The organism is Pseudomonas oryzihabitans NBRC 102199, assembly GCF_000730625.1.
GTDB lineage: Bacteria > Pseudomonadota > Gammaproteobacteria > Pseudomonadales > Pseudomonadaceae > Chryseomonas > Chryseomonas oryzihabitans.
Map to the genome: position 1 here is coordinate 1 of NZ_BBIT01000023.1, position 56,604 is coordinate 56,604.

49 protein-coding genes (1 of these 49 only partly in view) are annotated in these 56,604 nt (G+C 67.7%); 20 read left to right on the plus strand and 29 right to left on the minus strand.

Annotated features, from left to right (window positions below; translation table 11 throughout):
* The first annotated feature begins 80 nt into the window (after nt 1-80).
* Together POR01S_RS21185 and POR01S_RS23870 are read left to right on the plus strand one after the other, a co-directional pair.
* Nucleotides 81-1,892 carry an ABC transporter ATP-binding protein gene (locus POR01S_RS21185; protein WP_042138204.1) on the plus strand — a complete coding sequence of 604 codons (1,812 nt, stop codon included), beginning with the start codon at nt 81-83 and terminating at the stop codon, nt 1,890-1,892.
* Between the two features lie 65 nt (nt 1,893-1,957).
* Entirely contained in the window at nt 1,958-2,110 is a 153-nt protein-coding gene (locus POR01S_RS23870) for a hypothetical protein (protein WP_007162537.1), read from the plus strand.
* A gap of 335 nt (nt 2,111-2,445) precedes the next feature.
* Here POR01S_RS23870 and treA read toward each other — a convergent pair whose 3' ends face one another.
* From treA to POR01S_RS21245, 12 genes are all read right to left on the minus strand, one after another.
* Nucleotides 2,446-4,089, minus strand: a complete 1,644-nt coding sequence (gene treA / locus POR01S_RS21190; RefSeq protein ID WP_007162539.1) for an alpha,alpha-trehalase TreA — start codon at nt 4,087-4,089, stop codon at nt 2,446-2,448.
* A 99-nt stretch (nt 4,090-4,188) separates the two neighbouring features.
* Nucleotides 4,189-6,102: a hybrid sensor histidine kinase/response regulator gene (locus POR01S_RS21195; protein WP_042138206.1), complete on the minus strand. Its 1,914-nt coding sequence runs from the start codon at nt 6,100-6,102 to the stop codon at nt 4,189-4,191.
* Nucleotides 6,103-6,227: 125 nt separating this feature from the next.
* Nucleotides 6,228-9,653 (minus strand): AAA family ATPase, encoded by a 3,426-nt coding sequence (locus POR01S_RS21200; RefSeq protein ID WP_042138208.1) that lies wholly within the window; start codon nt 9,651-9,653, stop codon nt 6,228-6,230.
* 352 nt (nt 9,654-10,005) lie between these two features.
* Entirely contained in the window at nt 10,006-11,181 is a 1,176-nt protein-coding gene (locus tag POR01S_RS21205) for a zinc-dependent alcohol dehydrogenase (protein WP_027599041.1), read from the minus strand.
* A complete protein-coding gene (locus tag POR01S_RS21210; protein WP_042138210.1) occupies nt 11,181-12,020 on the minus strand; it encodes an SRPBCC family protein in 840 nt (279 codons plus the stop codon). Before POR01S_RS21210 ends, POR01S_RS21205 begins: the two co-directional genes overlap by 1 nt.
* A gap of 100 nt (nt 12,021-12,120) precedes the next feature.
* Entirely contained in the window at nt 12,121-13,326 is a 1,206-nt protein-coding gene (sbcD, locus tag POR01S_RS21215) for an exonuclease subunit SbcD (protein ID WP_042138280.1), read from the minus strand.
* A 194-nt stretch (nt 13,327-13,520) separates the two neighbouring features.
* Nucleotides 13,521-14,603, minus strand: a complete 1,083-nt coding sequence (locus POR01S_RS21220; protein WP_042138212.1) for a sn-glycerol-3-phosphate import ATP-binding protein UgpC — start codon at nt 14,601-14,603, stop codon at nt 13,521-13,523.
* A 2-nt stretch (nt 14,604-14,605) separates the two neighbouring features.
* The gene (ugpE, locus tag POR01S_RS21225) at nt 14,606-15,451 is read right to left on the minus strand and encodes a sn-glycerol-3-phosphate ABC transporter permease UgpE (RefSeq protein WP_007162547.1); all 846 of its coding nucleotides are present in this window, start codon (nt 15,449-15,451) and stop codon (nt 14,606-14,608) included.
* Nucleotides 15,448-16,335 (minus strand): sn-glycerol-3-phosphate ABC transporter permease UgpA, encoded by an 888-nt coding sequence (gene ugpA, locus POR01S_RS21230; RefSeq protein WP_042138214.1) that lies wholly within the window; start codon nt 16,333-16,335, stop codon nt 15,448-15,450. Before ugpA ends, ugpE begins: the two co-directional genes overlap by 4 nt.
* Nucleotides 16,336-16,410: 75 nt before the next feature.
* Nucleotides 16,411-17,727, minus strand: a complete 1,317-nt coding sequence (gene ugpB, locus POR01S_RS21235) for a sn-glycerol-3-phosphate ABC transporter substrate-binding protein UgpB (protein ID WP_081875246.1) — start codon at nt 17,725-17,727, stop codon at nt 16,411-16,413.
* Nucleotides 17,728-17,944: 217 nt separating this feature from the next.
* Entirely contained in the window at nt 17,945-19,135 is a 1,191-nt protein-coding gene (locus POR01S_RS21240; protein ID WP_042138218.1) for an MFS transporter, read from the minus strand.
* 166 nt (nt 19,136-19,301) lie between these two features.
* Nucleotides 19,302-20,162, minus strand: coding sequence for a LysR family transcriptional regulator (locus POR01S_RS21245; RefSeq protein WP_042138220.1), 861 nt, complete (start codon nt 20,160-20,162; stop codon nt 19,302-19,304).
* 97 nt (nt 20,163-20,259) lie between these two features.
* Here POR01S_RS21245 and POR01S_RS21250 point away from each other — a divergent pair, with 97 nt between their 5' ends.
* Nucleotides 20,260-21,159 carry a DMT family transporter gene (locus POR01S_RS21250; RefSeq protein ID WP_007162552.1) on the plus strand — a complete coding sequence of 300 codons (900 nt, stop codon included), beginning with the start codon at nt 20,260-20,262 and terminating at the stop codon, nt 21,157-21,159.
* A 69-nt stretch (nt 21,160-21,228) separates the two neighbouring features.
* Here the strand turns inward: POR01S_RS21250 and POR01S_RS23875 are convergent, their stop codons facing one another.
* Nucleotides 21,229-21,384, minus strand: a complete 156-nt coding sequence (locus POR01S_RS23875; protein ID WP_007162553.1) for a hypothetical protein — start codon at nt 21,382-21,384, stop codon at nt 21,229-21,231.
* A 173-nt stretch (nt 21,385-21,557) separates the two neighbouring features.
* A complete protein-coding gene (locus POR01S_RS21255) occupies nt 21,558-22,571 on the minus strand; it encodes a GlxA family transcriptional regulator (RefSeq protein ID WP_027601325.1) in 1,014 nt (337 codons plus the stop codon).
* A 248-nt stretch (nt 22,572-22,819) separates the two neighbouring features.
* Here POR01S_RS21255 and POR01S_RS21260 point away from each other — a divergent pair, with 248 nt between their 5' ends.
* From POR01S_RS21260 to POR01S_RS21275, 4 genes are all read left to right on the plus strand, one after another.
* Nucleotides 22,820-24,274 (plus strand): amino acid permease, encoded by a 1,455-nt coding sequence (locus POR01S_RS21260; RefSeq protein ID WP_007162555.1) that lies wholly within the window; start codon nt 22,820-22,822, stop codon nt 24,272-24,274.
* A gap of 88 nt (nt 24,275-24,362) precedes the next feature.
* Nucleotides 24,363-25,238 carry a GntR family transcriptional regulator gene (locus POR01S_RS21265; RefSeq protein ID WP_027601326.1) on the plus strand — a complete coding sequence of 292 codons (876 nt, stop codon included), beginning with the start codon at nt 24,363-24,365 and terminating at the stop codon, nt 25,236-25,238.
* Nucleotides 25,239-25,316: 78 nt separating this feature from the next.
* Nucleotides 25,317-26,324, plus strand: a complete 1,008-nt coding sequence (gene yejK, locus POR01S_RS21270; protein ID WP_027601327.1) for a nucleoid-associated protein YejK — start codon at nt 25,317-25,319, stop codon at nt 26,322-26,324.
* A gap of 321 nt (nt 26,325-26,645) precedes the next feature.
* Nucleotides 26,646-27,083: a hypothetical protein gene (locus POR01S_RS21275; RefSeq protein ID WP_007162558.1), complete on the plus strand. Its 438-nt coding sequence runs from the start codon at nt 26,646-26,648 to the stop codon at nt 27,081-27,083.
* A 116-nt stretch (nt 27,084-27,199) separates the two neighbouring features.
* On the opposite strand, the gene POR01S_RS21280 is transcribed toward POR01S_RS21275, so the two are convergent.
* Both POR01S_RS21280 and POR01S_RS21285 read right to left on the minus strand, forming a co-directional pair.
* Nucleotides 27,200-28,102 (minus strand): hypothetical protein, encoded by a 903-nt coding sequence (locus POR01S_RS21280; protein ID WP_042138222.1) that lies wholly within the window; start codon nt 28,100-28,102, stop codon nt 27,200-27,202.
* Nucleotides 28,103-28,223: 121 nt separating this feature from the next.
* Complete coding sequence (locus tag POR01S_RS21285; protein WP_027601329.1) at nt 28,224-28,739, minus strand: dihydrofolate reductase; 516 nt, start codon at nt 28,737-28,739, stop codon at nt 28,224-28,226.
* Nucleotides 28,740-28,820: 81 nt separating this feature from the next.
* On the opposite strand from POR01S_RS21285, the gene POR01S_RS21290 reads away from it, so the two are divergent.
* Together POR01S_RS21290 and POR01S_RS21295 are read left to right on the plus strand one after the other, a co-directional pair.
* Nucleotides 28,821-30,209 carry a DUF2868 domain-containing protein gene (locus tag POR01S_RS21290; RefSeq protein WP_027599053.1) on the plus strand — a complete coding sequence of 463 codons (1,389 nt, stop codon included), beginning with the start codon at nt 28,821-28,823 and terminating at the stop codon, nt 30,207-30,209.
* Nucleotides 30,206-31,582: a GTPase/DUF3482 domain-containing protein gene (locus POR01S_RS21295; RefSeq protein WP_007162562.1), complete on the plus strand. Its 1,377-nt coding sequence runs from the start codon at nt 30,206-30,208 to the stop codon at nt 31,580-31,582. Before POR01S_RS21290 ends, POR01S_RS21295 begins: the two co-directional genes overlap by 4 nt.
* Here POR01S_RS21295 and POR01S_RS21300 read toward each other — a convergent pair.
* From POR01S_RS21300 to POR01S_RS21310, 4 genes are all read right to left on the minus strand, one after another.
* Nucleotides 31,579-32,472, minus strand: a complete 894-nt coding sequence (locus POR01S_RS21300; RefSeq protein ID WP_042138226.1) for a proline iminopeptidase-family hydrolase — start codon at nt 32,470-32,472, stop codon at nt 31,579-31,581. The genes POR01S_RS21295 and POR01S_RS21300 overlap by 4 nt on opposite strands.
* A 220-nt stretch (nt 32,473-32,692) precedes the next feature.
* Nucleotides 32,693-32,854 carry a DUF2474 domain-containing protein gene (locus POR01S_RS23545; protein WP_017640936.1) on the minus strand — a complete coding sequence of 54 codons (162 nt, stop codon included), beginning with the start codon at nt 32,852-32,854 and terminating at the stop codon, nt 32,693-32,695.
* Nucleotides 32,854-33,876: a cytochrome d ubiquinol oxidase subunit II gene (cydB, locus tag POR01S_RS21305; RefSeq protein WP_007162565.1), complete on the minus strand. Its 1,023-nt coding sequence runs from the start codon at nt 33,874-33,876 to the stop codon at nt 32,854-32,856. The genes POR01S_RS23545 and cydB overlap by 1 nt, the downstream gene beginning before the upstream one ends.
* Nucleotides 33,873-35,318: a cytochrome ubiquinol oxidase subunit I gene (locus tag POR01S_RS21310; protein ID WP_007162566.1), complete on the minus strand. Its 1,446-nt coding sequence runs from the start codon at nt 35,316-35,318 to the stop codon at nt 33,873-33,875. The genes cydB and POR01S_RS21310 overlap by 4 nt, the downstream gene beginning before the upstream one ends.
* Nucleotides 35,319-35,621: 303 nt before the next feature.
* Here POR01S_RS21310 and POR01S_RS21315 point away from each other — a divergent pair, with 303 nt between their 5' ends.
* From POR01S_RS21315 to POR01S_RS21330, 4 genes are all read left to right on the plus strand, one after another.
* Nucleotides 35,622-36,851 carry an MFS transporter gene (locus POR01S_RS21315; protein ID WP_007162567.1) on the plus strand — a complete coding sequence of 410 codons (1,230 nt, stop codon included), beginning with the start codon at nt 35,622-35,624 and terminating at the stop codon, nt 36,849-36,851.
* Nucleotides 36,852-36,979: 128 nt separating this feature from the next.
* Entirely contained in the window at nt 36,980-38,626 is a 1,647-nt protein-coding gene (locus POR01S_RS21320; RefSeq protein ID WP_255211849.1) for a methyl-accepting chemotaxis protein, read from the plus strand.
* A gap of 85 nt (nt 38,627-38,711) precedes the next feature.
* Nucleotides 38,712-39,515, plus strand: coding sequence for a glucose 1-dehydrogenase (locus POR01S_RS21325; protein WP_027601332.1), 804 nt, complete (start codon nt 38,712-38,714; stop codon nt 39,513-39,515).
* A complete protein-coding gene (locus POR01S_RS21330; protein WP_042138229.1) occupies nt 39,508-41,337 on the plus strand; it encodes a glycoside hydrolase family 15 protein in 1,830 nt (609 codons plus the stop codon). The genes POR01S_RS21325 and POR01S_RS21330 overlap by 8 nt, the downstream gene beginning before the upstream one ends.
* A gap of 143 nt (nt 41,338-41,480) precedes the next feature.
* Here the strand turns inward: POR01S_RS21330 and POR01S_RS21335 are convergent, their stop codons facing one another.
* The 3 genes from POR01S_RS21335 to POR01S_RS21340 all read right to left on the minus strand — a co-directional run bounded on the left by POR01S_RS21335 (nt 41,481) and on the right by POR01S_RS21340 (nt 42,587).
* Nucleotides 41,481-41,822: a HepT-like ribonuclease domain-containing protein gene (locus POR01S_RS21335; RefSeq protein ID WP_042138231.1), complete on the minus strand. Its 342-nt coding sequence runs from the start codon at nt 41,820-41,822 to the stop codon at nt 41,481-41,483.
* Nucleotides 41,819-42,109, minus strand: a complete 291-nt coding sequence (locus tag POR01S_RS23550; protein ID WP_074584988.1) for a nucleotidyltransferase family protein — start codon at nt 42,107-42,109, stop codon at nt 41,819-41,821. The genes POR01S_RS21335 and POR01S_RS23550 overlap by 4 nt, the downstream gene beginning before the upstream one ends.
* 73 nt (nt 42,110-42,182) lie before the next feature.
* Nucleotides 42,183-42,587 (minus strand): response regulator, encoded by a 405-nt coding sequence (locus POR01S_RS21340; protein ID WP_223855407.1) that lies wholly within the window; start codon nt 42,585-42,587, stop codon nt 42,183-42,185.
* 247 nt (nt 42,588-42,834) lie between these two features.
* On the opposite strand from POR01S_RS21340, the gene betT reads away from it, so the two are divergent.
* Nucleotides 42,835-44,799 (plus strand): choline BCCT transporter BetT, encoded by a 1,965-nt coding sequence (gene betT, locus POR01S_RS21345; protein ID WP_085982657.1) that lies wholly within the window; start codon nt 42,835-42,837, stop codon nt 44,797-44,799.
* 130 nt (nt 44,800-44,929) lie between these two features.
* Nucleotides 44,930-46,000: an AbrB family transcriptional regulator gene (locus POR01S_RS21350; RefSeq protein WP_042138232.1), complete on the plus strand. Its 1,071-nt coding sequence runs from the start codon at nt 44,930-44,932 to the stop codon at nt 45,998-46,000.
* 21 nt (nt 46,001-46,021) lie between these two features.
* Here POR01S_RS21350 and POR01S_RS21355 read toward each other — a convergent pair whose 3' ends face one another.
* Nucleotides 46,022-46,282 carry a hypothetical protein gene (locus POR01S_RS21355; RefSeq protein WP_007162574.1) on the minus strand — a complete coding sequence of 87 codons (261 nt, stop codon included), beginning with the start codon at nt 46,280-46,282 and terminating at the stop codon, nt 46,022-46,024.
* 205 nt (nt 46,283-46,487) lie between these two features.
* Between POR01S_RS21355 and POR01S_RS21360 the strand changes: the two genes are divergently transcribed.
* Nucleotides 46,488-48,026: a GGDEF domain-containing protein gene (locus POR01S_RS21360; RefSeq protein ID WP_042138235.1), complete on the plus strand. Its 1,539-nt coding sequence runs from the start codon at nt 46,488-46,490 to the stop codon at nt 48,024-48,026.
* Nucleotides 48,027-48,053: 27 nt separating this feature from the next.
* Here POR01S_RS21360 and POR01S_RS21365 read toward each other — a convergent pair whose 3' ends face one another.
* Nucleotides 48,054-49,073 (minus strand): GGDEF domain-containing protein, encoded by a 1,020-nt coding sequence (locus POR01S_RS21365; protein WP_042138237.1) that lies wholly within the window; start codon nt 49,071-49,073, stop codon nt 48,054-48,056.
* A 341-nt stretch (nt 49,074-49,414) separates the two neighbouring features.
* Between POR01S_RS21365 and POR01S_RS21370 the strand changes: the two genes are divergently transcribed.
* Both POR01S_RS21370 and POR01S_RS21375 read left to right on the plus strand, forming a co-directional pair.
* Nucleotides 49,415-50,227 carry an HDOD domain-containing protein gene (locus tag POR01S_RS21370; protein ID WP_216352427.1) on the plus strand — a complete coding sequence of 271 codons (813 nt, stop codon included), beginning with the start codon at nt 49,415-49,417 and terminating at the stop codon, nt 50,225-50,227.
* Between the two features lie 124 nt (nt 50,228-50,351).
* Entirely contained in the window at nt 50,352-50,624 is a 273-nt protein-coding gene (locus tag POR01S_RS21375) for a DUF1652 domain-containing protein (protein ID WP_007162578.1), read from the plus strand.
* Nucleotides 50,625-50,691: 67 nt separating this feature from the next.
* Here the strand turns inward: POR01S_RS21375 and POR01S_RS21380 are convergent, their stop codons facing one another.
* The gene (locus POR01S_RS21380) at nt 50,692-50,946 is read right to left on the minus strand and encodes a hypothetical protein (protein ID WP_007162579.1); all 255 of its coding nucleotides are present in this window, start codon (nt 50,944-50,946) and stop codon (nt 50,692-50,694) included.
* Nucleotides 50,947-51,098: 152 nt separating this feature from the next.
* Here POR01S_RS21380 and POR01S_RS21385 point away from each other — a divergent pair, with 152 nt between their 5' ends.
* Nucleotides 51,099-51,866: a hypothetical protein gene (locus tag POR01S_RS21385; protein ID WP_007162580.1), complete on the plus strand. Its 768-nt coding sequence runs from the start codon at nt 51,099-51,101 to the stop codon at nt 51,864-51,866.
* 4 nt (nt 51,867-51,870) lie between these two features.
* Here POR01S_RS21385 and POR01S_RS21390 read toward each other — a convergent pair whose 3' ends face one another.
* Complete coding sequence (locus tag POR01S_RS21390) at nt 51,871-52,644, minus strand: SIR2 family NAD-dependent protein deacylase (RefSeq protein WP_007162581.1); 774 nt, start codon at nt 52,642-52,644, stop codon at nt 51,871-51,873.
* A 196-nt stretch (nt 52,645-52,840) separates the two neighbouring features.
* Here POR01S_RS21390 and POR01S_RS21395 point away from each other — a divergent pair, with 196 nt between their 5' ends.
* Nucleotides 52,841-54,769 carry an AAA family ATPase gene (locus POR01S_RS21395; RefSeq protein WP_042138242.1) on the plus strand — a complete coding sequence of 643 codons (1,929 nt, stop codon included), beginning with the start codon at nt 52,841-52,843 and terminating at the stop codon, nt 54,767-54,769.
* 71 nt (nt 54,770-54,840) lie between these two features.
* On the opposite strand, the gene POR01S_RS21400 is transcribed toward POR01S_RS21395, so the two are convergent.
* Nucleotides 54,841-56,139 (minus strand): flavohemoglobin expression-modulating QEGLA motif protein, encoded by a 1,299-nt coding sequence (locus POR01S_RS21400; RefSeq protein ID WP_007162583.1) that lies wholly within the window; start codon nt 56,137-56,139, stop codon nt 54,841-54,843.
* A 127-nt stretch (nt 56,140-56,266) separates the two neighbouring features.
* A protein-coding gene (locus POR01S_RS21405; protein ID WP_042138244.1) for a D-glutamate cyclase family protein crosses the window boundary here: on the minus strand, nt 56,267-56,604 show its final stretch. It continues 418 nt past the right edge of the window; 338 of the gene's 756 nt are visible here — the last part of the coding sequence; the start codon falls outside the window, past its right edge; the stop codon is at nt 56,267-56,269.

Below are 56,604 nucleotides of genomic sequence, written 5' to 3' on the forward strand. Positions count from 1 at the left end.
CGATGTAAGCCTTTTGCCATAGCCTGGGGAACATGGCGACCGCCGCCTCGACTAATGCTGACCCCCGCCGAAGATCCGCCATGGCCCTCTCGACCTCCTTCGCTATCGTGCAACAGCAGATGCGCCGCGCTGCCGGCCTGGTCTGGAGTACCTCTCCCGCGCTGATGATCGGCCTGATCCTGGCGACCCTCGTCGCCGGCCTGCTGCCGGCACTGGCCGCCTGGCTGGGGCAGCGCATCGTCGATGCCGTGGTGGCGGCCATGCGGCTGCATGCCGACCAGGGCCAGGCACCGCTGTGGCCGGTACTGAAGTTCGTGCTGGCCGAAGCCGGGGTACTGGCGGCCCTGGCGGGCGCCCAGCGGCTGCTGTCGGTGCAGCAATCGCTGCTGCGGGTACGCCTTGGGCAGACCGTGAATCTGCTGATCCTGGAAAAGGCCCAGACCCTGTCGCTGGCGCAGTTCGAGGACGCCGACTTCTACGACAAGCTGGTGCGGGCCCGGCGCGAGGCCTCCATCCGGCCCCTGGCGCTGGTGACCAAGTCCCTGACCCTGTTGCAGAACCTCATTTCCCTGATCAGCTTCGCCGTGTTGCTGGTGCATTTCTCGCCCTGGGCGCTGCTGTTGCTGGTGGTGGGCGCCCTACCGGTGTTCCTGGCCGAGGCGCGCTTTTCCGGCGATGCCTTTCGCCTGTTCAGCCGGCGTGCGCCCGAGACCCGCCGCCAGACCTATCTGGAGACGCTGCTTTCCCACGAGGCCTACATCAAGGAGGTCAAGCTGTTCGGCCTGGCGCCGCTGCTGCTGGAGCGCTATCGCACCACCTTCGCCAAGCTCTACGCAGAGGACCGCCGCCTGACGCTGAGACGTGACGGCTGGGGTTTCGTCTTTGGGCTGCTGGGCACCCTCGCCTTCTATGCCGCCTATGCCTGGGTGGTGCTCGATACCGTGCGCGGCCGCCTGAGCCTGGGCCAGATGACCCTCTATCTCACCCTGTTCCGCCAGGGCCAGGCCGCGGTCAGCGCCAGCCTGACCGCCCTGGGCGGCCTCTACGAGGACAGCCTCTACCTGAGCAATCTCTATGACTACCTGGGCCAGCCGACCAGCGCCGAAGGCGGCAGCCTCACCGCCGGCAGCCAGCCTGGCGACGGCCTGAGATTCGAAGGGGTCGGCTTCACCTATCCGGGTGCGGCCGCGCCAACGCTCAAGGACATCGGCTTTCACCTGGCGCCGGGCCAGAGCCTGGCGCTGGTGGGGGCCAACGGTTCGGGCAAGACCACCCTGATCAAGTTGCTGACCCGCCTGCACAGCCCGACGCAAGGCCGTATCCTGCTCGATGGCAGCGATCTGCAGGAGTGGCAGCCGGCGGCCCTGCACAGGCGCATCGGCGTCATCTTCCAGGACTTCATCCGCTACCAGCTCACCGCCGGTGAAAACCTGGGCGTCGGCGACACCCAGGCCTTCAATGACGAGGCGCGCTGGCGCAAGGCGGCCGAGCAGGGGCTGGCCGACGAGGTTATCGCCGGTCTGCGCGAGGGCTACGAGACCCAGCTCGGACGCTGGTTCATGGGCGGCCAGGAACTGTCCGGCGGGCAGTGGCAGAAGATCGCCCTGTCCCGCGCCTACATGCGCGAGGACGCCGACATCCTGGTGCTGGACGAACCCACCGCCGCGCTGGACGCCGCGGCCGAGGCGGTGATCTTCGAGCGCTTTCGCGCCCAGGCGCAGCAACGCATGACCCTGCTGATCTCCCATCGCTTCTCCAGCGTGCGCAACGCCGACCAGATCCTGGTGCTGGAAGATGGGGAGGTCCGCGAGCGGGGCGATCACGAGGGGTTGCTGGCCAGCGGTGGTCGCTATGCCCAGCTGTTCGATCTGCAGGCCAGAGGCTATCGCTGATCGCCGGTGGCGAACTTCGCGCCAGGGGGTCTGCCCAACGTTTGACAACCACTCGCGGAGGCCGCATGAACGATCAGATCAAGGAAAACCCCGACGACCTGGACATCGATCCGGACATCGCGCCCGATCCCGAGGAGCCCGTGGGGGAAGATCCGGATGACAAGCCGGTCGAGGAGCGCCTGCCGCAGAAGAATCCGCGCAATCCGGAGTACAGCTGATGAACGCCATCCTGCCGCTGCCCGAGGATGAAGACCCGGAAGGGCTGCATCCGGCGGAGTTGCCGGCCGACGAGGACGATGCGCCGCCGGTGGATCCGCTGTGACGTCTAGGGCCAGCATCCGGATGGATCTGGCGTAGGGTTTGCCCTCACCCCGGCCCTCTCCCGGAGGGAGAGGGGGAAAGAGCCGCCCCTAGGTTGGGTTGAGCGCAGCGAAGCCCAACGGGTGAGTCAGCACGTCCAGATTGTTGGGCTTCGACGATGGAGCTGTCTCAGCCCAACCTACGGATTTCACGCGATGAAAAAGGTCCGCCGTAGCGGACCTTTTCTTTTGCCCTATTTCGCGCCGGGTTGCGGTTTGTAGAGTTCGAGCAGCTTGAGCGTGACGCCATTGGTCCAGCCGAAGCCGTCCTGCAACTCGTACTCGCCGCCACCGCCACCCTGGCCGCCGGTGAGGTCGTATTTCTCCACCAGCTTCTGCTCCCGGGCGTAGAGGTTCTGCACCTGGGTCAGGAAGCGGGTGCCGATGTCGGCGGCCAGCTTGTCCTGCTGGTAGCGGCGCAGGCCGTCCACGGCCACCCACTGCAGCGGTGCCCAGCCATTGGGTTCGTCCCACTGCTGGCCGGTCTTGACCGTGGTGGTGGCGATGCCGCCCGGACGCAGCAGCTGGTTGGCCACGGTCGCCGCGGTCTGGTCGGCACTGCTCTGGCTGGCGGCGCCCACGAACAGCGGGAACAGGGTGGCGGCGGAGAGCTTGTCGGTGCGGCGCTTGGCCTGCCAGTCGAAGTCGGTGTAGTAACCGGCCGGATTCCACAGGTAGCGGTCGATGGCCTGCTGACGGGTCTTGGCCTTCTGGCTGTAGGCCTGGACGCAACTGGCCTCGCCGGTCTTCTCGCAGGCCTTGGCGATGGTCTGCTCCAGGTGATAGAGCAGGCTGTTGAGGTCAACCGGCGCGATGGCGGTGGTGCGGATGGTCGCCAGGGTCTTGCCGTCGCCCAGCCAGCGCGAGGAGAAGTCCCAACCGCTCTCGGCGCCGGCGCGCAGGTCGCGATAGACCTCGCCGGCCGGTCGGCCCTTGGCCTGGGCGGCGGTGGCCAGGTCTTCCATGTAGGACTCCTGACGCGGGGTGTCCCGGGCATCCCAGTAGCGATTGAGCAGGGTGCCATCGGCCAGCCTGACCACATGGGCATTGGCCTGGCCCGGTTGCAGGCCTTCGGCGCCGGCCATCCAGTAGGCGTATTCCTTCTGCAGCTGCGGCAGGTAGCGGCGATAGGCGGAGTCGCCCTCCAGGCTGGCCTGCAGATCGACCATGTAGGCGAAGAACGGCGGCTGCGAGCGACTCAGGTAGTAGCTGCGGTTGCCGTTGGGGATGTGACCGTAGACGTCGATCTCATGGGCGAAGTTGTCCACCATGTCGCGGACCAGGTCGGTGCGCCCGTCCTTGGCCAGCCCCAGCATGGTGAAGTAGGAATCCCAGTAGTAGACCTCGCGGAAGCGGCCACCCGGCACCACATAGGGCTTGGGCAGCGGCAGCAGGCTGCTGTAGGCCGGCACCTCTTCGTAATGGCGGGTCAGCACCGGCCAGAGGTCCTTGACGTGGGTCGGCAGGTCGGCCCCCGCCTTGGGCGGGGCGGCCTTGATAGGATCGGATTCTTCGAAGTTGGCGCTGACGAAGGCCTTGAGGTCGAAGCCGGGTTTGTCGCGCTGGGCCAGGTAGTCCTGGCGGATGTCGGCTGGATTGCGCTTGGGCAGGGCATCGACGAAGTGCTTCTGGTCGCTGAACAGCTTGCCCTGCTGCACCGCGGCGAACAGCTCGGGATAGGCCTGGTCCGGCGGTACGGCGCGAGCGTTGCTGGCGTCGCGCCAACTCCAGGTCGGGGTTTCCGGCTTGCTGCCCTCATGGGCGCAGGCGGCGAGAAAGGCGATGGACAGGGACAGGACGAGCATCCGCGCGGGTGGCGCAGGTGGCAGGCGTTTCATGAAGCGCTCCTTTTCTTGTCGACACGACAGCAGCCGCAACGGAGGTTGCGACTCGAAAGGATCGACCCTGGCGCGCCGCGACAGTTCGCCGCGACCGGCTCAGCCGCCCGGACGCAGACGCCTCACGCAGCGCGCCAGCTCTTCCAGGCCGAAGGGTTTGCCGATGAGTTCGACGCCCTCTTCCGCCAGCTCCGGCAGGGACGCCGGATCCGCCTGGCCGGACAGATAGAGCACCGGCAGTCCGGGCGTGGTGGCTCGCGCCTGCTCGGCCAGTTGCCGGCCGTCCAGCCCGGCGAGACCGAGACTGGTCACCAGCAGGTCGATGCGCAGGGTGCCGGAGGCGATGAGCGCGACAGCGGTGGCGCTGTCGGCCACTGCCAGCGGCGTGTAGCCCAGTTCCGCCAGCACCTCGCCGATGATGACGCGGACTTCGCGCTCTTCTTCGACGATCAGCGCGCAGTCGCCGGAGACTTCCGGCAGCACCGGGCCCTCGGCGTCGTTGGGTGCGCTTTCCGGCGCCGGCCGGGCCAGCAGCCGCGGCAGATAGAGGCTGATGCAGGTGCCCTCGCCCACCACCGAGTGGATCTCCACCTGGCCACCGGACTGGCGGACGAAACCGTAGATCATCGACAGCCCGAGTCCGGTGCCGCGCCCGCTGGGTTTGGTGGTGAAGAAGGGTTCGCAGGCGCGCTTGAGGGTATCGGCGTCCATGCCGGTGCCGGTATCGCAGACCTGGATGCGGACGAAATCGCCGTCCACCGTCTCGATCGGCAGACCGATGCTCAGGGGTCCGCTGACATTGTCCACCCGGATGCTCAGGTTGCCGCCCTCGGGCATGGCGTCGCGGGCGTTGATGGCCAGGTTGAGGATGGCGTTTTCCAGCTGGTGCGGATCGCAGTGCAGCAGCCAGAGGTCGGTGTCGAGCTGGACGTCCTTGCGGATCTTCTTGCCCAGACTGTGGCGCAGCAATTCGTGCATGCCCTGCACCAGCTGGCCGGCATCCACCGGGCGGGGTTCGAGCACCTGGCGGCGGGCGAAGGCCAGCAGCCGCTGGGTCAGGGCCGCGGCGTTCTCCGCCGAGCGGGTGGCGGTGTCCAGGTAGCGTTCCAGCTCCTGGATACGGCCCTGTTGCACCCGGCGGCGCATCAGGTCGAGGGAGCCGACGATGCCGGTCAGCAGGTTGTTGAAGTCGTGGGCGATGCCGCCGGTGAGTTGGCCGATGGCTTCCATCTTCTGCGCCTGGCGCAACTCTTCTTCCAGGGCTACCAGCTCCTGGCTGCGCGCTTCGATGCGCTCTTCGAGGTTGCGATTGAGTTCGTCCAGCGCCTCGCGGGTATGGACGGCTTCGCTGACATCGCGGGAGATGGAAAGAAATTTCAGGGTCTGGCCGTCATCGCCCAGGATCGGCGTGACCACCACGTCCCACCAGCGCCGGGTGCCCTTGGCGGTGGGCGCGAGTCCGGTGAAACGGCCGATGCCGCCCTGCCGCGCCGCCTCGATGGCGGCGGTCACCTCATGGCGCTGCTCCTCGGGCCAGAGTTCGGCCCAGTGGCGGCCCTGAAAGGGAATGAAGTCGTCGATCTCCATGACCATGAGACCGCCCGGATTCATGTACTCCAGGCGGCCTTCCAGATCGATCAGCTTGATGCAGTCGACGCTGCAGACCATGACGCTGCGCTTGAAGGCCTCGCCCTGCCAGAGTTCGGCTTCATGGCGACGCTGCGCGGTGACGTCCAGCACTACGCCGCCGGCCTCGCGCCGCTGGAACTGCAGGCAGCGCAGCTGGCCATCGGCGCCCTGGCGCCAGGCCTCCCAGACCTGTCCCGGGGCGGGCAGCAAGCCCTCGGGTGGCGCGCTGCGGCTCTGCAGATCGCTCAGCAACTCGGCGGGCGCGAGCCCCCGGGCCAGTACCTCGGCGTCCCGTTCCAGCATGGCCGCGCAGGCGGCATCCGCGCGCCATCTGGCGCTGCTGGGATCGTATTCGAACAGGCCGACGGCAAGGAACTGGGACATGGTGGTTAGTGGCCGGTAGGAGAAGGAGATGCCATAACGCCAGCAGACGAGGCGAACCCGTCTACGTTAACAGTTTCGACGTTTCGCTTCGCGCTAGGCTTCGACCACTGCACCGGAAAAATTACTCACTCGGTCGCGTTTTTCTCCACCGCATAGCGCCGCTCCAGGCCGCTATGGCCCAGGCCGACGCCCTTGCGCACCTTGAGCTGCACCGGGATGCGCTCCTTGAGGGCCTCCACGTGGCTGATGATGCCGATGGTCTTGCCACTGGCATTGAGCTGGTCGAGGGCATCCAGGGCGACCTCCAGGGTCTCGCCATCAAGGGTGCCGAAGCCTTCGTCGAGAAACAGCGAATCGATGCCGGTGCGCTGGCTGACCAGATCGGACAAGGCCAGCGCCAGGGCCAGACTCACCAGGAAGCTCTCGCCGCCGGAGAGGGTACGGATGTCGCGCAGGGCATCGGCCTGCCAGGTGTCGAGGATCTGCAACTCCAGTTCGGCGGCCTGGCGCCGGAAGAGTCGATAGCGACCGTGCAGGCGCATCAGCTGACCATTGGCCAGGTGCACCAGGTGATCCAGGGTCAGGCCCTGGGCGAACTTGCGGAACTTGGCGCCATCCGCCGAGCCGATCAGGCCGTTGAGATGCTGCCAGAGATCGTGATCGCGCTCCTGGGCGGCGATCTCGCCGAGCAGCGCCTGCAGGCCGTCCCGCCGCCGTTCGTCTTCGCGCAGGGCGGCATTGACCTCGCCCTGGCGCTGACCCAGGGCGCGCAATTCGGCGCCGGCGGCGGCCAGTTCGGCATCCAGCTCGGCGGCGCTGCGCTCGGTGAGCGGCTCGGCAGCCAGGGCGGCGTACCGCTCCCGCGCGGCCCCTGCCAGGGCGCGGGCTTCGGTCAGGGCGGTCTCGAGGCGGGTGCGCTCCGCGGTCAGGACGGAGTGCTCGTCGTCGTCCAGTTGCGCGGCGCGCCAGGCCGCGGCATCGGCGAAGGCACTGGCGGCCAGGGCGGCCTGCCAGCGCTCGCCGGCTTCGCGGGCCAGTTGCACCTCACACGCCAGCCGCTCGTGCAGCGCCTGGTGCGTGCCCTGCAGCGCCGCACCCTGCTCGCGGCAGTCTTCCCAGGTCGCGGTCGCCTCGGCGAGCACGGCCGTAGCGGCCTCCGGCGCTACCGGGGCGGGGACGACCTCGCCGGCGCGCTGGCGCCAGGTCGCGACCAGCGGGGTCAGGGTGGCCAGGCGCTGGGCGAGGTCCCTGTGCAGCTGCTGCAAGGCCTGCGCGCGCTGGCTGTCGGCCTGCCAGAGCCGCCACTCCTGGTCGCGCTGGGCCAGCCATTCGCCGGCACGACCGGGGACTTCATGACCCCAGCCAGCCAGTTCCTCGCCCAGCTGCCGCTCGGCCCTGGCCTGTTGTGCCTGGGCCTGACGCAGCTCCTCGGCACCTTCGGCCAGCGCCTGGCGCGCCCGCTCCCAGGCGGCCTCGGCCAGCGCCAGGCGCTGTTCGGCATCGGCCTGCTGACGCGCCAGGCGCTGGGCTTCGTTGCGCCTCTCCTCGCCCTGCTGACGCAGGCCATCGAGGGTGGCGAGCACCTGCTGAATGCGCGCCAGTTCCTGATCCTGCCGGCGGCGCAATTCGGCGATGGCACCGGGCGCCTCGGGATCGGCGCCCAGGGCCGTGCAACGCTGGCGCCAGAGTTCGCCCAACTGGTCCAGCTGCTGACTGGCCTCGGCCTGCTGCTCGTTGGCCTGATCGAGTTGCGCCTTGAGCGCCGCCAGGGCTTCGCTGAGGTCCTTGCCTTCCTGGGTCAGGCGCTCCAGCTCGGCCTTGGCGTCCTGCAGGGCGGTCTGGGTGGCGGAGACGTCCAGGGCGGCATAGTCGGCCACCGCGGGGTGTTCGCGGGAGCCGCACAGCGGACAGGGTTCGTCGGGCTGCAACTCGGCGCGCTGGGCTTCCAGGCTGCGGATGACCCTTTCCTGTTCGAGCAGCTTTTCGCGCTCGCGCACCTGCTGGGCGACTTCACGATAGCGTCCACGCAGGGCCTCCAGGCGCACCTGATGCTCGCCATGCTGGCGCTGGCGCTCACCCTGGCTGCGCGCCAGGCGCTCCAGCTGGGCCTGCAGCTGACGCCGACGCTCGACCAGTTGGTCCAGCTGGTCCACCTCGTTGACCCGTCCCAGCGCCGCCTGCCAGAGGGCGCGCCAGGCCTTTTCGTCGCGGCCGTCCAGTGCGGCCTGCCAGCGTTCGTTCTGGGCCTGCTCCGCCGTCTGGGCCTGGGCGGCCTGCGCCTGCGCACGGGTCAGCGCCCCCTGCTGGGCCTCGCGTTCCTCGGCCAGCAGCTGCAGCTGACGGGTCTGTTCCTCCTGGCGGCGCGTCAGGCGCGCCAGGGCCTCGGCTCTTTCGTCGCGCAGGGCCAGCTGGCTGCGCCAGTCGCCCAGGCGCTCGCCGAGTTCGGCATGGCGGGTCCGCTCGGCCAGACTCTGCTCCAGGCGCTGTTGTTCATCCAGCGCCTGCGCCTGCTCCGCCTCGGCCTGGCGCAGCTGTTCGCCACTGGCGCCCAAGGCCTGGGCCAGGGCGGCGTCGCGGCGGCTGGCCAGGGTCTGGATCCGCTGGTCGAGCTGGGCCAGTTCGTCCCGGCTGCCCTGTTCACGCGCCGCGGCCTCACGCCAGGCCTGTTCGATGGGCAGCAGCCGCGCCGCCGGCTCGGCCGCGGCCAGCCGTTGGCGCTGCGGCTCGGCGGCGTTCCAGGCCTGCTGGGCCGCAGCCAGCCGGGTGGCGGCCTGCTGCTCGCCCGCCGTCGCCTGCTCCAGGGCGCTCAGCCACTGGCGCTGGACCTGCAAGGTCTTGAGGTCCGCGCCCAGGCGTTCTTCGCGCTGCGCCAGGCCGGTGCCTTCGGCGGCCAGTGCCTGACGGCGTTCGTCATCCAGCACCTCGACCCCGGCGACGCGTTGGCGCAGGCCCTCCAGCACGCCCTTGGCCTCGCGCGCGCGTTCGAACACCCGCTGGGAGATCTGCCCGTACACCGCGGTCCCGGTCAGCTCTTCCAGCAATTCGGCGCGCTGGCTGGCGCTGGCTTCCAGGAAGGCGGCGAAGCCCCCCTGGGCCAAGAGCATGGAACGGGTGAAGCGCTCGAAGTCGAGGCCGGTGAGTTCTTCGGTGAGTCTGAGCTTGTCGCCGGTCTTTTCGGCGAGGATGCTGCCGTCGAGCCTGGCCAGTTCCACCTTGGGCGGCTGCAGGGCGCCATCGGCGCGGTCGCGGGCGCGTCTCTGGCTCCAGAAGGCCCGATAGCGCTCGCCACGCACGGCGAATTCCACCTCGGCGAGGCAGTCGCCGGTGTGACGGGTCATGAGTTCGTTGCTCTCTCCGCCCACCTTGCTCATGCGCGGCGTGCGGTGATAGAGCGCCAGGCAGATGGCGTCCAGCAAGGTGGTCTTGCCCGCCCCGGTCGGCCCGGTGATGGCGAACAGGCCGCTACTGGCGAAGGGTTCGGCGGTGAAGTCGATCTTCCACTCACCCTTGAGGGAATTGAGGTTCTTCAGGCGCAGGGTGAGGATCTTCATCGGGCTTTTCCAGGACGACTCGGCGAACCGCCGATTCTGGCATTGTTGGGCGCGCTCGCCCATGCCAACCGACCACTCGACCTGTGGTCGTGCCCACCGCTGAACTTGCTCCGGCCTCCGCTCTCAACTGCAAGGTATCGCTCTGCAACCACGTATCCCAGGAGGATTCGTCGTGCGCTCGCCCCTGTCTCCCTTAGATTTTCTCGGCATGCCCCTGCTGGTCGGCCTGGGCACCCTGGCGCTGGTCAGCTGCAGTGGCGGCCACAAGGTCGCGGCGCTGTGGCAGCCGCTGGCGACCTGGCTGGTCTAGGTGCTGAAAGCCCGGTGAGCCCTTAGATCACCGGGCGACCCCTCACGGCATGAATACCGCCCTCATGCAGTTCTTGTCCTTGGACTTGAACAGCTCGTAGCCATAGGGCGACTCTTCCAGGCTCATCGGATGGGTGAGCAGATAGGACGGATCCAGTTCGCCCTTCTGGATGTGTTCGAACAGCCGCTCCACATAGCGCTGGCCCGGCTGCTGGCCCGATCTCAGGGTCAGGGCCTTGTTGACGATGGCGCCCATGGGGAATTTGTCGATCACCCCGCCATAGACCCCGATCACCGAGACCGTGCCACCCTTGCGACAGGCGCGGATGGCCTGGCGCAGCGCCGAACCGCGCTCGGTGTGCAGGCGCAGCAGCTGCTTGGTCTTGTCGTAGGCGTAGTCGACCTGGGTGCCATGGGCCTCCATGCCGACGCAGTCGATGCAGCGATCCGGACCGCGGCCACCGGTCAGCTCCAGCAGCGCCTCATGGATGTTGGTGGTCTCGTAGTCGAGGACGATGGCGCCGGCTTTCTCGGCCGCCAGTTGCAGGCGATCGCTGAAGCGGTCGATGGCGATGACCCGTTCGGCGCCCAGCAGGTAGGCGCTGCGAATGGCCATCTGCCCGACCCCGCCGCAGCCCCAGACCGCCACGGTGTCGCCGGGCTGGATGTCGGCGATGTCGGCGGCGTAGTAGCCGGTGGGCACGGCGTCGGAAACGAACACCGCCTGGGCGTCGCTGACCCCGTCGGGCACCTTGAACAGATTGACGTCGGCATAGGGCACCCGCACATAGGTGGCATGGCTGCCGGCATAGCCACCGAAGGCGTGGCTGTAGCCGAAGATGCCGGTGCAGGGCTGCCCATAGGCCAATTCGGTCAGTTCGGGCTTGGGATTGCTGTTGTCGCAGCAGTTGTAGTCTTCGCGCTGGCAGTGCTCGCAGTCACCGCAGCCGAGGATGGAGACCGTCACCACCCGGTCGCCGATGGCCAGGCCCTGATTGCGCAGGCCGCTGCCCAGTTCGACGATCTCGGCGAGGAATTCGTGGCCGATGATGTCGCCCGGCTTCATCGCCGGGACGTAGCCGCCCAGCAGATGCAGGTCCGAGCCGCATACCGAGGACATGATGACGCGCACGATGGCGTCACGCGGGTTGAGGATCTCCGGATCCGGGACGGTTTCCACCTGCAGACGGTTGGGGGCTTGCCAGGTCAGGGCGCGCATCATTCGGTCCTCGCTTGGGTGCCCAGGCCGGCGTCGAGGTCGGCCTGGGGTTCGTCGGCCGGACGGCTCACCGGCGGATGGGGGGGCGCCAGGGGTCGACCGCTGCGGGTGACCTCGGGGGTGGCGATCTCGCCGGTCTCCAGTTGCTGCTTGAGGCGCCGCAGACCCAGGTTGACCGCCTTGCCGGTGAAGCGGCTGATGCCTTCGGTGACCGCATGGCCGAGCAGGCCGGCCGGGGCTTCGCAGGCCAGTACCGCCTGAACCAGGGTGCCGCGGCCCTGGGGCGCGTCGCTGAAGGTCAGACTGGCCTTGTGCGCCATGACCGTGCCGGGCACGGTGCTCCACAGCAGGAATTCGTTTTCGCGACGCTCGCTCTGCTCCAGGGTCCAGCTCAGGGTGCGCCCCAGGGGACCGGAGGCATGCCAGTGGCTGTCGCCATCGGCGCCTAGTTCGATGCGGTCGACGAAGGGCAGCAGCTCGCGCAGGTGCTGCAGGTCGGTGCAGTAGGCGAACACCTCTTCACGCGGCTTGGCGATGGTGACGCTGCGCTGGATGGCGGTGGGATTGTGCCAGCCCCAGCGCTCGGCCAAGGCCTGCTCGAAGGGCGAAGGCTGCAAGGCGGCCTTGAGTTCACACCGCTGTCGGACCCCGCGGCTGAGCGCCATGGCCCCCAGGGCCAGCTTCACGCAGCCGGTCAGACCACCGCGGCGCAGACCGCCAAGGATCAGCAGGCCGCCGCCCAGCAGGGACACCAGGCGTTCGGTGCCCTGGACATTGGGTACCTGGTTGTCGGTGCGCTCATGGCGCGTGGCAGCGAGGGGTTGCGATAGGTCGTGCATGGGGTCTCCTCCGGTATGGGCTACATAGAGAGGGTGACCCCGGGCAAACGGGCCTTGTTCCGGACGAAAAAGCTGGTCCGATGGAAGCGTTTCGCTGCGATCAGGCCGGCAACTCGCCGAGAACCTCGCGATAAAGGCCTTCCAGACGACTGCGCAGCTCGTCATCCAGGGTCTCGGCGGCCAGGCGCTGGCTGAAGACGTCCAGCGGACTGAGCTCCTCCAGGGTCTCGCGCGGATTGCCCTGCAGGGTAGGCGCTACCAGGCTGCGCGCACGCCTTACCCGCAACACTTCCAGGGGCAGGTCGGCCACCAGTGCCGAGATGCGCGGCTGCAGATCGGCCAGGTAGTCGTCACCGGCCACCACCACCTCGGCCCACACCGGGCAAGCGGGACTGCCATCGGCCGCTGCCTCGATCAGAGCCGCGCCCAGGGTGTCGAGGCTGCCCTGCACCACGGCCAGGGGCTGGAAACAGGGCACCGCCAGGGGCGTGATCCGCTCCAGGGCACTGCCGAACTCCACCAGCAGGACTTCCTTGTCCCGCTGCTCGTCGAAACTCAGGCACAGCGGCGAGCCGCTGTAGCGCACCTGCTCCAGGCCGCCAACCCGCTGGGGTCGGTGGATATGGCCGAGGGCGATGTAGTCCGCCGGCGGAAAGGCGCTGGTGGGAAAGGCGTCGAGACTGCCGACATAGATCTCCCGCACCGACTCGCTGGCGCTGGCGCCCACGGTGGTCAGGTGGCCGGTGGCGATGATCGGCAGCGTCGCGCCCAGTTCCGCGCGGCGCGCCTCGGCCAGGGCGTAGAGCTCGGCGTAGTGGCCCTGGATGGCCTGCTGCAGCGCCTGGCGCTTGTCATTGGCGCTCTGCCCGGCCTGGCTCTGCAGCACGTCACGCGGCCGCACGAAGGGAATGCCGCAGAGCAGCGCGCCGAGCTCGCCGTCGCGCCTACGCAATTCCAACAGCTGGTCGGCTGGCGTCGCGCTGACGCAGGGGATCACCCGGGTGTCCAGGCAGGCCAGCAATTCGCGGGACTCGGCCAGCACCGCGGCGGAATCATGGTTGCCGCCGAGCACCACCAGGCTGGCGCCGGTAGCGCGCAGGGCGACGATGAAGCCGTTGTACAGCTCGCGGGCGTAGCTCGGCGGCGTGGCGGTGTCGAAGATGTCTCCCGCCACCAGCACCACGTCCACCTCCTGCTCCGCCACCTGGTCGACCAGCCAGGCGAGAAAGGCGCGATGCTCGGCCTCGCGGGTGCGCCCGAGGAAATGCTGCCCCAGATGCCAGTCGGAGGTGTGCAGCAGGCGCAGGCCGCCGGCGGGCGAAGCCTTGCGGGCGCGCCTGGGCTTGGGTTTTTCCTCGGGGGCGGCGGGCAGATCGAACAGCGGGAGGTTTTCCATGGGTATCGGCGGTCAGCGCGGCAAAGGGCGCAGTATCCTCTCCGGGGCGCCGGAGGGAAACCGCCCCACGCCCTGACCGGACCGGCGTGCCTAGTGCCTGAAGCCTAGTACCGCGGCTCTAGACGCTGACCGGAGGCGGCATCGAACAGATGCAGGTGCTCCTGCGGCGCGCGCAGCTGCAGGACGTGGCCCGGCGCCGGCCGCTGCTGATGCGGCAGGCGCACCACCAGCCCCTGCTCGCCCCAGCGCCCATGGGCCAGGTTGTCGGCGCCGAGGATCTCCAGGGTGCGGACCACCAGCGGCAGCCCCTGCTCGGGGTCGCTGCAGGGTTGCAGGTGCTCGGGCCGGATGCCCAGGCAGACCGGGCGTCCGGCCAGGTGGCGATAGCCCGGCCCGAGGGGCAGCCGCAGACCGCCCGGCACGTCGCAGTGACTGCCCGCGGCGTCGACCTGGCCGTCCAGCAGATTCATTGCCGGACTGCCGATGAAGCTGGCGACGAAGCGCGTCGCCGGGCGTTCGTAGACCTCCACCGGGGTGCCGAGCTGTTCGACCACCCCTGCCTGCATCACCACCACCCGCTGGGCCAGGGTCATGGCCTCCACCTGGTCGTGGGTGACATAGAGGCTGGTGGTCGCGAGTCGCTGGTGCAGCTGCTGCAACTCCAGGCGCATCTGCACCCGCAGCTTGGCGTCCAGGTTGGACAGCGGCTCGTCGAACAAAAACACCGCCGGATCGCGCACCAGGGCGCGGCCCATGGCCACCCGTTGGCGCTGGCCGCCGGACAGCTCTCGCGGCCGCCGTTCGAGCAGGCCATCCAGTTCCAGGATGCGCGCCGCCTCCTTGACCCGGGTGGCGATCTCGGCGCGGCCGAGACCGGCGATCTTGAGGCCCCAGGCCAGATTCTCGGCCACGCTCATGTGCGGATAGAGCGCATAGTTCTGGAACACCATGGCGATGCCGCGCGCCTTGGGTTCCAGCGCGGTGACGTCCCGCCCGCCGATGTGGATGCTACCGGCGCTGACCCGCTCCAGCCCGGCCACCAGTCGCAGCAGGGTGGACTTGCCACAGCCCGAAGGGCCCACCAGCACGATGAATTCGCCATCCGCCACCTGAAGATCGAGCGGCTGGATGACCTGGGTCTTGCCGTTCCAGCTCTTGGAGACGGCTCTGAGTTCGAGGTTTGCCATGGTTATTTTTCGCTATCCACCAGACCGCGCACGAAGGCGCGTTGCATGACCAGCACCACCGCCACCGGTGGGATCAGGGTGAGCAGCATGGCCGCCATCACCTGGTTCCACTGCGGCGCCCGCTCGCCGAGCGAGAGCATGCCGCGAATACCGGCCACGGCGGTGCCAAGATCGGGGTTGCTGACGATCAGCAGCGGCCAGAGGTACTGGTTCCAGCCGTAGATGAAGGTGATGACGAACAGCGCCGCCAGGTTGGTCCGCGACAGCGGCAGGACGATGTCGCGAAAGAAGCGCATCGGCGAGGCGCCATCGATGCGCGCCGCTTCCAGCAACTCGTCGGGCAGCGTCAGGAAGAACTGGCGGAACAGGAAGGTGGCGGTCGCCGAGGCCATCAGCGGCAGGGTCAGGCCGGCGTAGCTGTCCATCATTCCCAAATGGCCGATGGTGTCCACGGTGGGAAAGATGCGCACCTCCACCGGCAGCATCAGGGTGATGAAGATCAGCCAGAAGGCCAGGGTGCGCAGTGGAAAGCGAAACCAGACGATGGCGAAGGCCGAGAGGATGGACACCGACAGCTTGCCCAGGGTGATGCCCAGCGCCATCAGGAAGCTGTTGAGCAGCAACCGCCAGAACGGCGCGGTGCTGTTGCCCACGCCCTGGGTCCAGATCAGGCTGAGGTTGTCCCAGAGATGGCGCCCCGGGATCAGGCTCATGGGCGTGGCGAACACCGCCCGGTCATCGAGGGTGGCGGCCACGAAGGCCACATAGAGTGGAAAGAGGATGACGCCGATGCCCAGCACCAGCATCAGGTGGCACAGCAGCGTCAGTCCGCGGCGATTCTCGATCATTGATAGCGTACCCGGCGTTCGACATAGCGGAACTGCACCACCGTGAGCACGATGACCAGCAGCATCAGCACCACCGACTGGGCAGCAGAGGCGGAGAGGTCGAGCCCGGTGTAGCCCTCGCGGTAGATCTTGTAGATCAGCGTGGTGGTGGCCTGCACCGGACCGCCGCCGGTGGCGGCGTCGATCACCGGAAAGGTGTCGAAGAAGGCGTAGACCAGGTTGACCACCAGCAGGAAGAAGCTGACCGGCGCGATCAGCGGCAGCGACAGCTGCAGGAAGCGGCGCAGCGGCCCGGCGCCGTCGATGGCGGCTGCCTCCAAGAGCGAGCGCGGGATGGCTTGCAGCGCCGCGAAGAAGAACAGGAAGTTGTAGCTGATCTGCTTCCACACCGAGGCGAGCACCACCAGGAACATCGCCTGGCCGGCGTTCTGGGCGTGGTTCCAGTGATAGCCGTAGCGCTCCAGCAGCAGGGTGAGCAGACCGAGACCGGGGTTGAACAGAAAGATCCACAGCACCGCGGCGATGGCCGGCGCCACCGCATAGGGCAGCAGCAGCAGGGTCTGGTAGACCCGACTGCCGCGCACCACCAGGTCGACCAGCGCCGCCAGCACCAGAGACACCAGCAGGCCGCAGCCGGTCACCAGGGCGCTGAAGGTCAGGGTGGTCCAGAAGGAGGCCAGATACAGCGGGTCCTGGAATAGCTGACGGAAGTTGTCGAGGCCGACTAACTGGCTGGACAGGCCGAAGGGATCGACGCTCTGCAGCGAATACCAGAGCGTCTTGCCGGCGGGCCAGAGAAAGAACACGGCGGTGATCGCCAGCTGGGGTGCCAGCAGCGCATAGGGAAGCCAGCCGGAGGGAAAGACCTGACGGGATGTGGACATGGGCGCACGCATCGTCGCGAAAAGAGGAACGGCGCCGGCAGTCATCGGCCGGCGCCGCCAGGGCGGATCCCAGGCTTACTGGGTGGATTTCTCGAAGCGGCGCAACAGCACGTTGCCGCGCTGCACGGCGGCATCCAGCGCCTGCTGCGGAGCCTGCTTGCCGGTCCAGACGCTTTCCAGCTCTTCGTCGATCACCGCGCGGATCTGCGGCATGTTGCCCAGGCGCAGGCCCTTGGTGAAGGCCAGCGGCGGCTTGTTCAGCATCTGCCGGGTGGCGATGTCGGCCCCCGGATTCTTGGTATAGAAGCCCTGCTCGCGGGTCAGGTCGTAGGCCGCCTTGGTGATCGGCAGGTAGCCGGTCAGCTGGTGCCATTCGGCGGCGATCTCCGGCTGCGCCAGGAAGGCGAGGAATTCGGCCACGCCGCGCTTCACCGCCGCATCCTGGCCCTTGAACACCCAGAGGCTGGCGCCGCCGATGATGGCGTTCTGGGGAGCGCTCTTGAGATCGCCGTCATAGGGCATCATGGCCACACCGAAGTCGAATTTGGCGTAGTGGCGGATGTTGGCCAGCGAGCCGGACGAGGTGGTCAGCATGGCGCAGTCGCTGTTGTAGAACTTCTCCGTGGGTTCGTCCTTGCGGCCGACGTAGGTGAAGTCGCCGCGCTTGCCCATCGCCTGCAACAGGGCGATGTGCCTGACCTGCGGCGCCCGGTTGAACTCCAGCACGGCATCGCTGCCCAGGTAGCCGTTGTCCTGGCTGGCGAAGGGCAGGCCGTTCCAGGCGCTGAAGTTTTCCAGCTGGACCCAGCTCTGCCAGCCGCTGGTATAGCCGCACTTCAGGCCAGCGGCGCGCAGCTTGGCGCTGTCGTCGGCGAGCTCCTTCCAGGTCTTGGGTGGCGCTTCCGGATCGAGGCCGGCCTGCTTGAAGGCCGCCTTGTTGTAGTAGAGCACCGGGGTGGAGCTGTTGAACGGCATGGACAGCAGTTGACCGGTCTTGGCGTCGCTGTAGTAGCTGGCGACGGTGGGTACGAAGCCCGCTTCATCCAGCTTCACGCCCGCATCCTTGAACACCTGGTAGACCGGCTCGATGGCGTTGGACGCCATCATGGTCGCGGTGCCCACTTCGTAGACCTGCAGGATGGCCGGCGGCTTGCCGGTCCGGAAGGCGGCGATGCCGGCCGCCAGATTCTGCTCGTAGTTGCCCTTGTACACCGGCTGCACCTGGAATTCCGGGTGCGCCTGGTTGAAGCGCTGGGCCAGGGAGTCGACCTCCTTGCCAAGCTCCGCATCCATCGAATGCCAGAAGGGAATGGGCGTCGCCGCCCACACCGGGCCACCACTCAGCAGCCCGAGTACCACACCCAACGTCATACCACGAAGCGAAGCCTGCATGTCCGTACCGCCCTTGTCGAAGGTCCAGGAATCGAAAGCGCGAAAACGCGCCTCCCGTGTTCGGAAGGCAACATGCCAGGGAAAGATGACAGTCAGGCTACAGTGAAGGCGGTACACGCAATCCCGCCGAAAGGTGCGCCGTAGAGCCATTCAGCGACGGAACCCGGGCGCGCGCGGTGGCAGCCCGACGCGACCAGGTCGCCCCAGCTGCCAGGTACTAGCAACGACCCGCTGGCGATGACGCCAGCGCCAGTCGCTGCACCAGGCTGGGCACCAGGCTCAGCACGCCCAGCAGCGCCATGCCCAGACCGACCCACAGGGGTGCGCGCAGGCCCTGGCCGGCATCGATGGCCGCGCCGCCGGCCCAGGCGCCCACCGCCAGACCCGCGGTGATCACCGAGGTGTGCAGGGTGTTGACCAGCGGGCCCGGGGTGGCCGCGGCCATGACCCGGGCGACCATGGCCGGGTTGAGCGCCACCCCGGTCAGGCCGATCAGCGCCAGGGCCAGCAGGCTGGCGGCGGCGCTGTCGGCGCAGCTGACGAAGAGGGCGAAGCCCAGCGCCAGCACCGCCAGCCCGACGCCCTGCACTTTGAGGGTGTAGCGATCGGCCAGGCGACCCACCAGCAGATTGCCCAGCACGTTGGCGAGGCCATACCCCATCAGCAGCCAGGGAATGGTGGTGGCCGCGAAACCCGTCACCTGGATGAGGATGGGCGAGAAGTAGCTGAAGCCGGCAAAGGTCGCGCCGATGATCAGGCCGCTGGTGAGGTAGGCCGCCCAGAGTCTGCCACTGACCAGGGTCCGCAGCTCCCCGCCCAACTGCCCGGCCGCGCGCGCCGGCGCCCGCGGCACGCAGAGGCCGACCAGCAGGGCGCAGCAGGCCGCCAGCAGGGCGACCGCCCAGAAGCTGGCGCGCCAGCCGGCCAGTTGCTCGATCAGTACCGTACCCGGCACCCCGAACACCGGCGCCAGCATGAGTCCGGACAGGATCAGCGAGGCCGCCCGGCCGCGGCGATCCGGCGTAACCAGGTTGGCGCCCAGGGTCAGACAGAGGCCGATGCTGGCGGAGCTGGCGATGCCCATGAGCACCCTCCCCGCCGCCATCACCGGATAGCTGACCGCCAGCGCGGCCACCACGGCGCCGACCAGATAGAGCGCCAGCAGCCACAGCAGCGCCGACTTTTCCGCCAGGCGCAGGGCCAGCAGCAACAGGGTCAGCGGCGGGCCGCCCAGGGCCATGCCCAGGGCATACCAGGAGATCAGATAGCCGATCTGGCCGAGGGAGACACCGAGATCGGCGGCCAGCGCCGGCATCATGCCGGCCACCATGAATTCGGCGGTGGTCAGCGCGAAGATGGTCAGGGCCAGCAGATAGATGAGACGGGGGATGGCGGGTGAGGCGGTCATGACAGGCGAAACATTCCAGAACAGCGGACAGGAGCGGCGGTAGCGGACCGGACGTGCGGACAGGGGGCGCGCATGCCGGAGGTGGGAGCGCAGGCCCAGGGGTCGAGCGGCAAGGCGGCCACCTTAGTGGCTGGGCCAGGGCCCGGTCAAACGCCGGGCCGCCGGGCTAGATGCGGAAATCCTCGGCGATCAGCCCGGCCAGAGAGGCGCAGGCGGGGCTGCGCTCGCCCGGTGGCGAGGCCAGTCGCAACTCGTGCACCGGCAACGCGGGAAAGCCTTCTTCCGGCGTCAGTTCGCGCATCGGCGGGGTCATGCGTGTCCGGTCGGTGATGGCCACCGCCTGCCCCAGTTCGACCGCCGCTTCCAGCGCCGAAGAGGCGGCGCTGGTCACCACCGCATGCCAGCGCCGGCCCTGGCGGATCAGCAGGTCGATGCCCAGTTCGCGATAGCTGCAGCCCTCGCCGTGCAGCGCCAGGGGCACGCTGGCGTCCGCGCTCAACTGCAGTCCGGGACCGGCGACCCACACCGGCTGGGTATGGCCGAATCTCTGGCCGTCCGCCCGGTCGGTGCGGGGCGGCCCCACCAGCAGCGCCAGGTCCAGCAGGCCCTGGCCGAGCCAGCGCCGCAATTGGCTGCTGTTGCCGGTGAGCACCTCCAGGACGATTCCGGGATGCTCGCCCTGCAAGCGCGGCAAGACGGCCTTGAGCAGGCGCGCGGCATAGTCCTCGGCCACGCCCAGGCGCACCTCCCCCACCACCGGCTGGCCGGTGAGACCGGCGAGGATGCGGTCATGGGTCTGCAACAGGTCGGCGGTCTCGAGCAGCACGCGACGCCCGAGCGGGGTCAGGGTCACGGCCTGGTTGTCGCGCTCGAACAGCCGGCCGCCGGTCTGCTCTTCCAGCCGGCGGATCTGGCTGCTCACCGCCGAGGGGCTGCGATTGAGCTGCAGCGAGGCGGCGCGAAACTGTCCCAGCCGCACGATGGTGTGGAAGGTACGCAGGACGTCGATATCGAAGGGCACGGGCATGATGCGTTTTTATCGAACCATAGCTACCGATAATGTCGTTTGAGTGTATTACCACCCTGGGCCAGGCTCAAGGCATCCCGTCAGCTGGAGTCCGCTCATGCCTGCCATCCTGTCTTCCCCCCTGCTGCGCCAACTCGCCCTGGTGCTCTGCTGGAGCGCCGGTTTCGTCGGCTATCGCTATGCCGCGGACCAGGCCCCTACCCTGCTGGTGACCTGCTGGCGCCTGCTGCTGGCCGCCCTCCTGCTGCTGCCCTTCGCCTGGGCCGAGGTGCGGCGCTTGCCGCTGAAGATCATCGGTCAGCAGGCGGGCATCGGCGTGCTGGCCTTTGCCGGCGCGGTAGGACCGGCGGCCAAGGCCATCGAACTGGGCGTCTCACCCGGGCTGGCGGCGCTGCTGTCGGATCTGTCGCCGCTGCTGGTGGCGCTGGGCTGCTGCCTGCTGCCGGGCCAGCGCACCAACGGCCGCCAGTGGCTCGGCCTGGGCCTGGGCCTGACGGGCGTCCTGCTGGCCACCGGCGCGGGACTGGGACTGGGCGTGGCCCCCGCCTGGGCCTATGCCCTGCCCCTGGGCAGTGCCCTGGCCCTGGCGCTGGCGACCCTGGTGCAGAGTCGCCTGCCGCCGAGTCGACTGGCGCTGCGGACGCAGCTCTTCATCCAGCTCGCGGCCAGCAGTCTGGTGATGCTGGGGGTGGCCGGGGTGGAAGGCCCGCTGACGCCACCGCTGACCCTCGGCTTCGCCCTGGCGGTGCTCTGGCTGCTGATCCCGACCCTGCTCGGCTTCGGCCTCTACTGGCTGTGCCTGCGTCAGGGCAGCCCGCAGGCGGTGAGTGGCGCGCTCTACCTGAGTCCGCCGGTGGCACTGCTCTGGGCCTGGGCCTGCTTCGACGAACCCCTGGCGCCGGGCATGCTGCTCGGCCTGCTGTTCGCCCTGGCGGGATTGCTGTGCCTGAATGCGGCGGAGCGGACCCGGCAACCGGAGCCGGCGCTGGGCGGGTGACTCTCTGGGGTGCGATGCCGACGGCCGTCAGCATCGGCGAAGGCCTCGCGTGGCGAGGCCGGCGGGCGGTCAGGCCTTGTCGTCGGCCTGCTCGTCGTGGTCCTTGAGCGCGGGTTTCTTGCCCGGTTGCGGCGCGTGCTCGGCATCGGGCGCGATGTCCTCGCCCTGATGCTTCTTTTCCTGCTGCACTTTCTTGTCGTGGGCGACGTTACGTGGATCGGTCATGGCATTTCCTCGCTCGATAGGACAGTCAGCCCCCTTCGCCGCAGCACGCAGGCCGAGATGCCCGGGGTGAAGTTTCGAGCGAGACGGCGCGGAGCCGTTCCGGTACGCCGACGAAACGCTCTGAGGCGGGCCCTTCCGGCCGCTCCGCGCGCGTGCTGCGGGCCTGCTGCAGTTTAGTACTTGAGCCGCCGCTCCTTGGACGGCGGATAGCCGAAGTAGGCCGAATACCTCTTGCTGAAGTGAGTGACCGAGGTGAAGCCGCAGGCCACCGCCACCTCCAGCACCGACAGGGTGGAATGCTGCAGCAGCCGGCGCCCCTCGGTGATGCGCAGCTCCAGGTAGTAGCGCATGGGCGCGGTATCGAGCTGCTCGCGAAACAGTCGCTCGACCTGGCGCCGCGAGCGGCCGGCATAGTCGCACAGCTGCTCGATGGTGAGGGGCTCCTCGATGTTGGCCTCCATCAGGGTCACCACCTCGCGCAGCGGCGGGGTCATCTGCACCTTGAGCGTCGGATTGACCTGGCGAAAGCGCGATTCCTCGAAGGCCAGGATGTTGACCAGGCCATCGGCCAGGGCGCTCCCGCACTGGGCGCCGATCCATTCGAGAAAGAGGTGGAAGGCACCGCTGGGACTGGCCGCGGTGAGCCGATCGCGATCCAGCACATGGCTTTCCGCAGAGGTCTTGCACCCGCGCACCCGTTCGCTGAAGGCGCTGCGCTGTTCGGGATGGATGGCGCAGCGATAGCCGTCCAGCAGCCCGGCCTGGCCCAGTTGCCAGGCGCCGTTCCACAGGCCGCAGAGGGTCACCTGCTGCCGGGCCACGCGCAGCAGCAGCGCCTTGAGCCGTGGATCCAGTTCCAGCGGCGTCCGCAGGCCGCCGCAGACCACCAGCAGGTCGAAGCGGGCGCCCTCCGCCGCACGGTAGTCGCCGTCCGGGCGGATGACGATGCCGAGGTCACTGAGTACCTCGGCGCCGGTCGGGCTGTAGGTGCGGGTGGCGAAGGTGCCGGCGGCCAGCAGGTTGGCGGTGACCAGGGTATCCAGCGCCTGGGTAAAGGACGGCAGGGAAAAGTGATCGAGCAGGATGAAGCCGACCAGCCGGGAAAATTCCGGCCGCGGTCGCATCGACTGCAACTGCAGGTAGTTCTTGCCCTGGATACCGCTGCCAAAGGTTCTGGAATCGATCACGCTGCGCTACCTGCTGGGACCCTGGGTCATGCTAGCCGAAGCGCGGCCCGGCGATGATCGGACTGCGACAGCGGCGCACCGACGACCGCCATCCCACCTGACGCCCTTAGCCTGCTAAGCTTCGCCGCTTTTTTGCCACCTGCCCTTGCAGGTCGCCGCAGCCGGTGGGTGCACCGCCCTGCGCCCCATGACCGTGAATGGCCGCCAGAGCCAACGTCCGGCCCCTTCAACTGCCAGCTGGAAACCCCATGTCCACCGCCTCTCCGAGTCTGCAACGCCGGCTCAAGCCCCGTCACCTCAACATGATCGCCATCGGCGGCTCCATCGGCACCGGCCTGTTCGTCGCCTCCGGCGCCACCGTGGCCACCGCCGGTCCGGGCGGCGCCCTGGCGGCCTATGCGCTGATCGGCCTGATGGTCTATTTCCTCATGACCAGTCTCGGCGAGATGGCCGCCTACCAGCCGGTGTCGGGTTCCTTCTCCATCTATGGCAGTCGTTTCGTCGAAGACGGCTTCGGCTTCGCCCTTGGCTGGAACTACTGGTACAACTGGGCGGTGACCATCGCCGCCGAGCTGGTGGCGGCGCAGCTGGTGATGGGCTTCTGGTTTCCCGAGGTGCCGGGGCTGCTCTGGAGCGCGCTGTTTCTCGGCCTGATGTTCCTGCTCAATGCGGTATCGGTGCGCGGCTTCGGCGAGAGCGAATTCTGGTTCGCGCTGATCAAGGTGACCACCGTGGTGGTCTTCATCGGCCTGGGCCTGGCCGCCATCCTCGGCATCTTCAGCGGCATCGAGCCGCCGGGGCTGACCATCTTCACCCAGGGCGAGGCGCCCTTCGTCGGCGGTCTGCAGGCCATGGTCGGGGTGGCCATGATCGCCGGCTTCTCCTTCCAGGGCACCGAGCTGATCGGCATCGCCGCAGGCGAGTCGGAAAATCCGCGCAAGAACGTGCCCATCGCCATCCGCCAGGTGTTCTGGCGCATCCTGATGTTCTATGTGCTGGCGATCTTCGTCATCGGCATGCTGATCCCCTACACCGATCCGCGACTCCTGCAGAACGACGCCACCGACGTCTCCGTCTCGCCGTTCACCCTGCTGTTCGAGCGCGCCGGCCTGGCCTTCGCCGCCAGCCTGATGAACGCGGTGATCCTTTCGGCGGTGCTCTCCGCCGGCACCTCGGGCATGTATGCCTCGACGCGGATGCTGCACAGCCTGGCCGAACAGGGCAAGGCGCCGCGCCTGTTCGCCCGCGTCGCGCGCAATGGCGTGCCGCGCAACGCCCTGCTCGCCACCACCGCAGTGGGCGCCCTGTGCTTCTTCACCTCCCTGGTGGGCGACAAGGCGCTCTATGGCTGGCTGCTCAACACCTCGGGCATGTGCGGCTTCATCGCCTGGCTGGGCATCGCCGTGTCCCACTATCGCTTCCGCCAGGGCTACCTGGCCCAGGGTCGCCGCCTGGAAGACCTGCCCTATCGCGCCAAGCTGTTTCCCTTCGGACCGCTGCTGGCCTTCGCCCTCTGCCTGGTGATCACCCTGGGGCAGAACTATGCCGCCCTGTTCGGACCGAACGGCGTGGACTGGCTGGGCCTGGCCGCCACCTACATCAGCCTGCCGCTGTTTCTCGCCGTCTGGCTCGGCTATCGCCTCAAGCACCGCAGCCGCCTGGTGAAGCTCAAGGACATGGACGTCAGCCCGAGCGGCGACTGAACGACCCCGCGAAACCCGCCGCGCCGGCTGCGCCCGGCGGGTCCCGTGCTAGCATCCTGGCCTTTACGGTCGATTCGCCAGCGCTGCCATGGGCACCCTCGCCTCCCAACTGATTCCCGACATCCTCACCTACATCGCCTCGCACCAGCTGGCGGTGGGCACCCGACTGCCCGAGCGCGCCTTGGCCGAACGCCTGCGGGTGTCGCGCTCGCCGGTGCGCAGCGCCCTGCAGCAGATGGCCGACCGGAGCCTGCTGGCGCGGCATCCCGAGGGCGGCTTCGCCGTGGCCGCCGCGGCCCTGGATGCCACGCCCCAGGCGCGCGAAGAGGTCTCCGCCAGCGAGCGGCTGTACCTGACCATCGCCCGCGATCGCATCGAAGGCGAGTTGCCGCTCAAGGTCACGGAAAACGAGCTGATCCGCCGCTACCAGGTCACCCGCGGGCAACTGGCCGACATCTTGAGGCGCATCGTCCAGGAAGGCTGGGCCGAGCGCCTGCCGGGCTACGGCTGGAGTTTCGTCGAAGGCCTCACCTCGCCCGATGCCTATGCCCAGAGCTACCGCTTTCGCCTGCTGCTGGAACCGGCCGGCATCCGTGAAGCCGACTTCACCCTGGATGCCGAGGCCTTGCGGCGCTGCCGCGACGAGCAGGCGCTGCTGGCCGCGGGCCGGGTGTTCGAGGCTTCGCCGGCGGAGATCTTCGACGCCAACACCCGCCTGCACGAGACCATCGCCCGCTGTTCCGGCAATGCCTTCATCCTCGATGCGCTGCGCCGGCTCAATCGCCTGCGCCGGCTGATCGAATACCAGAAGTCGGTGGATCGCGAGCAGGCCCAGCGCCGCTGCCAGGAGCACCTGCAACTGATCGATCTGCTGCTGGAGGACCGCCGTGAAGAGGCCGCGGTCTTCATGACCCGGCACCTGGGCAATGCGCTGCAGGAAAAGCAGACGGCGCCGGCGCGCTGAGCCTGCGGCGCCAGGGGCCTGCCCGTCAGGACGCGGGAGCGTTAGACTGGCCGACTTTTCCCGTTACCCGAGTCCGCCATGCCGATCCGTCACGCCATCGTCCATCTGATCGACAAGAAGCCCGACGGCCAGCCCGCGACCCTGCACGCGCGGGACGCCGAACTGGCCGACTCCCAGGCCATCGAGAATCTGCTGGCCGATCTCAACGACAGCTACAACGCCAAGCCCAACAAGGCCTGGGGCCTGTTCCACGAGGAATCCGGCGCCTATCCCTTCAGTGGCTGGCTGCATGCCTATCTGGAAGGCGAACAGGATTTCGTCGCCTTCAGTCGCCAGGCGGTGGAGCACCTCAAGGGCCTGATGGAGAGCAGCAACCTCTCCACCGGCGGCCATGTGCTGTTCGCCCAGTACCAGCAGGGCATGACCGACTACCTGAGCATCGCCCTGCTGCACCACAGCGAGGGGGTGACCGTCACCGAAAAGCTGGAGGTGGCGCCGGCCAAGCACCTGGACCTGGGCCAGCTGCACCTGGCGGCGCGCATCAACCTGTCCGAGTGGCGCAACAACAAGCAGTCGCGCCAGTACATCTCCTTTATCCGTGGCAAGGGCGGCAAGAAGGTCTCGGACTACTTCCGCGACTTCATCGGTTGCCAGGAAGGCGTCGACGCCAAGGGCGAGACCCGTACCCTGCTCAAGGCCTTCAGCGACTATGTGGAGAGCGAGGACCTTCCGGAAGAGGCCGCCAAGGAAAAGACCGACACCCTGGTGGACTACGCCAGCAGCCAGGCCAAGCGCGGTGAGCCCATGGCCCTGGACGCCCTCTCCGAGTTGATGGACGACGAGGCGCCACGCGCCTTCTACGACTACATCCGCAACAAGGATTACGGCCTGGCGCCGGAGATCCCGGCGGACAAGCGCACCCTCAACCAATTCCGCCGCTTCACCGGCCGCGCCGAGGGCTTATCGATCAGCTTCGAGGCGCACCTGCTGGGCTCGCGCATCGAATACGACGAAGGCCAGGATCTGCTGATCATTCGCGAGGTGCCGACCCAGCTGAAGGACCAGCTCAAGCGGCGCAAGGACTAGGTTCTGTACGAAAAATGCCTGCGCTCGGTGATGCTTCGTTGAAAAAGGCCTGGATCGCCAGTCCGATCGGAATGCTCATTTACCGCTCGTAAACTCGAGCGCGAGTCCGATCCGCTTCCTCAGCCTTTTTCGCGGGGCCGCCTAGGCCTCGCCTGACCTTCGCTCGGCGCTTTTTGGTACAGAACCTAGCGACCGCCTGGCCCCTGGACACCCGGGGTTGCAAACGCGGTCACCGATCGGGCGCCCCCGGCTGGACAGCGGCCAGCCAAAGGGGGCACAAGATGTCCCTTCTTTTCCCTCTCTGCCGAAAAAGTCGAAATCATGAGCCAGTACCCCTTCGAACGCCGCATCGTCATCACCCTGCAATCGAACAACGAACTGACGCTCGACGCAGCCCTCGACCAGGCCGTGTCGCGCATCAAGCAGGGCGAGATCCACGGTGGCGACGAAGGCCTGGCCACTGCCTACAGCTTCCATGTGGACACCGTGGCCGAAGGCCCCTCCGGTCCGGTGGACCTGGGCGAATACCTGGGCCGCCCGGCCACCAAGGCCGAGCAGAGCGTGGTGGACGCCGGTGTGGTGCCGCGCTTCCGCCTCGGCCAGAGCGTGGCCGTGCAGGTCGGCAATGGCGAACCCAAGCCCAGCAGCATCCAGGAAGTGCGCCTCTTTCCCCAGGTGGAAGGTCCCTGCTGGCTGTACCTGGTGGAAGAGCGCGTTCATCGCGACTACCTGCCGGCCAAGAAGCTGCGGGCGATCTGAGCGACGCCACGATGTTGGGCTTCGCTGGCGCTCAGCCCAACCTACCGCCCCGGAGATTGGACTGAGACAGCTTCATCGTCGAAGCCCAACAGGCAGACCTGAGCCCAACAACCTACTCACCCGAACGCGGCGATCTGGCGATAGAGCGACAGCGCCGGCGCGGCTGTCGTGCCCGTCATCTGGGTGAGGATACTGCCATTCAGCGCGGTGTTTGCCCCTGCGCCCTGTCCGTCCGTAGGCAGCACCGTCCACTGGGGGGCACCATCGGCACCAGTGCTGACGTTGAAGGTCGGCGCCGATAGCTGGGCGGTTTCCTGAGCGGCAGCGGTCGCCACGCCGCTGGGGCTCAGGCTATCGATGAGCTGGCTGCTCAACTGATTGGGTTGCCAATCCGGCATGCCGGGATTCAGCGTACCGAGGATGCCGGCGTCTTCCGTGGCGGCGGGTGCCCAGTTCCAGGACGCGGCACCCTGATCCTGCGGGGAGAGCCCGGAGAAGGCCACGTTGGCCGCATCGGTGCCACGTTGCGCGCCCTCGAAATAGGCGAGCTGACGTTCAGCCGAGGTGAAGGTGCCGGAATCGTCGCTGGCGATACGCGCCAGGCTGTTGCTGTCCAGGTTGGCGAAGGGATCCTGCGTGGAGGCATCGGCATAGCGACTGTCGTCATGGTAATAGCTCACCAGCAGGTGATTGGCCGCCTGCTTCGCCAACTGGATACGGTCGGGACTGGCCCCCTCGGGCATCTCGCCAAGCACGGCGGCGTCGGTGCCCTGGCTGCGGATCTGCTGCTGGAGGATCTGCATGAAGCCGTCGAGATCGGCATTGCCGCTCGACTGCCCCGGCAGCAGACCGGCGATCAGCTGGGCCGCGGGCGACAGGTCCACGGCGACGGCGCTGCCACTGGACGCGTCGCCAGTCTGGCCACTGTCGGCCGCCGAGGTAGTCGGATTGCCCGTCGCGCCTGGACGGGCAGGTTGGGTGCCTGCCGTTGTCGCCTGCATCTGGCTGTCGATCGCCATCACGTCTGCACCCTCCGGCCGCCCGGGCGGCTCGCCTCAGCCTCCTTTATGCCAGGGCAACCTTAGGCTTTGCTTAGCACCGGAAGACATCGGCAAGAGCACGCAGGTGTCACGACCGACCCTAGGCCCGGCGCTCCCAGACCTCGCAGGCATAGGCGGGACGGTCGTCTTCGGCGGCATGCTGCTGCCGCGAGACGAGTTCCCAGTCGGCCTCGTTCCAGGCGGGAAAGAACACGTCCCCGTCCGGCGCCAGGGCGACGCGGGTCAGGTAGAGCCGCTGGGCCAGCGGCAGGGCGTCGGCGAACAGCTGGGCGCCGCCGATCAGCATGATCTCGCTGGCCTCGCGTTCCCGGGCCCAGGCCTCGGCACGCTCCACGGCAGCGGCCAGCGACGTCCGCACCTCGGCACCTTCGGCCACCAGATCAGTCTGACGGGAGACCACCAGATTCAGCCGACCCGGCAGCGGGCGGCCCAGGGAGTCCCAGGTCTTGCGACCCATGACCAGCGGCTTGCCGAGGGTCACGGCCTTGAAATATTTGAGCTCCGCCGGCAGGTGCCAGGGGAGACGATTGTCGATGCCGATGACGCCGTTGTCGGCCACGGCGACGATCAGGCTCAGGGGGAGAGAGGTTTTCATGGTGACAGAGCATAACAGAGGCGTTAACAGCCAGGGCGCCAGGGACTATGCTCGGCGTTTTTGCCGCAAGGGCGCCGACGCGTGACCGCAACCCCCTCTCCCGCCTTCGAGGATCTCTGGCTCACCGAAGCCCTGCGCCTGACCGAAGAAGACAGCGGCCCGCTGGAAGACGCCGAGGCCAATCGCCAGGCACGCGCGGCCGGCGGTCCCTTCGAGGCGCGACTGGTGACGCGCGCCCGTCTGCTCGGTCAGCGCGACGGTCTGCTGGCGGCACGGCGTCGCTGGCGCCAGGGCGCGCTGCTGGCCGCCTGGCTGCTGGGCATCGTGGCGCTGTTCTGCGGCGCGGGTCTCGCCGCCGGGGCGCTGGGCGACGGTAGTCGTCCGGTCAATGTGTTCTGGGCGCTAGGCAGTCTGCTCGGCCTCAACCTCCTCAGCCTGCTGGTCTGGGCCCTTGGCCTGCTGGGGGGTGGCCGGCAGTTGGCCTCGCCGCTGGCACGCCTCTGGCTGTGGCTCTCCGGCCGCCTGGCGCGGGATGCCCGCGCCCTGCACCTGGGTCCGGCGCTGGTCGGGCTGCTCGGTCGCGCCCGCCTGCTGCCCTGGGCGCTGGGCGGTCTAGTCCACGGCCTCTGGCTGCTGATCCTCGGCAGTGCCCTGGCGACCCTGCTGGCGCTGCTCTCCGGACGCAGCTATCTGTTCGTCTGGGAGACCACCCTGCTCGGCAGCGACACCTTCGTGCTGCTGACCCAGGCGCTCGGCGCCCTGCCCCAGCTACTGGGCTTTCCGCTGCCCGACCCGGCCAGCATCGCCGCCAGTGGCGATGCCGCCAGCCCCCTGGCCGCGGCACGCCAGGCCTGGGCCGGCTGGCTGCTCGGCGTGGTGCTGGTCTATGGCCTGCTGCCCCGGCTGCTGCTCACCCTGCTCTGCCTGTGGCGCTGGCGACGCGGTCGCCAGCGGCTGCGGCTGGACGTCGAGCGCCCCGGCTATCTGCACCTGCGCGAACGCCTGTTGCCCACCAGCGAACGCCTCGGGGTGAACGACGCCGCCCCCGCGCAGCTGCCCCAGCAGGATGCCGGCAGCCTCGCCCGCACCGGCGACGAGGCGCTGCTGGTGGGCATCGAACTCACCGACCATACCTGGCCGCCGCCGCTGCCCGAAGGCGTGCGTGACGCCGGCGTGCTCGACGACGGCCAGGGCCGGCGCCATCTGCTCGAACAGCTGACCCGCTATCCGGCCCGCCGCCTGCTGATCGCCTGCGATCCCCGCCGCTCGCCGGATCGCGGTACCCTGACCCTGCTGGCCGAATTGTCGCGCTGCGCCACGGCCACCCGCGTCTGGCTGTTGCCCGCGCCCCTGGGCGGCAAGCTCGATCCGGTGCGCCTGGACGACTGGCGCCAGGCGCTGGATGCCCTGCGCCTGGCACACTGCACCGGCGATCTCGAAGAACTGGCCTGGCTGGAGACGAATCCATGAGCGGCCCCCTGCGCCTGGCGCTGGTCGGTCACACCAATGTCGGCAAGACCTCGCTGCTGCGCACCCTGACCCGCGACGTCGACTTCGGCGAGGTCTCCCATCGCCCCAGCACCACCCGCCATGTCGAGGGCGCGCGGCTGTCGGTGGATGGCGAAGCCCTGCTGGAGCTCTACGACACTCCCGGCCTGGAAGACGCCATCGCCCTGCGCGATTACCTCGAGCAACTGGAGCGCCCCGGCGAACGCCTGGACGCCGCCACCCTGCTCGACCGCTTTCTCGACAGCGTGGAAGCCCGCCAGCGATTCGAGCAGGAGGCCAAGGTGATTCGCCAGCTGCGCGCCTCCGATGCCGGTCTCTATGTGATCGACGCCCGTGAGCCGGTGCTGGCCAAGTACCGCGACGAACTGGCGGTGCTGGCCGGTTGCGGTCGTCCGCTGGTGCCGGTGCTCAATTTCGTCGCCGCCGACGGCCACCGCGCCGACGATTGGCGCGCCACCCTGGCCCGCCTCGGCCTGCACGCCCTGGTGCGCTTCGACAGCGTCGCCCCGCCGGCGGACGGCGAGGCGCGCCTCTACGAAAGCCTGGCGACCCTACTGGAAAGCGGCCGCCCGGCGCTGCAACGACTGATCGCCGATCACGCCGAGCAGGCCCGCCGCCGCCATCAGCAGGGGGTGCGGCTGATCGCCGAACTGCTGGTGGACGCCGCCGCCGCGCGGCGCAGCGTGGCGCCTGGCGAAGCCGAGGTGAATACCGCGACCGCCGAGTTGCGCGACGCCCTGCGCACCCGCGAACAGCGCTGCGTGGAAGACCTGCTGCGGCTGTTCGGCTTTCGCCCGGGCGATGCCCACGCCAGCGACCTGCCGCTGCTGGACGGGCGCTGGGGCGACGATCTCTTCAATCCGGAAACCCTGCGCCTGCTGGGCATCCGCCTAGGCGGCGGCGTGGCGGCCGGCGCCGCGGCCGGGGTCGGCCTGGACCTGCTCGCCGGCGGTCTGACCCTGGGCGCCGCCACGGTGCTGGGCGCCCTGGCCGGCGGCCTGGCGCAGACCGGCGGCCACTATGGTCGGCGGCTGTTCGGCAAGCTGCGCGGCGGACGGGAACTGTCCATCGACGATGCCGTGCTGCGGCTGCTGGCCGTCCGGCAGCGACAATTGCTGGCGGCGCTGGAAACCCGCGGCCATGCCGCCCAGGGCGCCATCGAGGTGGCCGCCCCCGACGAGCAGCGCTGGCGCGAGGGCAAGCTGCCCGCCGCCGTGCAGGTGGCCCGGGCCCATCCGGAATGGTCGGCGCTCAATCCGCGCCCGCGCCTGCAGGCCGACGACCGCCAGACCCGCATCGACGAGATTGCCGCCGCCCTGGATGCGGACGCCTAGCGGCGCTCCAGCTCGGCGAGAAAGACCGCCACCGTGGCCATGCAGGCTTCGCGTTCTTCCACGTGGGGCATGTGGCTGGAATGCTCGAAGATGCGCCAGCGGGCATCCGGGATGAGTCTATCGAAGGGCTCCACGCAGGCCGGGGTGGCCTCGTCGTGACGCCCGGAGATCAGCAGGGTCGGCACCTGGATCCGCTCGAGCCGCTCGATCACGCTCCAGTCCCTGAGACTGCCGATCACATGGAATTCGGTGGGGCCGTTCATGGCGTGATAGACGGTGGGATCGGCGTCGATGGCGGCGAAGGTCCGCGCCACCTCGGCCGGCATGGGCTGCACGCGGCAGACATGGCGGGCATAGAAGACCTCACTGGCAGCGCGGTACTCCGGCGAGTCGGTGGTGCCGGCGGCCTCGTGGCGCTCCAGGGTGGCCTGCACCTCGGCCGGCAATTCGGCCCGCAGCCCGGCCGCGGCCTCGCGCCAGAGCGCCATGGACGCCGGCGAATTGGCGATGACCAGCCCCCGCAGTCCTTCAGGCTGGCGCACCCCGTGCTCGGCGGCCAGCATCCCGCCCCAGGATTGGCCGAGCAGCACGTACTGGCGGATACCCAGGTGGCGCAGCAGGTTGTCAAGCTCGTCGAGAAACAGCGCCACCGTCCAGAAACCCGGATCGATCCCGCGCAGGTGGGTGGAACGGCCGTTGCCCAATTGGTCGTAATGCACCACCGGCCAGCCGCGCTCGGCCAGGTCCTTGAAGCTGTCCACATAGTCATGGGTGCAACCGGGACCGCCATGGGCCACCACCAGCGGCAACCGCCCGCTGGCCAGCTCACCGGTGACCCGGTACCAGGTCTGATAGCCGTGGAAATCGGCGTAGCCTTCTTGAACCTGCATGGAAGCCTTCCTCGTCGCGATGGGAACGGGGTCAGGCTAACGGGCGGGTGGGAGGGGGATAACTAGGAAAAGTTGTAGGTTTGGGGCGTTGGGCTGCGTTGCAGTTCTGATCGGCAGCCGGGCTGATTCGCGGCGTTCGATCCCTCACGCCGGACAGCCCCCTCCCCCGCAAGCGGGAGAGGGGGTAATCCGGTGTGAGGGATAAGCCTCCTACGCGGGGTCAGTGCGACTTGAGCCCCGCCGCCGTCAGCACCAGGCGCAGCACCCAGGCCACCACGCCCAGCGCCACCAGGCTGCAGGCCCAGATGCCGGCCATCCAGGCCAGCCGCTGCCAGAGCGGCTTGTTGTCCGCGGGATTGGGTTCGCGCGAGCGGCCGACCATCAGTGGTAGCCCTCCCCCGCGCGTACCTTGCCGCGGAACACGTAGTAGCCCCAGAAGGTGTACATCAGGGTGATGGGGATGATGAACAGGGTGCCGATGAGCAGGAACAGCTGGCTCTGCGGCGGCGACGAGGCCTCCCAGATGGAAACCGCCGGCGGGATGATGTTCGGCCAGAGGCTGATGCCCAGACCGCTGTAGCCGAGGAAGATCAGCGCCAGGGTCAGCAGGAAGGGCGCATGGTGCGAATCCTCGCGCAGGATGGCGCGCAGCAGGGCCAGGGTCACCACGCCGACCAGGATCGGCACCGGCAGGAACCAGACCAGGTTGGGCATGCTGAACCAGCGGGCGGAAATGGCCGCCTGGCTCAGCGGGGTCCAGATGCTCACCACCGCGGTAAAGGCCAGCAACAGGAACAGCAGCGGCTTGGTCAGGCGGCGCATGGTCGCCTGCAGCGGACCCTCGGTCTTCATGATCAGCCAGGTGCTGCCCAGCAGCGCATAGGCGGCGATCACGCCCAGGCCGCAGAACACCGAGAAGGGCGTCAGCCAGTCCAGCGGACCGCCGACGTACTGGCGATTCTCCACCGGGAAGCCTTCGATGAAGGCGCCCAGGGCCACGCCCTGGCAGAAGCTGGCCAGCAGCGAGCCGAAGATGAAGGACTTGTCCCACAGGGCTTCCTTGCCTTCCTGGACCTTGAAGCGGAATTCGAAGGCCACGCCGCGGAAGATCAGGCCGATCAGCATGAAGATCAGCGGCAGGTACAGCGCCGGCAGGATGATCGAGTAGGCCAGCGGGAAGGCGCCATAGAGCCCCGCCCCGCCGAGTACCAGCCAGGTCTCGTTGCCGTCCCAGATGGGCGCCACGGTGTTCATCATGACGTCGCGGTCTTCCTTGCCCTTGACGAAGGGAAAGAGGATGCCGATGCCCAGGTCGAAGCCGTCCATGACCACGTACATCATGAGGCCGAAGATGATGATGATCGCCCAGATCAGCGGGAGGTCGATGCCAGGGATGCCGTTCATGTGCGGTCTCCGGTCAGCTGGTCGGTGGGGTTGTCTTCTTCCAGGCCGCCATCGGCGCCGGACAGCGGACGCTTGGGATGGCGATCGGTGCCCGGACCGCCGGAGGTGGGCAGGTCGCCTTCACCGGTGTGCGGACCCTTGCCGATCATGCGCAGCGCATAGAGGGTGCCGATGCCGAACACGGCGAAATAGACCACCACGAAGGCCACCAGGGTGATGCTGAGCTGGGTGACGCTGTGGTTGGATACCCCGTCCTTGGTGCGCAACAGGCCGTAGACGATCCACGGCTGGCGGCCCACCTCGGTGGTGAACCAGCCGGCCAGCAGGGCGATGAGACCGACCGGTCCCATGCAGGTGACCAGGCGCAGGAAGGCGCGGGTCTCGAACAGCTTGCCGCGCCAGCGCAGCCAGGCGCTCCACAGGCCGGCGGCGATCATCAGCATGCCCAGGGCGACCATGATGCGGAACGACCAGAACACCACATAGGCCGGCGGCCGGTCTTCCTTGGGGAAGTCCTTGAGCGCCGGGATCGGCTCGGTGAGGCTGTGCTTGAGGATCAGGCTGCCCAGTACCGGGATTTCCACCTTGAAGCGGGTTTCCTCGCGCTCCATGTCCGGCCAGCCGAACAGGATCAGCGGGGTCGCTTCGCCCGGGGGGTTCTCCCAGTGGCCTTCCATCGCGGCGATCTTGGCCGGCTGGTGCTCCAGGGTGTTGAGGCCGTGGGCGTCGCCAACGAAGGCCTGTACCGGGGCCACCAGCAGGGCCATCCACATGGCCATGGAAAACATCTTGCGCACCGCCGGGTTGTCGTTGCCGCGCAGCAGGTGCCAGGCCGCCGAGGCGCCGACCAGGAAGGCCACCGACAGGTAGGCGGCGATGGTCATGTGCGCCCAGCGGAAGGGGAAGGACGGGTTGAAGATCACCGCCAGCCAGTCCACCGGGACGATGCGCCCATCGACGATCTCGTAGCCGCTCGGGGTGTGCATCCAGCTGTTGGAGGACAGGATCCAGAAGGTCGACATCAGGGTGCCGATGGCCACCATCACCGTCGAGAAGAAGTGCAGGCCGCGACCCACGCGATTCCAGCCGAACAGCATGACGCCGAGGAAGCCGGCTTCGATGAAGAAGGCGGTCAGCACCTCGTAGGTCAGCAGAGGACCGGTCACGGCGCCGGCATAGTCGGCGAAGCCGCTCCAGTTGGTGCCGAACTCATAGGCCATCACCAGACCGGACACCACGCCCATGCCAAAGAAGATCGCGAAGATCTTCAGCCAGAAGTGATACAGATCCTTGTAGACGTGGTTGTCGGTCTTCAGCCACAGCCCTTCGAGCACGGCGAGAAAGCTCGCGGTACCGATGGACAGCGCCGGGAAGACGATGTGGAAGGACACGGTGAAGGCGAACTGGATCCGGGCGAGATCCAGGGCTTCGAGGCCGAACATAGCTTTTCCTCTCAGGCACGCCGGCCATCGAGGGTAGCCGGTCGAGTTGACGCTGACCGAGGTTCGAACCTCCGGCGTCGCCTGGGGTTCTAGCGGGACGCTAAAAAGGCGCCACCGCCGCTAGCCCATTGGACCAGGTCGGAAGCTGACGTGGATCGACGTCAGGCTTTAGGATAGACCTCCTCGATACATTTGCTTACGTGGTTGGATGTCGCATCGGGCAGGCTGTCGCACCCCGCAGTTGTATGACGATCAGTCCCCGGGTGGCTTAAGATGCCGCCTCTGTCCCTGCGAGCCCCAGTCATGTCCGGCGATACCCTGCAGCTGCGTCACCACCGTCCCTTCGTCGCCTTCTGGTTCGCCCGCATCTGCACCGCCGGCAGTTTCCAGATGCTCACCGTCGCCATCGGCTGGCACCTCTATTCCCTCACCGGCAACGTGCTCGATCTCGGCCTGGTGGGGCTGGTGGAATTCCTGCCGCGGGTACTGTTCATGCTGCACACCGGCCATGTCGCCGATCGCTACGACCGCCGCCGGGTCGCCGCCCTCTGCCAGACCGGCCAGGGCCTGATCGCCCTGGTGCTGCTGGTGGGCAGCCTCAATCAGGCGGTGACCCGCGAACTGATCTTCATCCTGGCCTTCTGCCTGGGTACCGCGCGCGCCTTCGAACAGCCCACCACTCAGGCGCTGCTGCCCAACATCGTGCCGCCGGCGATCTTTCCCCGCGCCATCGCCGCCGCGGCCTCGGCCATGCAGGGCGCCACCATCATCGCCCCCGCCCTGGGCGGCCTGCTCTATGCCCTGGGCGCCGCCTGGGTCTATGGCCCGGCGCTGGTGCTCTACGGCATCGCCATCCTGCTGGTCTCCAGCCTGCCGGCGCGGCAGACGCCCAGCCAGAAGGAAAAACCGACCCTGGACAACCTGCTGGCCGGCATCCGCTTCATCAAGAGTCGCCCGGACGTGCTCGGCGCCATCTCCCTGGATCTCTTCGCCGTGCTCCTGGGCGGTGCCACCGCCCTGCTCCCGGTGTTCGCCGCCGACATCCTGCTCACCGGTCCCTGGGGCCTGGGCCTGTTGCGCTCGGCGCCGGCCGTGGGCGCCCTGGGCATGTCCTTTCTGCTCGCCTACGTCAGTCTCAATCGCCACGTGGGGCGCATCATGTTCGGTTCGGTCGCGCTGTTCGGCGTCGCCACCATCGCCTTCGGGCTGTCCACCTCGCTATGGTTCTCGCTGGCTACCCTGGTGGTGCTGGGCGCCGCCGACATGGTCAGCGTGGTGATCCGCAGTTCCTTCGTCCAGCTGGAAACCCCCGATGCCATGCGCGGCCGGGTCAGTGCGGTCAACGGCCTGTTCATCGGCGCCTCCAACCAGCTCGGCGAGTTCGAGTCGGGGGTTACCGCGCACTTCTTCGGCACGGTGCCGGCGGTGGTGCTGGGGGGTGTCGGTACCCTGGTGATCACCGGGGTCTGGATGAAGCTGTTCCCCGGTCTGGCCAGGCGTGACCGGCTGACGGAGCCGCGCCAGGACAGTTGAATCCAGGCCTGCCGCCAACGGGCCATTCATACCTGGGGGATGACCGCTCGGCCCGAAGTAAACTTATCGCGCAAACCTTTAACGCAAAATGTGATCCATGTCACACACTTTGAAGCGTTGAGGTTTTCATGCGTACCCCTCTTTCCATGGTCGCCCGCCTGGGCCTGGGCTTCGGCCTGATCCTGGTGCTGATGCTGCTGATCACCCTCGTCGGCGTCCAGCGCGTCGGCGTCATCGATGACACCCTGACCGCCGTCAGCCAGGGCGCCAGCGTCAAGCAGCGCTACGCCATCAACTTCCGCGGCAGTGTGCACGACCGCGCCATCGCCATTCGCGATACGGTGCTGATCCACGACGCCGCGCCCCTGACCAGTCGCCTGGCCGACATCGACCGGCTCAAGGCCTTCTATCGCCAGTCCGCCGAGCCCATGGATCAGCTGTTCGCCAGCCAGGGCGCCACGGCCGAGGAACAGCGCCTGCTGGCGGCCATCAAGGACATCGAAGGCACCGCCCTGCCGCTGACCGAGCGCCTGCTGCAGCTGCGCCAGGCCGGCGATCTGGAAGGCGCCCGGGTGTTCCTGCTGGAGCGCGTCTCGCCGGCCTATGTCGAGTGGCTCAAGCGCATCAATGCGCTCATCGATCACGAAGAAGCCATCGCCAGCGGCCACCTGGGCGAGGTCCGCGGCATCGCCGGCGGCTTCCGCTGGCTGATGCTGGTCACCTGCGCCCTCGCCCTGCTGCTGAGCGTCACCGTCTCCATCCTGATCATTCGCCAGATGGGTGCCACCCTGGGCGGCGAACCCCACGCCGTGGCCGCCGCCATCCGCCGGCTGGCCGAGGGCCGCCTGGACGAGCGCCCCGCCACCCGTCATCCGGACAGCGTCATGGGCACCCTGGGCAGCGCCACCGCGCACCTCGGCGAGACCATCGTCCAGGTACGCCATACCGCCAGCTCGGTCGCCGCGGCGGCGGCCCAGCTGCAAGGCACCGCCCAGACCAACCAGCGCCACACCGATGTGCAATCCAACCAGGCCCAGCACATGGCCGCCGCGGTCACCGAGCTGGCCGCCACCATCGGCGAGGTTGCCGGCTACGCGGCCCAGGCCGCCCAGGCCACCGGCAATGCCAGCGCCCAGGTGGACACCGGCAACCGGCTGGTCGCCAGTTCCGGCCAGGCCATCGGCCAGCTGGTGCAGGCCCTGGAACAGGCCAGCGTCACCGTGCAGCAGGTCTCCAGCGACAGCGCCAGCATCGAGAACATCGTCGCCGTCATCAACGGCATCGCCGAGCAGACCAACCTGCTGGCGCTGAACGCCGCCATCGAGGCGGCCCGGGCCGGCGAGCAGGGTCGCGGCTTCGCCGTGGTCGCCGACGAGGTCCGCAACCTGGCCACCCGCACCCAGGAATCGACCCGCGAGATCCGCGCTATGATCGCCACCCTACAGGAAGGTGCAGGGCGTGCCGCGGCGCAGATGGAGGAGAGTCGCGGCCAGGCCCACGAGACCGCCGAACTGACCCAGCGCGCCGTCGCGGCCCTGGCGGCCATCCAGGCGGACGTCGGCTCGGTGAACGCCATGAATGCCCAGATCGCCACCGCTGCGGCCCAGCAGACCGCCGTGGCCGAAGAGGTCAACGAGAACATCAACCGCATCCACGCGGCCACCCTGGAAACCGCCAGCGGTTCGCAGCAGATCGCCGGCGCCAGTCGCCAGCTGGCCGAATTGGCCGAGGACCTGGAGCGCCGCATGAGCCTGTTCCGCACGGCCTCGGCCTGAATATCCGGCAACGCTCGCGGGCTGAACCTAGACGCGCGCGTGACGGTCAGCAGTCAGACACCTTTTCCCGTGCAGGAGTCTGGACATGCAGCTTTCCCTCAACGGCCAGGTCGCCCTGGTCACCGGCGGCAGCTCCGGGATCGGCGCCGCCGTCGCCGAGGCCCTGGCCAAGGCCGGTGCCGCCGTCGCCATCAACTACCACTCCAGCGCCGAACCGGCCGAGGAACTGGCCAAGCGCATCCAGGACGCCGGCGGTCGCGCCATCGCCGTCGGCGGTGACGTCGGTGACGAGGCCGCGGTCCAGGCGCTGTTCGACCGCACCCTGGAAGCCTTCGGCCGCCTGGACATCCTGGTCGCCAACTCCGGCCTGCAAAAGGATGCGGCCGTGGCCGACATGTCGCTCAAGGACTGGAACACGGTGATCAACACCAACCTCACCGGGCAGTTCCTCTGCGCCCGGGCGGCGATCCGGCAGTTCCGCAAGCAAGGTCGCGACGAAAGCATCTCCCGCGCCCTGGGCAAGATCATCCACATGAGCTCGGTCCACGAGGTCATTCCCTGGGCCGGCCACGTCAACTACGCCGCCTCCAAGGGCGGGGTCAATCTGCTGATGCGCAGCCTGGCCCAGGAAGTCGCCGCCGAGGGCATCCGCGTCAACAGCATCGCCCCGGGCGCCATCGCCACCGCCATCAACGAAGAGGTGACCGGTGACGAGGCCAAGGCCCGCGAACTGCTCAAGCTGATCCCCTACAAGCGCGTCGGCCACGTCGACGACGTGGGCAATGTGGCGGTCTTTCTCGCCAGCGACCTGGCCGACTACATCGTCGGCACCACCCTGTTCGTCGACGGCGGCATGTGCCTCTATCCGGGATTCGAAGACAATGGCTGATTCCACCTCCGTGCACGCCCGCCGCAGTATCGGCGCCCACGGTGTCATCGGCGACCTGCGCACCTGCGCCCTGGTCGCCACCGACGGCACCATCGACCACTTCTGCTGGCCGAATCTGGACAGCCCCTCGGTATTCGCCGCCCTGCTCGACTCGGAAAAGGCCGGCTACTTCAGCCTGGCGCCGGTCTGGGAAGACGCCCGCGAGCAGCAGCTCTATCTGCCGGACACCAATATCCTGCAGACCCGCTGGCTGTCGGCGGAAGGCGTCGCCGAGATCACCGATCTGATGCCGGTGTGCAGCAGCGAGGACACCCAGCCGCGCATCGTCCGCCGCGTGCAGGTGGTGGCCGGACGCTGCCGCTTCCGCCTGGTCTGCGCCCCGGCCCACGACTATGCCCGCGCCGAGACCCGCGCCCGCTTGGTGGACGGCGGCGCCCTGTTCGAAGCCGCGGGCCAGCCGACCCTGCGCCTGGCGTCGAGCGTCACCCTGCAGGTGGAAGGCAACGCCGCCCTGGCCGAATTCGAACTGGAACAGGGTGAGCAGCTGGATTTCGTCTTTGGCTGCGAGAAGGACGACAAGGTCGTCGCCGGCCAGAGCGATCTCTGCTTCGAGGACACCCTGACCTACTGGACCTCCTGGGCCGCCAAGAGCCACTACCAGGGGCGCTGGCGCGAGATGGTCACCCGCTCGGCCCTGGCGCTGAAGCTGCTGACCTCCTGCAAGCACGGCTCCATCGCCGCGGCCGCCACCTTCAGCCTACCCGAAGCCCTGGGCGGTGAACGCAACTGGGACTATCGCGCCTCCTGGATCCGCGACGCCTCCTTTACCGTCTATGCCTTCATGCGCCTGGGCTACACCCAGGAAGCCAAGGACTTCACCCACTGGGTGGGCCAGTGCGTGGAAAACAGCCACAGCGCCCCGGAAAAGCTGCAGATCATGTATCGCCTGGACGGTGGCCTGGACCTGCCCGAGGAAACCCTCGACCACCTGGCCGGCTATGCCGACTCGAGTCCGGTGCGCATCGGCAATGAGGCCTACAAGCAGATCCAGCTGGACATCTATGGCGAGCTGATGGACGCCATCTACCTGTCCAACAAGTATGGCGAAGCCATCTCCCACCAGGGCTGGAAGGAGGTGGTGCGGATGATCGACCACGTCTGCGAGCACTGGAACCAGCCCGACGCCGGGATCTGGGAGATGCGCGGCGATCCCGAGCACTTCCTGCATTCGCGGCTGATGTGCTGGGTGGCCATCGACCGCGCGATGCGGCTGTCGGTCAAGCGCTCGTTGCCGATGCCCTACGAACGCTGGTACGCCGCTCGCGCTGCCATCCAAGAAGACATCTGGGACAACTTCTGGAACGCCGAACTGGGTCATTTCACCTCGACCCGCCACGGCAAGAGCCTGGATGCCGCCCTGTTGCTGATGCCGCTGGTGCGCTTCGTCAGCGCCACCGATCCCATGTGGCTGTCCACCCTGGACGCCATCAAGACCAACCTGGCCTACGACGGCATGATCCGCCGCTACAACCCGGCGGACACGCCAGCGGACAACCTCAAGGGCGAAGAAGGCGCCTTCGTCGCCTGCTCCTTCTGGTACGTCGAATGCCTGGCCCGCGCCGGTCGCGTCGACGAAGCCCACCTGGAGTTCGAAAAGCTGCTGGGCTACGCCAACCCCCTGGGTCTCTATGCCGAGGAACTGGACAAGCGCGGCTACCCCCTCGGCAACCTGCCCCAGGCCCTGTCGCACCTGGCGCTGATCAGCACCGCCTTCTTCCTGGATCGCAAGCTGAGCGGCAAGGATCCGCAGTGGCAGCCGTAGGGCGAGCCGATGCGGCCGCCCCTGCGGGTGCAGCCCGATAGCTGATCACAATCCTGCCGGAGCGGATAAAGCCAGAAACCCACTCGGATAGCCCCCTCTCCCCTTGGGAGAGGGTTGGGGTGAGGGCACAGCGTGGTACGAAGCTACCTTCCCGATAACAGACGCAATTGTTCCAGAAGTTCGGGCAGGGCGGTAACGACGGTTTCCCAGACCACATCGAGGTTGATGTCGAAATAACCGTGGGCGATACGATTACGCATGCCTCTCATATTGCGCCACGGGATGTTTGGATGCACCTGGGTGAAGGCTTCGTCCACAGCCATGATCTTGGTTGCCGCTTCGCCGATGATGATCAGGCTCATGACCACCGCTTGCTGTGTCCGGCGGTCTTCGAGGAAGTCTTCCCGAGTGAGACCCTCAATAAAGCCCAGTGCCTCGCTGGCCGCCTGTTGCATATGAGCCAGATAGTCCGCCGTGCGATTCATATCGGTCGTGCCCCCAGCAGAACCTGCGCGCGAAAGGATCCGGGTAAATCGGCGGGGGTCACCAGATCTACCGGAACGCCCAGTAATTCCTCAAGCTCGTCCTGCAACCCTCCCAGGTCGAACAGTGTTGCCCCTGGAAGGGCATCCACCAACAGATCCAAATCGCTGCCGTCCTGATCGGTACCTTCGAGAACTGAACCGAACACTCGCGGATTGGCCACTCGAAAACGTGACGCAACATCCCGTATGACAGCTCGTTTCAGGTCCAGGACAAGAGAAGGTCGCATGGCATGACTCCAGCTAGATCAGTCCCGGAATAGTGGGTCATAGGTCGCGGCTTTACAACCGATCGGGCTACTCTCACGCCACCCGACTCTGCCCCAGCGCCTCGTTGACGCAATTGGCCATGTCGTCGATATGCCAGGGTTTGGGCATGAAGCGGGTGCGGCCGGCGCCGCGGGGCACGGTGAGTCGATCGCCGGAGGTGAGGATCACCGGGATATGGGGCCAGCGCTGGGAGACCAGCTGGGCGAGGGCCTCGCCGTCGAGGCGCCCCGGCATGCGCACGTCGGTGAAGAGCACGTCGATGCGGGCGCCGTTCTGCTCCAGGTAGCTCAAGGCCGCATCGGCGGTCGGCACGGCCACCACCTGCAGGTCCACCAGCGACTCCAGCGCCTCGGTGGCCAGTTCCCGCAGCAACGGCTCGTCCTCTACCAAAAGCAGTAGCGGACGATAGGAGCCGAAGGGAGAAGATGCCTGAGTCATAACCAACAGACTTTGCCAAGGGGTCGCGGTTCTGACCGCTCGGCCTGGTCTCGACCAAAGTCGACCACCGGCATAGGCAAGACCTCTAGACGGCAACTTTCAAGGCTGCGCTGACTCGAAGCGTTCACCTCAGGGGTGGCCTGTGGTATTCTTTTTTAATCGAACGATCAATTAAAAAAGCATTCTTCCCTTTGGCAGTGCGCAAGGAGTCCTCATGAGTGCGACGCCCTCATCCGGCACCGTAAAACTGAATCCCCCCGCCTTCTACTGCGCGGCCGCGGTGATTCTGCTGTTTTCCCTGGCCGTCATCGGCCGTCCCGAGCAGGCCGGCGCCTGGTTGCTGCAGGCGCAGACCTGGGCCGCCAATACGGTCGGCTGGTACTACCTGCTGGCCATGTCGCTCTATCTGGTGTTCGTGGTGGTCACCGCGCTGTCCGGCTACGGCAAGATCAAGCTCGGTGCCGACCACGACCAACCCGAATTCAGCTACCTGTCCTGGGCCGGCATGCTGTTCGCCGCCGGCATCAGCATCACCCTGTTCTTCTTTTGCGTCTCCGAACCCCTGACCCACTTCGCCCAGCCGCCGGCCGGCGAAGGGGGCAATCCGGCAGCCGCGCGCCAGGCCATGCAGATCCTCTTCCTGCACTGGGGCCTGCACGGCTGGGGGGTGTTCGCCCTGGTGGCCATGGCCCTGGCCTACTTCGCCTACCGCCACAATCTGCCGCTGGCCCTGCGCTCGGCGCTCTATCCGCTGATCGGCAAGCGCATCAACGGGCCCATCGGCCACGCCGTGGACGCCTTCGGCATCATCGCCACCATCTTCGGCCTGGGCGCCGACCTCGGTTTCGGCGTGCTGCACCTCAATGCCGGGCTGGACTACCTGTTCGGCATCAGCCACAGCCACTGGGTGCAATTGATCCTCATCGTGCTGATGATGGGCGCGGCCATCGCCGTCGCCGTGTCCGGCGTCGACAAGGGCGTGCGCATCATGTCCGACATCAACATGGTGCTGGCCGTCGCCCTGCTGCTGTTCGTGCTGTTCGCCGGGCCGACCCAGCACCTGCTCAATACCCTGATCCAGAACATCGGCGACTACCTCTCGGCCTTGCCGGGCAAGAGCTTCGACCTCTATGCCTATGACGAGCCCTCCGACTGGCTGGGCGGCTGGACGGTGTTCTACTGGGCCTGGTGGATCGCCTGGGCGCCCTTCGTCGGGCTGTTCATCGCGCGCATCTCGCGCGGCCGCACCATCCGTGAATTCGTCTTTGGCGTGCTGTTCATCCCGCTGGGCTTCACCCTGGCCTGGCTGTCGATCTTCGGCAACAGCGCCCTGGAACTGGTCCTTGGCCAGGGCATGACCGGCCTGGCGCAGACCGCCCTCACCGATCCGGCCATGGCCTTCTACCAGGTGCTGGAGACCTATCCGGCCAGCCGCGTGGTGATCAGCGTCGCCGTGCTGGTGAGCTTCGTCTTCTTCGTCACCTCGGCCGATTCGGGCACCGTGGTGCTCTCGACCCTGTCGTCCAAGGGCGGCGAGGCCGATGAAGACGGTCCCAAGTGGCTGCGGGTGTTCTGGGGCGCGGCCGTGGCCGTGGTCACCGGCGGCCTGCTGTTCGCCGGCAGCATGGATGCCTTGAAGTCGGCGGTGGTGCTGACCTCGCTGCCCTTCTCGGTGGTGGTTTTGCTGATGATGTGGGGCCTGCACAAGGCGCTGCACCTGGAGTCCCAGCGCCAGCGGGCGCGGCTGCACTCCCTCGCGCCGGTGGCGACCAACGGCAAGGCCCGGCATGGCGGCTGGCGCCAGCGGCTGTCCCAGGCGGTGTACTTCCCCTCGCGGGACGAGGTCTATCGCTTCATGGACAGCACCGTGCGCCCGGCCATGGAAGAGATGGTCGAGGTCTCGCGGGAGAAGGGCCTGGTGGTGGAGACCCAGTTCGACTCCACCAACGCCAATCTGCAGCTGACCATCGGCCACGGCGAAGAGCACCCCTTCATCTACCAGGTGATCATGCAGGGCTATTTCACGCCCTCCTTCGCCCGCGCCGGCATCGGCGGCCTGCACCTGAAGAATCGGCGCTACTACCGCGCCGAGGTGCACCTGACCGAGGGCAGCCAGGACTATGACCTGGTGGGCTACAACCGCGAGCAGATCCTCAACGACATGCTCGACCAGTACGAGCGCCACCTGCAGTTCCTGCATCTGGTGCGCTGACAGGGCGGTTTTTTCAGCGACTGAAAGGCCATTGAAAGCCGCAAAGGTCGTATAATCGCCTCCAGGGCCGGCCTTGAACCGGCCCCGGGGTCGGTACGCCGCGCCGGCTCCCCGCCGTCCGGAGACCGCTTTGTCCACCCCCTCTTTCCCCTCGCCCTATCCGCCCCTGGTGCAATGGCTGGCCCTGATCCTCTGCTCCGCCCTGGTCGGCGGCGGACTCAGCTGGCTGCAGGTGCCCGCGGCCCTCTTTCTAGGTCCCATGTTGGTGGCCATCGCCTTTGGCGTCGGCGGCGCCACCATCCGCCTGCCGCGCCGGCTGTTCCAGACCGGCCAGGGCGTGGTGGGCTGCCTGATCGCTCATACCATGACCGCTGCGGTCCTGCTCACCGTCGCCGAGCACTGGCCGGTGATGCTGCTGGCCACTGCCCTGACCGTGTTGCTCAGCCTGCTCACCGGTGCCCTGCTGGTGCGCTTCGGTGGCCTGCCGGGCAGCACCGCCGCCTGGGGCACCACGCCTGGCGCGGCGGCCGCCATGGTGGCCATGGCCGAGGAATACGGCGCCGATCCACGCATCGTCGCCACCATGCAATATGTGCGGGTCGTCTGCGTGGTGCTGATCAGTGCGCTGGTCGGCCGGTTGCTGGGCGCCGAAGGCAGCGGCACCGGCCATCAGGCCACCGTGGTCAGCCTGGACGGCCACTTCGCCGTCAATCTGGCGCTGACCCTGGCGGTGGCCCTGGCCGGCAGCTGGCTGGGCGGTCGGCTGTTTCCCGCCGGCGCCCTGCTGCTGCCCATCGCCCTGGGTACCCTGCTGCAACTCAATGGCTGGCTGGACATCACCCTGCCCCATCTGCTGCTGGCGGCGGCCTATGGCGCCATGGGCTGCTATGTGGGCCTGAGATTCGATCGGGCCACGGTCGCCTATGTCTGGCGCGCCCTGCCCAAGATGATCTTCGCCTCGCTGCTGCTGATTGCGCTCTGCGCCCTGTCGGCGCTGCTGATGGCGCGGCTGATGCACGTGGACTTTCTCACTGCCTACCTGGCGACCAGTCCAGGCGGCCTGGATTCCATGGCCATCATCGCGGTGGATGCCCACGCCGATGTCGGCCTGGTACTGGCCATGCAGGCTTTGCGGCTGATCGGGGTGGTGCTGACCGGGCCGCTACTGGCCCGGCAGCTGGTCAAGCTGGCCCGCACCTGACCCGAGGTGCGGGCCTGGCACTCAAGCCGAGCGGCGGCGCTCGACCTGGGCGGTGATGTTGTAGCCTTCGGCGGCATGGCCGCGCACCACGACCCGGGCATCCGGGTAGAAACCCTTGAGGCGCTGTTCGAAGAGAAAGTAGATCTCCGCGCCGACCCGGATCTCCGCGGGATCGGTCAGGGTCAGGGAGAAATTGCGCACGGGATCAGCGGCATGCTGCGACTCGTTTTCCTCGATGCGCTGCATGGCGTCTTCGACGATCTGTTCGGCGATCTGCGACATCTGTGACCTCCTGGTCGGGGCAGTGACGGGGCGCCGTCCCGGAGACGGCTGTATCGCTAGTGACCACGGCGATGGCGCAGGGATTCGCGCGCTCTGCAAGATTCCGACGAAACTGTAGACTTGTCTGACTTTTATCCCTGTGCGGTGGCGTGAATCGGTCGACTCGCGGTCTCCTGCACACCGAGGACGAGGAAACAGCCCCGCCATGGTCGACGCCGACGACACCCCCCCTCCACCGCGCAATCCGGCCACCCAGCGCCGGGCGCTGTGGCTGCTGGTCTGCGCCGTTGCGGTGATCCTGGCACTGGAATCCTGGCAGGTGTGGCGCAACTACCAGAATGCCTTCGCCAGTGCCCGCAGTGACGTCGGCAACATCGCCGTGGCCGCCGCCCAGCACGCCGATGACGCCATCAAGGAAGCCGATTCGCTGCTGGTCAGCATTCGCGATCGCCTGGAGGATCAACCCTTCGAGCAACTGGACCGCCTGCGGGTGCATCGCCTGCTGGCGCGCCAGGCCGCCCTCCTGCCGCAACTGCACGGGTTGTTCGTCTACGATCGCGACGGCGAATGGCGGGTGACCGACAAGAGCAGCGAGCCGCCCCGAGCCAACAATGCCGATCGCGAATATTTCCAGTTTCACCGGCAGCATCCGGCCGATGTGCTGCACGTCGGCGCGGTGATCGAGAGCCGCAGCACCCACGAGCTGATCATCCCGGTGTCGCGGCGCCTGGAAGACCGCGACGGGCGCTTTGCCGGCGTCCTGCTCGCCACCATCCGCCTGCAGTATTTCGTCGACTACTACGAGCGCTTCAAGCTGGATGCCCGGGGCGCCATCACCCTGGCGCTGGACGACGGCACCCTGATGGTCCGCCGTCCCTATGTGCCCGAGCACGTCGGCACCCCGCTGGCCACTGGCGACCTGTTTCGCCAGTACGTGAACCAGGCGCCCAACGGTACCGCCCTGGTGCGCGCCATGCTCGATGGCCAGGAGCGCCTCTATGCCTTCCAGCACCTGGAGGGCTATCCGCTGGTGGCCCTGGCCGGTATCTCCCGGCGCGACATCCTCGCCGGCTGGCGCCAGGACATGCTGAGATCGGTGACGGTGGTCGGCCTGATCATCCTCGGCATGCTGGTCTTCGGCTTTCGGCTGCTCCGCGAGATCCGCGCCGGGGAGCGGAGCGCGGCAGCCCTGCGCCAGGCCCACGACGAGCTGCACCTGCTGACCCTCAAGGACAGCCTCACCGGGCTGGGCAATCGCCGCCAGTTCGACAACCTGCTGCCGGTGGAGCTGGCGCGCGCGCAGCGCAATGGCCAGCCGCTCAGCCTGCTGATGATCGACATCGATCACTTCAAGGCCTACAACGACCACTATGGCCATCCGGCGGGGGATCGCTGCCTGCAGGCGGTGGCCGGCGTGGTGGCCTCGGCGGCGCGGCGCCCGGGCGACCTGGCGGCGCGCTATGGCGGCGAGGAGATGGTCCTGCTGCTGCCCAATTGCGACGAGCACGGCGCCCAGCGCGTGGCCGCCACGGTGCAGGAACGCCTGCAGGTGCTGGAAGTGACCCATGCCACCAGTCCCTTCGGCCGCATCACCGTCAGTCTCGGCATCGCCGTGCAGCCGCCCAGGCAGACCCCGCCGCCCCAGCCCGCCGACCTGCTGGCCAGCGCCGATGCCGCGCTATACCGGGCCAAGCACCTGGGCCGCAATCGCTCCCATCCGCCGCCGGAGGCGGACGTCAGCTAGAGCCCACTGGGCGCCGGCTAGCCCCCTTCATCCGCAGATCATGCCGCCGCGGTGGTGCACCCGGTCCTTGCCGGCGCGCTTGGCCTGATAGAGCTCGCCATCGGCCTGCTTGAGCAGATCCGAGGGCTGATAGCCCGGGGCGAGGCGCGCCACCCCGGCACTGAAGGAAAAACAGCTGCCGGTGCGGGTGTTGCTGCGGATATCGTCCAGCAGCGCCTGCAGCCGCTGCGCCAGCTGGCGCTCGTCCTCGGGCTTGAGCAGCACACCAAACTCCTCGCCGCCCAGGCGCCCGAAGCGTCCATCGGGGAAATGCCGACCGAGGATGGTCGCAGTTTCCTTGAGCACCTGATCGCCCACGTCGTGGCCGAATCTGTCGTTGATCCGCTTGAAGTCATCGATGTCGAGCATGACGAAATACCAGGATGGCGAGCCATCCCGGCAGACCTGCTCCATGTCCAGCATCAGCGCCCTGCGGTTGCTGATCCCGGTGAGGGCATCGGTTTCCGCCTGCAGCCGATAGCGTTCCTTGAGTTCCAGGGTGCTGGCGACGATGCGTACGAAGGTGGCATTGAGCAGCAGCCCCAGTGCCAGGCTGGCCCCCAGCATCACCCAGAACAGCGGCAGGGCCGCTGCGGTGATGTTGTCCAGTTCGCCATAGAACAGCAGCAGCCAGACCGCGCAGGCGGCGATGCCGTAGTCGAGCACATGGGAAAACAGAATGGTCGAGCCGAGGATGATGACGATGGCCATGGGGATCATCCAGGCATAGCCGGCCTCGCCCATGCCCAGGATCTGGAAGCGGAAGGCCAGGGCCTCGAACAGCACGAACACCAGGGCGAACAGGCGCCAGACGGCAAAGCGCCGGGCGGTGGTCATGGCCAGGCAGGAGCCGATCATGCCGGCGAAGGCCAGCCAGCCCCAGGCCGGCACCCCGGCGGTCAGGAAGGGGTTGATCAGCACGCTGATCAACCAGCCCAGGATGCCGGTGCTCTGCGCCAGCACATTGGGTAGTTGCAGCATCTGGCGAATGTGAGTCTGGTAAGTCATTGCACAACTCGAACGCCAAATTTAGTGGCCAACTGATATCACCTGATGCTATCCCATTCGTGGCCCGTCGTCGGCGGAAAGCGGACTCAAGAAAGACAATAGACGTCTGATCATCGCTTCGCCTTGGACAAGACCGCATAGGACCACGGCCGCACGCGAACCAGGCAAACGGACGGCGGCGAAATGACGCCACCGGTCAGCTCGCCCTGCAAACCGGCTCGCCCGGCCCGCTAAGCTCTTCGCTCGCGGATCTTCGACTAGGCTTGGCAGTGCCCAGGCCGTCGTTCATGCTTTCGACGACTCATCAGCTCCCACCATCGGTAAAGAACCAACCAGGCGCCATCATGGAAATCGATGCTCTGTTCGATCACCTGCATACCCTTCCCAGCATTCCCAAGGTGGCTCAGGAGCTGATCCAGCAGTTCGACGATCCCGACAGCAGCATCGAAGACGTCGCCCGCAATCTGGCGCTGGATCCGGTGCTTTCCGCCAAGGTCCTGCGCCTGGCCAACTCGGTGCGCTTTCGCGGCGTGCGCCCCTCGACCAGCATCGAAGGCGCGGCCATCCGCCTGGGCTTCGATGCCCTGCGCACCCTGGTCCTGGCTTCGGCGGTGACCGCCGCCTTCCGCCACAACCCCAGCTTCGATCCGCGGGATTTCTGGCAGCACAGCTTCGACGTGGCCAGCATCTGCCGCGTCCTCGCCCGCCAGGCCGGTGCCGATGCCGAGACCGCCTTCACCTGCGGCATGCTGCACAGCATCGGCGAGCTGCTGATCAGGACGGCGGCGCCCGATATCGCCGTGCGCATCGACGCCGAGCAGCGCGCCCCGGTGCCCGCCGAGCAGGCCATCGGCTTCGGCTATCCGGAGGTGGGCGCCGAGCTGGCCCGTCGCTGGCAACTGCCGGTGGTGATCCAGCATGCCATCGCCTACCAGCTGCACCCCCAGGATGCGCCGGAGGATTCCACCCAGGCGCGCATGGTCGCCCAGGCGCGATTGGTGTCCTTTGTCCTGCGTCGTCATGGCGGCATCAACGACCAGGCCAAGGCGGCCCTGGCCAATCCCCTGCTGGAAGGCGTGGATCTGGAGCTGCTGCTGGGCGAGCTGCCCGAGGTCATAGAGGCGGACAAGGCCTTCGGTACCCTGATCAACTGACCGGCCGTCCCTTGCCGGGCCAGCGCCACCGCCTGGATCACAAATCTGCCAGCCGGTCATGGCAAAAGTCGAACGGGTACCGCAAGAATCGGTCGAAGCGTTATAGCTGACAGGAGTGATTGCGATGGCCGAGCCGCTGAAGTTCACGGATGCGAACACCATTATCAAGGGCGCTTTTCAACCGATGCTGTGCGCCATGACCGCCCAGGATCCGGCGACCTTCAACGTCGAGGTCTATGCGCCCAACGGCACGGCGCTCCTGCAACGCCGCATCGCCCGGGTCGATCTGCTGGACAACTCCCTGCTGGAAGCCTTCATCTGCGACAGTCGCGCCCGTATCGAGCGGGCAACCCATGAGCGACTCGACTGGCAGGTACGCTACACCCGCGCCTCCTGAAACCGCTTCCTGCGGTCAGATGCCAACCAGCCCAAAGGCGCCCCGAGAGGCGCCTTTTGCTTGACCCTCAATCGTTGAGTACGCGCTTCTGCTGACTGCCCTGGGCCTTGGTGGCCGGGGTCTTGTCGACCTTCTTCTGGGTCGAGGGCGTGGCGCTGGAGGTGTCGTCCGCGCTGTCCCTGTTGCTGGTGTTGGAGCTGCCCGGCGCGCCGATGCCGTTGCCGGTCACCCCGGCGTCGTTGTTGTTGCTGGCGGCCAGGCTGGGACCGGCCACCAGGGCCAGGGCAGCGCTCAGGGCAAGGATCAGCGGGGTCTTGCGCATCTTGGTGTCCTCCGGCCGCGAAAGGAAGGGTGTCGCGGGCTGCACCCTGCTGGTTAGGCCAAAGGCCGGGCCAAGCGTTCCCACCTTCCTATAGACTAATGGCCATCCCCGCCGTACCTCGACAGGTGCGGCCGCCGCGTTCAGGAGTTGCCGTGAAGCACCGTTACCTCATCGTCGATCGCACCGCGCTCGATACCCCCGCGCTGTTCGACTATCTGGCCGAGGCGCCGCAGCACCGCGTCATCGTTTCCGGCGGCACGGCCGAGCAACTGTTCGCGGCGGAGCTCTGGCCGCGCCTGCGCGAACGCCTGGCGCCCCACGCCGAGCGCTTCTTCTTCGCCGATTCCAGCGGTCCGCTGCTGCAGGCCGAACTGGAAGGCCGCAAGCCCGGTCTGCTGGATCGCGAACTGACCCTGGCCTTCAAGCAGGCGGTGACCGCCGATGCCGAGGACGACCGCGTGCTGACCCGCATTCGCCGCGAATTGCTCGACACCGATGACGACTACCAGGCCAACCGCCGCATCTTCCTCAACAGCCTGCTCGGCCAGATGCGCCGCGCCCTGCCGGCGGGTGCCGTGACCGCCGGCAACTGGCAGGACGCCGTCCGCCAGGCCATCGCCGCCGCCCAGCAGGGCCTGGCCAAGGGCTTCGCCCCCGGGCTGGCCGATGCCCCCTTCAAGGTCTTTCTCAAGGCCTATCCGCTGGCGGCGCGCTATGTCGCCCAGCTCGCCGTGCTGCTGATCACCGCCGGGCGCCAGGAGAACGACGTTCTCATCGATCGCTTCGTCGCCCAGGATCCGGCGCTGGTCGCCACCCTGTTCGACGGCCTGCTGACCGAAGACGATGACCAGCGCCAGGCCTACACCGCCCTCAAGCGCACCCTGGATGCCCTGGGGACCGGTGGCCAGGCGCTGCACTGAGGGTCTAGAGGCGCTCCAGCAGCGCCGGCAGGATCACCCCGGCCGCGCCCAGCAGTTGCCAGTCATGGCTGAAGTCCACCGCCGGCTGCGGATCGATGCGGACCACCGTGGCGCCCTGCTGGCGCGCCACCCCTGGCAGACTGGCCGCCGGCTGCACCAGGCCGGAGGTGCCGACCACCAGGCAGAGGTCGCAACGCTCGGCCAGGGCCCAGGCGCTGGCCAGGGCCTCTTCCGGTAGCGACTCGCCGAACCAGACCACGCCCGGCCGGGCCAGGCCGCCGCAGGCGGGACAGCGCGGCGGCGCCACGAGCTGCTCCGCCGCTTCCGGCAACGCCGGCGCCGTCAGCGGTCGCGCGCACTCGAAGCAGCGCGGCGCGTGCAGGCTGCCGTGCAGATGGATCACCGCGCGACTGCCCGCGCGCTCGTGCAGGTCGTCGACATTCTGGGTAACCAGGTGCAAGCGGCCGTGCCTGTCGCCCCACTGCGCCAGGGCGCGGTGGGCCGGGTTGGGCTGGGCGGCCAGCACCTGGGCGCGGCGCCCCTCGTACCAGCTCCAGACCCGCACCGGATCCTCGATAAAGGCCTTGGCGGTGGCCAGTTGCGCCGGGTCGAAGCGCGCCCAGAGCCCGGTCAGGGCTTCGCGAAAGGTGGCGATGCCGCTTTCCGCCGACACGCCGGCACCGGTCAGGACCAGCACCTCGTCGGCCTGGCGCAGGCGGTCGAGCAACACCGCCGGCAAGGCGGCGAGACCGCTTCGACAATCGATGGGATCGGGCATGGATGCGTTCACTCCTGACATCTGCGGCAAAACAACAGGGTCTTGCGGACCGCGAAAAAGGCCAGAAGTGTGACGCTACTCGACGGATGGTGAGTCCACTCATCGTTTTCCGGGGAACTGAGGTTCACCCTTTTCGCCACAGGCCGATAATCCGGGAGTCCGCGTCCGATGTCGCTCCGACCCTAACGGTATGTGAATGAAGAAGTCCGTCGTTTCCAAGTATCCGCGCCTGCTCGTCGCCGGCGCTCTGGCCCTCGTCACCGTCCTCGGCCTGGCCAGCTGGCTGTGGCTCAAGCCCGCCACGCCGGCCCCGACCGCCACCGCCATGCTCGCCAGCGTGCAGCAGGCGCCCGAACACTGGACCGGGCAGCCACGTGACCTCTCCGTGCTGCTGGCCGATCTGCGCGCCCAGGCCATCAGCGGCGCCGTGATCGGGGATCACACCCTCTACATAGACACCACCCGCGGCGAACACTATGCGGTGGCCGACAACGGCGGCCGCATCGCCGATCGCCTGCTGGCCGACTACGCCACCCAGGCCGAGCCGCTGTTCCCGGTCGCCACCTGGAGCGAATCCGGGCAGCGCCATCCCTGGCTGGACGCCCTGCTGATCAACCTGCCGGGCTATCTGCTCCTGCTGCTGCTCGCCGTGCCCCTGGCGCTGCGTTTCGCCAGCCCCTTCAAGCTGCACCGCAAGGGCACCGGCATCTCCTTCAAGGACGTGGTCGGCGCCGCCGAAGCCAAGCGGGCGCTGGAAGACGTCACCACCTGCCTGCGCAATCCCAAGGCCTTCGCCGCCCTGGGTGCCCGTCCGCCCAAGGGTGTGCTGCTGACCGGCGAACCCGGCACCGGCAAGACCCAGCTGGCCAAAGCCCTGGCCACCGAGTGCAACGCCCACTTCATCCAGGTGACCGGCAGCGACTTCTCCTCGATGTTCTTCGGGGTCGGCATCCAGAAGGTCAAGTCGCTGTTCCGCACCGCGCGCAAGAAGGCGCCCTGCATCATCTTCATCGACGAGATCGACGGCATCGGCCGCCGCGCCGAGCAGTCGCGCTCCAGCGATGCCGAGGCCAACCGCATCATCAACCAGTTCCTCACCGAGCTGGACGGCTTCGACGGCACCAGCGGCGTGCTGGTGCTGGGTGCCACCAACTTCGCCGATTCCCTGGATCCGGCGCTGCGCCGTGAAGGTCGCTTCGACCGCACCATCGCCGTGCCGCTGCCGAGTCTGGAAGACCGCCGCGCGCTGTTCGAACTCTATGCCGGCAAGCTGCCCTGCCAGGGCGAACTGGATCTGGCCGCCCTCTCCCGCGGCACCGTGGGCCTGACCCCGGCGGCCATCGCCTACATCAGCAACCACGCCGCCCTGCTGGCCGCTCGCGAGAACGCCAGCGCCGTGACCATGGCCCACTTCGTCGAGGCCATCGAGACCTGCCGCATCGGCGAGCAACCCGTCGGCGTCACCCCGCTGGGTTCGGCCGAGCGCACCCGCATCGCCGTGCACGAAGCCGGTCATGCCCTGGTCGCCGCGGTGCTCAATGTCGGTCGGGTGGAAAAGGTCACCCTGCTGCCGCGTGGCCAGGCCCTGGGCGTGACCCTGATCACCCCCACCGAAGACAAGCGCCTGTACCTGAAGTCGGAACTCGAAGGCCGCATCCAGATGCTGCTGGCCGGTCGTTGCGCCGAGCAGCTGTATTTCAACGAGGTCTCCTCGGGTGCCGCCCAGGATCTGCAGGAAGCCTCCAAGCTGGCGCTGTCCATGGTCGCCTCGCTGGGCATGGGTCCGAGCGGCTCGCTGCTCAGCCTGCAGGCCCTGCGCGATGCCGGTATCGAATTCGACGCCGCGCCCAGCATCGCCGCCGCCGATCAGTTGCTGCACAGCCTGGATCATCGCTGCCTGGCGCTGATCACCGAGCTCAAGCCGGCGCTGGACGACATCACCGACCAGCTGCTGCGCGACGAGACCATCCCCGGCAGCGCCGTGGCCGAAGCCATCGCCCGCGCCAGCGGCCTGGAAGCCTGCGGCGCCCTCAATCGCGCCCTGGCCTTCGTGCCGGAGCGTTCGACCGACCCGCGCGCGGGTGACGGCGAACGCAGCATCGCGGCCGCCTTCAAGGGCGAGTGATACCCGCGACGCCTTGCAACGAAAAAGCCCCGGTCCGCCGGGGCTTTTCATGTCAGCGCCTGGATAGGCGCTCAGAGGATATTGGCGTAGTCCGCCTCGATCCGATCCAGACTCAGGTGGTTGAGGAAGTTGGAGAAGCACATCCAGGCCGCCAGGGCGTTGAGGTCCTGGAATTGCGCCGGCAGGTACTTGGGCGGTACCACCACGCCTTCGTCCACCAGCTGACGCAGGATGCGCATGTCTTCCAGGGTGGTCTTGCCGCAGAACAGCAGCGGGATCTGCTCCAGCTTGCCCTTGCGCACCGCCAGCTGGATGTAGTTGTAGATCAGGATGAAGCCCTTCAGATAGGACAGGTCCTTGGTGAAGGGCAGCCCCGTCGGCGTCGAGCCGCGAAACACCCGGCTGGCGTTCTGGTAGCCCGATTCCAGGTCGTAGCCCTGCTCCTGGAAGAAGCGGAAGACCTCGAGGAAATCGGCGCCGTCCTCGGCCAGGTGGATGGCGCGGGTGCGATTGGTCAGCTTGCGCAGCCGGGTCGGATAGGAGGCGAAGGCGATCACCTCCATGAGGATCGCCAGGCCTTCCTGGGTCACGGTGGACGACGGCGGGCCCTTGGCCAGAAAGGTGCAGATCGGCTGGTTCTGGCCATTGAGGGTGGTGCCGACGTGCACCAGGCCTTCATGGACCTCCAGGGCGCGGACGTCACGCTCGTTGAACAGGGCGTCGGCGCGCACCTTGATGTAGTCGGCGCCGGCCGCGGCATCGGCGACGATGCCGTCGGACTCGAACACCCGGATGGTGCCTTCCGTCTCGCCGAACACCCGGTTGAGCCGCGCCTGCAGGATGGGCACGGCGTCCTTGGCGGTCAGGGTCTTGGGTTCGTCTTCCAGGGCGCCGCGATGGGCGATGTTGTCGAGGTAGCTGGACATCATCATGCCCAGGTCGGCCAGGGTCGGATCGCCGGCGTGGAAGGCATCCGAGGCCGCGCCATAGAGCTCCTGGGAGATCAGGCCGAAGTCCGGGGTGCCGCGCGCCTGCAGCATGCGGATCACCATGCGGTATTCGCGGCACATGCGCCTCATGATCTGGCCGACCGGATTGAACTGGCCGAGCTGGCGGGTGACCTCGCGCTCGATGCTCTGGAATTCGCCCTTGAGCGCATCGCCGTCGAAGCCTAGCGGGCGCCCCTCGTAGAAGGCGCGATCCACCGCCGGCAGGCGCTTGCCCTTGCCCTCCAGGAAGCCCTGGCGCACGCCGTCGTCCCACTTCACCGCATCGAGGATGCGGATCGGCGCCTGGGCCGCGACGATGCGATCGGACAGCTGGCGAATGGTCTGGTGATAGGGATCGAGAAAGGGCTGGCGGGCATTCATGACGGCAACCGGGCGACGGGCAAGGCTTCAAGGATGGCCGCTGCATGGGCGTTTGCCTAGGCTTTGCCACCGAATCTTCCAGGCCGGCGTATCAGCTGCGTGAATACGGCATCTGGACGGCATCGGGTTAACCGAACGCCTCCGGCCGCTGGTCCAGCACCAACATGTGCCCAGGGTAGTGGGAGATGCAGTAGGCGCTTCGCAGCTGAGGCAGGACCTGCTGCGGCGTTACCCCGCACGCCCAGAACACCGGCACGTCGTCCGGGGCCATGGGCGGTACCACGCCAAAATCTGGCGCCTGCAGGTCGGTGATGCCGAGCGCCTCAGGATTGCCGATGTGCACAGGCGCGCCATGCCCGCTGGGATAGCGCGCGGTCACCTGAACGGCCTGACTGACCAGCGTGGGGGGTACCGGTCGCATGCTCACCACCAGCGTTCCGCCCAGCGCGCCAGCCGGTGCATTGG

Coding starts and splice junctions, on each gene's coding strand:
- POR01S_RS21185 (WP_042138204.1), top strand. CDS start 81: ATGGCCCTCTCGACCTCCTTCGCTATCGTGCAACAGCAGATGCGCCGC.
- POR01S_RS23870 (WP_007162537.1), top strand. CDS start 1,958: ATGAACGATCAGATCAAGGAAAACCCCGACGACCTGGACATCGATCCG.
- treA (WP_007162539.1), bottom strand. CDS start 4,089: ATGAAACGCCTGCCACCTGCGCCACCCGCGCGGATGCTCGTCCTGTCC.
- POR01S_RS21195 (WP_042138206.1), bottom strand. CDS start 6,102: ATGTCCCAGTTCCTTGCCGTCGGCCTGTTCGAATACGATCCCAGCAGC.
- POR01S_RS21200 (WP_042138208.1), bottom strand. CDS start 9,653: ATGAAGATCCTCACCCTGCGCCTGAAGAACCTCAATTCCCTCAAGGGT.
- POR01S_RS21205 (WP_027599041.1), bottom strand. CDS start 11,181: ATGCGCGCCCTGACCTGGCAAGCCCCCAACCGTCTGCAGGTGGAAACC.
- POR01S_RS21210 (WP_042138210.1), bottom strand. CDS start 12,020: ATGCACGACCTATCGCAACCCCTCGCTGCCACGCGCCATGAGCGCACC.
- POR01S_RS21220 (WP_042138212.1), bottom strand. CDS start 14,603: ATGGCAAACCTCGAACTCAGAGCCGTCTCCAAGAGCTGGAACGGCAAG.
- ugpE (WP_007162547.1), bottom strand. CDS start 15,451: ATGATCGAGAATCGCCGCGGACTGACGCTGCTGTGCCACCTGATGCTG.
- ugpA (WP_042138214.1), bottom strand. CDS start 16,335: ATGTCCACATCCCGTCAGGTCTTTCCCTCCGGCTGGCTTCCCTATGCG.
- ugpB (WP_081875246.1), bottom strand. CDS start 17,727: ATGCAGGCTTCGCTTCGTGGTATGACGTTGGGTGTGGTACTCGGGCTG.
- POR01S_RS21240 (WP_042138218.1), bottom strand. CDS start 19,135: ATGACCGCCTCACCCGCCATCCCCCGTCTCATCTATCTGCTGGCCCTG.
- POR01S_RS21245 (WP_042138220.1), bottom strand. CDS start 20,162: ATGCCCGTGCCCTTCGATATCGACGTCCTGCGTACCTTCCACACCATC.
- POR01S_RS21250 (WP_007162552.1), top strand. CDS start 20,260: ATGCCTGCCATCCTGTCTTCCCCCCTGCTGCGCCAACTCGCCCTGGTG.
- POR01S_RS23875 (WP_007162553.1), bottom strand. CDS start 21,384: ATGACCGATCCACGTAACGTCGCCCACGACAAGAAAGTGCAGCAGGAA.
- POR01S_RS21260 (WP_007162555.1), top strand. CDS start 22,820: ATGTCCACCGCCTCTCCGAGTCTGCAACGCCGGCTCAAGCCCCGTCAC.
- POR01S_RS21265 (WP_027601326.1), top strand. CDS start 24,363: ATGGGCACCCTCGCCTCCCAACTGATTCCCGACATCCTCACCTACATC.
- yejK (WP_027601327.1), top strand. CDS start 25,317: ATGCCGATCCGTCACGCCATCGTCCATCTGATCGACAAGAAGCCCGAC.
- POR01S_RS21275 (WP_007162558.1), top strand. CDS start 26,646: ATGAGCCAGTACCCCTTCGAACGCCGCATCGTCATCACCCTGCAATCG.
- POR01S_RS21280 (WP_042138222.1), bottom strand. CDS start 28,102: ATGGCGATCGACAGCCAGATGCAGGCGACAACGGCAGGCACCCAACCT.
- POR01S_RS21285 (WP_027601329.1), bottom strand. CDS start 28,739: ATGAAAACCTCTCTCCCCCTGAGCCTGATCGTCGCCGTGGCCGACAAC.
- POR01S_RS21295 (WP_007162562.1), top strand. CDS start 30,206: ATGAGCGGCCCCCTGCGCCTGGCGCTGGTCGGTCACACCAATGTCGGC.
- POR01S_RS21300 (WP_042138226.1), bottom strand. CDS start 32,472: ATGCAGGTTCAAGAAGGCTACGCCGATTTCCACGGCTATCAGACCTGG.
- POR01S_RS23545 (WP_017640936.1), bottom strand. CDS start 32,854: ATGGTCGGCCGCTCGCGCGAACCCAATCCCGCGGACAACAAGCCGCTC.
- cydB (WP_007162565.1), bottom strand. CDS start 33,876: ATGAACGGCATCCCTGGCATCGACCTCCCGCTGATCTGGGCGATCATC.
- POR01S_RS21310 (WP_007162566.1), bottom strand. CDS start 35,318: ATGTTCGGCCTCGAAGCCCTGGATCTCGCCCGGATCCAGTTCGCCTTC.
- POR01S_RS21315 (WP_007162567.1), top strand. CDS start 35,622: ATGTCCGGCGATACCCTGCAGCTGCGTCACCACCGTCCCTTCGTCGCC.
- POR01S_RS21320 (WP_255211849.1), top strand. CDS start 36,980: ATGCGTACCCCTCTTTCCATGGTCGCCCGCCTGGGCCTGGGCTTCGGC.
- POR01S_RS21325 (WP_027601332.1), top strand. CDS start 38,712: ATGCAGCTTTCCCTCAACGGCCAGGTCGCCCTGGTCACCGGCGGCAGC.
- POR01S_RS21330 (WP_042138229.1), top strand. CDS start 39,508: ATGGCTGATTCCACCTCCGTGCACGCCCGCCGCAGTATCGGCGCCCAC.
- POR01S_RS21335 (WP_042138231.1), bottom strand. CDS start 41,822: ATGAATCGCACGGCGGACTATCTGGCTCATATGCAACAGGCGGCCAGC.
- POR01S_RS23550 (WP_074584988.1), bottom strand. CDS start 42,109: ATGCGACCTTCTCTTGTCCTGGACCTGAAACGAGCTGTCATACGGGAT.
- POR01S_RS21340 (WP_223855407.1), bottom strand. CDS start 42,587: ATGACTCAGGCATCTTCTCCCTTCGGCTCCTATCGTCCGCTACTGCTT.
- POR01S_RS21355 (WP_007162574.1), bottom strand. CDS start 46,282: ATGTCGCAGATCGCCGAACAGATCGTCGAAGACGCCATGCAGCGCATC.
- POR01S_RS21360 (WP_042138235.1), top strand. CDS start 46,488: ATGGTCGACGCCGACGACACCCCCCCTCCACCGCGCAATCCGGCCACC.
- POR01S_RS21365 (WP_042138237.1), bottom strand. CDS start 49,073: ATGACTTACCAGACTCACATTCGCCAGATGCTGCAACTACCCAATGTG.
- POR01S_RS21375 (WP_007162578.1), top strand. CDS start 50,352: ATGGCCGAGCCGCTGAAGTTCACGGATGCGAACACCATTATCAAGGGC.
- POR01S_RS21380 (WP_007162579.1), bottom strand. CDS start 50,946: ATGCGCAAGACCCCGCTGATCCTTGCCCTGAGCGCTGCCCTGGCCCTG.
- POR01S_RS21390 (WP_007162581.1), bottom strand. CDS start 52,644: ATGCCCGATCCCATCGATTGTCGAAGCGGTCTCGCCGCCTTGCCGGCG.
- POR01S_RS21395 (WP_042138242.1), top strand. CDS start 52,841: ATGAAGAAGTCCGTCGTTTCCAAGTATCCGCGCCTGCTCGTCGCCGGC.
- POR01S_RS21400 (WP_007162583.1), bottom strand. CDS start 56,139: ATGAATGCCCGCCAGCCCTTTCTCGATCCCTATCACCAGACCATTCGC.